73 protein-coding genes (1 of these 73 running past the window's edge) are annotated in these 55948 nt (G+C 34.4%); 16 read left to right on the top strand and 57 right to left on the bottom strand.

The window, feature by feature from the left end; genetic code table 11:
* The first annotated feature begins 28 nt into the window (after nucleotides 1-28).
* From ACTWP4_RS18530 to ACTWP4_RS18545, 4 genes are all read left to right on the top strand, one after another.
* On the top strand, nucleotides 29-400 hold the full coding sequence (locus ACTWP4_RS18530; protein ID WP_443130269.1) for a hypothetical protein: 372 nt from the start codon (nucleotides 29-31) through the stop codon (nucleotides 398-400).
* Complete coding sequence (locus tag ACTWP4_RS18535) at nucleotides 387-884, top strand: RNA polymerase sigma factor (protein WP_443130270.1); 498 nt, start codon at nucleotides 387-389, stop codon at nucleotides 882-884. Before ACTWP4_RS18530 ends, ACTWP4_RS18535 begins: the two co-directional genes overlap by 14 nt.
* Nucleotides 877-1104 (top strand): hypothetical protein, encoded by a 228-nt coding sequence (locus tag ACTWP4_RS18540; RefSeq protein ID WP_443130271.1) that lies wholly within the window; start codon nucleotides 877-879, stop codon nucleotides 1102-1104. The genes ACTWP4_RS18535 and ACTWP4_RS18540 overlap by 8 nt, the downstream gene beginning before the upstream one ends.
* Nucleotides 1105-1257: 153 nt before the next feature.
* Complete coding sequence (locus tag ACTWP4_RS18545; protein WP_443130272.1) at nucleotides 1258-1821, top strand: hypothetical protein; 564 nt, start codon at nucleotides 1258-1260, stop codon at nucleotides 1819-1821.
* A 918-nt stretch (nucleotides 1822-2739) separates the two neighbouring features.
* Here the strand turns inward: ACTWP4_RS18545 and ACTWP4_RS18550 are convergent.
* Genes ACTWP4_RS18550 through ACTWP4_RS18560 form a run of 3 tightly spaced genes read right to left on the bottom strand, consistent with a single transcriptional unit; the run spans nucleotide 2740 to nucleotide 4460 of the window.
* Nucleotides 2740-3474: a hypothetical protein gene (locus ACTWP4_RS18550; protein WP_443130273.1), complete on the bottom strand. Its 735-nt coding sequence runs from the start codon at nucleotides 3472-3474 to the stop codon at nucleotides 2740-2742.
* Complete coding sequence (locus ACTWP4_RS18555; protein ID WP_443130274.1) at nucleotides 3467-3892, bottom strand: hypothetical protein; 426 nt, start codon at nucleotides 3890-3892, stop codon at nucleotides 3467-3469. Before ACTWP4_RS18555 ends, ACTWP4_RS18550 begins: the two co-directional genes overlap by 8 nt.
* Complete coding sequence (locus ACTWP4_RS18560) at nucleotides 3885-4460, bottom strand: hypothetical protein (protein ID WP_443130275.1); 576 nt, start codon at nucleotides 4458-4460, stop codon at nucleotides 3885-3887. Before ACTWP4_RS18560 ends, ACTWP4_RS18555 begins: the two co-directional genes overlap by 8 nt.
* Before the next feature lie 832 nt (nucleotides 4461-5292).
* On the opposite strand from ACTWP4_RS18560, the gene ACTWP4_RS18565 reads away from it, so the two are divergent.
* Complete coding sequence (locus ACTWP4_RS18565; RefSeq protein ID WP_443130276.1) at nucleotides 5293-5496, top strand: hypothetical protein; 204 nt, start codon at nucleotides 5293-5295, stop codon at nucleotides 5494-5496.
* Nucleotides 5497-5547: 51 nt separating this feature from the next.
* Nucleotides 5548-5853, top strand: coding sequence for a hypothetical protein (locus ACTWP4_RS18570; protein WP_443130277.1), 306 nt, complete (start codon nucleotides 5548-5550; stop codon nucleotides 5851-5853).
* A gap of 98 nt (nucleotides 5854-5951) precedes the next feature.
* Here ACTWP4_RS18570 and ACTWP4_RS18575 read toward each other — a convergent pair whose 3' ends face one another.
* From ACTWP4_RS18575 to ACTWP4_RS18675, 21 genes are all read right to left on the bottom strand, one after another.
* The gene (locus tag ACTWP4_RS18575; RefSeq protein WP_443130278.1) at nucleotides 5952-7196 is read right to left on the bottom strand and encodes a M23 family metallopeptidase; all 1245 of its coding nucleotides are present in this window, start codon (nucleotides 7194-7196) and stop codon (nucleotides 5952-5954) included.
* Between the two features lie 148 nt (nucleotides 7197-7344).
* On the bottom strand, nucleotides 7345-7917 hold the full coding sequence (locus ACTWP4_RS18580; RefSeq protein WP_443130279.1) for a hypothetical protein: 573 nt from the start codon (nucleotides 7915-7917) through the stop codon (nucleotides 7345-7347).
* A gap of 11 nt (nucleotides 7918-7928) precedes the next feature.
* On the bottom strand, nucleotides 7929-8507 hold the full coding sequence (locus tag ACTWP4_RS18585; protein ID WP_443130280.1) for a hypothetical protein: 579 nt from the start codon (nucleotides 8505-8507) through the stop codon (nucleotides 7929-7931).
* 141 nt (nucleotides 8508-8648) lie between these two features.
* A complete protein-coding gene (locus ACTWP4_RS18590) occupies nucleotides 8649-10154 on the bottom strand; it encodes a peptidoglycan DD-metalloendopeptidase family protein (RefSeq protein WP_443130281.1) in 1506 nt (501 codons plus the stop codon).
* Between the two features lie 195 nt (nucleotides 10155-10349).
* The gene (locus tag ACTWP4_RS18595) at nucleotides 10350-11144 is read right to left on the bottom strand and encodes a M23 family metallopeptidase (protein WP_443130282.1); all 795 of its coding nucleotides are present in this window, start codon (nucleotides 11142-11144) and stop codon (nucleotides 10350-10352) included.
* 35 nt (nucleotides 11145-11179) lie between these two features.
* Nucleotides 11180-11443 carry a phage holin family protein gene (locus ACTWP4_RS18600; RefSeq protein ID WP_443130283.1) on the bottom strand — a complete coding sequence of 88 codons (264 nt, stop codon included), beginning with the start codon at nucleotides 11441-11443 and terminating at the stop codon, nucleotides 11180-11182.
* 29 nt (nucleotides 11444-11472) lie between these two features.
* The gene (locus ACTWP4_RS18605) at nucleotides 11473-11778 is read right to left on the bottom strand and encodes a hypothetical protein (protein ID WP_443130284.1); all 306 of its coding nucleotides are present in this window, start codon (nucleotides 11776-11778) and stop codon (nucleotides 11473-11475) included.
* A gap of 87 nt (nucleotides 11779-11865) precedes the next feature.
* On the bottom strand, nucleotides 11866-12222 hold the full coding sequence (locus tag ACTWP4_RS18610) for a hypothetical protein (RefSeq protein WP_443130285.1): 357 nt from the start codon (nucleotides 12220-12222) through the stop codon (nucleotides 11866-11868).
* 7 nt (nucleotides 12223-12229) lie between these two features.
* Nucleotides 12230-17008 carry a phage tail spike protein gene (locus tag ACTWP4_RS18615; RefSeq protein ID WP_443130286.1) on the bottom strand — a complete coding sequence of 1593 codons (4779 nt, stop codon included), beginning with the start codon at nucleotides 17006-17008 and terminating at the stop codon, nucleotides 12230-12232.
* Nucleotides 17008-17730 (bottom strand): distal tail protein Dit, encoded by a 723-nt coding sequence (locus ACTWP4_RS18620; RefSeq protein WP_443130287.1) that lies wholly within the window; start codon nucleotides 17728-17730, stop codon nucleotides 17008-17010. The genes ACTWP4_RS18615 and ACTWP4_RS18620 overlap by 1 nt, the downstream gene beginning before the upstream one ends.
* Before the next feature lie 13 nt (nucleotides 17731-17743).
* Nucleotides 17744-20380 carry a hypothetical protein gene (locus ACTWP4_RS18625; RefSeq protein WP_443130288.1) on the bottom strand — a complete coding sequence of 879 codons (2637 nt, stop codon included), beginning with the start codon at nucleotides 20378-20380 and terminating at the stop codon, nucleotides 17744-17746.
* Nucleotides 20381-20386: 6 nt separating this feature from the next.
* The gene (locus ACTWP4_RS18630) at nucleotides 20387-20530 is read right to left on the bottom strand and encodes a hypothetical protein (protein WP_443130289.1); all 144 of its coding nucleotides are present in this window, start codon (nucleotides 20528-20530) and stop codon (nucleotides 20387-20389) included.
* 40 nt (nucleotides 20531-20570) lie between these two features.
* Nucleotides 20571-21005, bottom strand: coding sequence for a hypothetical protein (locus tag ACTWP4_RS18635; protein WP_443130290.1), 435 nt, complete (start codon nucleotides 21003-21005; stop codon nucleotides 20571-20573).
* An 84-nt stretch (nucleotides 21006-21089) separates the two neighbouring features.
* Entirely contained in the window at nucleotides 21090-22055 is a 966-nt protein-coding gene (locus ACTWP4_RS18640; RefSeq protein ID WP_443130291.1) for a phage tail tube protein, read from the bottom strand.
* Between the two features lie 20 nt (nucleotides 22056-22075).
* Entirely contained in the window at nucleotides 22076-22279 is a 204-nt protein-coding gene (locus ACTWP4_RS18645) for a hypothetical protein (protein WP_443130292.1), read from the bottom strand.
* A gap of 3 nt (nucleotides 22280-22282) precedes the next feature.
* The gene (locus ACTWP4_RS18650) at nucleotides 22283-22732 is read right to left on the bottom strand and encodes a hypothetical protein (protein ID WP_443130293.1); all 450 of its coding nucleotides are present in this window, start codon (nucleotides 22730-22732) and stop codon (nucleotides 22283-22285) included.
* Nucleotides 22729-23151, bottom strand: coding sequence for an HK97 gp10 family phage protein (locus ACTWP4_RS18655; RefSeq protein WP_443130294.1), 423 nt, complete (start codon nucleotides 23149-23151; stop codon nucleotides 22729-22731). The genes ACTWP4_RS18650 and ACTWP4_RS18655 overlap by 4 nt, the downstream gene beginning before the upstream one ends.
* Nucleotides 23152-23206: 55 nt before the next feature.
* Nucleotides 23207-23641 (bottom strand): hypothetical protein, encoded by a 435-nt coding sequence (locus ACTWP4_RS18660; RefSeq protein WP_443130295.1) that lies wholly within the window; start codon nucleotides 23639-23641, stop codon nucleotides 23207-23209.
* Nucleotides 23641-24120: a hypothetical protein gene (locus ACTWP4_RS18665; protein ID WP_443130296.1), complete on the bottom strand. Its 480-nt coding sequence runs from the start codon at nucleotides 24118-24120 to the stop codon at nucleotides 23641-23643. Before ACTWP4_RS18665 ends, ACTWP4_RS18660 begins: the two co-directional genes overlap by 1 nt.
* A gap of 27 nt (nucleotides 24121-24147) precedes the next feature.
* Nucleotides 24148-25077, bottom strand: a complete 930-nt coding sequence (locus ACTWP4_RS18670) for a phage major capsid protein (protein ID WP_443130297.1) — start codon at nucleotides 25075-25077, stop codon at nucleotides 24148-24150.
* 58 nt (nucleotides 25078-25135) lie between these two features.
* Nucleotides 25136-26608, bottom strand: a complete 1473-nt coding sequence (locus ACTWP4_RS18675; RefSeq protein ID WP_443130298.1) for an XkdF-like putative serine protease domain-containing protein — start codon at nucleotides 26606-26608, stop codon at nucleotides 25136-25138.
* 141 nt (nucleotides 26609-26749) lie between these two features.
* Between ACTWP4_RS18675 and ACTWP4_RS18680 the strand changes: the two genes are divergently transcribed.
* On the top strand, nucleotides 26750-27151 hold the full coding sequence (locus ACTWP4_RS18680; RefSeq protein ID WP_443130299.1) for a hypothetical protein: 402 nt from the start codon (nucleotides 26750-26752) through the stop codon (nucleotides 27149-27151).
* Between the two features lie 23 nt (nucleotides 27152-27174).
* Here ACTWP4_RS18680 and ACTWP4_RS18685 read toward each other — a convergent pair whose 3' ends face one another.
* The 29 genes from ACTWP4_RS18685 to ACTWP4_RS18825 form a co-directional block, all read right to left on the bottom strand.
* A complete protein-coding gene (locus ACTWP4_RS18685; protein WP_443130300.1) occupies nucleotides 27175-28047 on the bottom strand; it encodes a phage head morphogenesis protein in 873 nt (290 codons plus the stop codon).
* Entirely contained in the window at nucleotides 28044-29477 is a 1434-nt protein-coding gene (locus tag ACTWP4_RS18690) for a phage portal protein (protein WP_443130301.1), read from the bottom strand. The genes ACTWP4_RS18685 and ACTWP4_RS18690 overlap by 4 nt, the downstream gene beginning before the upstream one ends.
* Before the next feature lie 12 nt (nucleotides 29478-29489).
* The gene (locus ACTWP4_RS18695) at nucleotides 29490-30911 is read right to left on the bottom strand and encodes a terminase B (protein ID WP_443130366.1); all 1422 of its coding nucleotides are present in this window, start codon (nucleotides 30909-30911) and stop codon (nucleotides 29490-29492) included.
* Nucleotides 30892-31677, bottom strand: a complete 786-nt coding sequence (gene terS / locus ACTWP4_RS18700; RefSeq protein ID WP_443130302.1) for a phage terminase small subunit — start codon at nucleotides 31675-31677, stop codon at nucleotides 30892-30894. The genes ACTWP4_RS18695 and terS overlap by 20 nt, the downstream gene beginning before the upstream one ends.
* Before the next feature lie 104 nt (nucleotides 31678-31781).
* A complete protein-coding gene (locus ACTWP4_RS18705; protein ID WP_443130303.1) occupies nucleotides 31782-32912 on the bottom strand; it encodes an SEC-C domain-containing protein in 1131 nt (376 codons plus the stop codon).
* Nucleotides 32913-33324: 412 nt separating this feature from the next.
* Nucleotides 33325-33990, bottom strand: coding sequence for a hypothetical protein (locus ACTWP4_RS18710; protein ID WP_443130304.1), 666 nt, complete (start codon nucleotides 33988-33990; stop codon nucleotides 33325-33327).
* A 116-nt stretch (nucleotides 33991-34106) separates the two neighbouring features.
* A complete protein-coding gene (locus ACTWP4_RS18715) occupies nucleotides 34107-34580 on the bottom strand; it encodes a sigma-70 family RNA polymerase sigma factor (RefSeq protein ID WP_443130305.1) in 474 nt (157 codons plus the stop codon).
* The gene (locus ACTWP4_RS18720) at nucleotides 34570-34743 is read right to left on the bottom strand and encodes a hypothetical protein (RefSeq protein ID WP_443130306.1); all 174 of its coding nucleotides are present in this window, start codon (nucleotides 34741-34743) and stop codon (nucleotides 34570-34572) included. Before ACTWP4_RS18720 ends, ACTWP4_RS18715 begins: the two co-directional genes overlap by 11 nt.
* Nucleotides 34744-34838: 95 nt before the next feature.
* Complete coding sequence (locus ACTWP4_RS18725; protein WP_443130307.1) at nucleotides 34839-35543, bottom strand: hypothetical protein; 705 nt, start codon at nucleotides 35541-35543, stop codon at nucleotides 34839-34841.
* A 106-nt stretch (nucleotides 35544-35649) separates the two neighbouring features.
* Nucleotides 35650-36351 (bottom strand): hypothetical protein, encoded by a 702-nt coding sequence (locus tag ACTWP4_RS18730; protein ID WP_443130308.1) that lies wholly within the window; start codon nucleotides 36349-36351, stop codon nucleotides 35650-35652.
* Between the two features lie 29 nt (nucleotides 36352-36380).
* The gene (locus ACTWP4_RS18735; RefSeq protein ID WP_443130309.1) at nucleotides 36381-37502 is read right to left on the bottom strand and encodes an MrcB family domain-containing protein; all 1122 of its coding nucleotides are present in this window, start codon (nucleotides 37500-37502) and stop codon (nucleotides 36381-36383) included.
* A gap of 42 nt (nucleotides 37503-37544) precedes the next feature.
* Nucleotides 37545-37751, bottom strand: coding sequence for an XtrA/YqaO family protein (locus tag ACTWP4_RS18740; RefSeq protein WP_443130310.1), 207 nt, complete (start codon nucleotides 37749-37751; stop codon nucleotides 37545-37547).
* 64 nt (nucleotides 37752-37815) lie between these two features.
* Nucleotides 37816-38328, bottom strand: coding sequence for a hypothetical protein (locus ACTWP4_RS18745; protein WP_443130311.1), 513 nt, complete (start codon nucleotides 38326-38328; stop codon nucleotides 37816-37818).
* A gap of 19 nt (nucleotides 38329-38347) precedes the next feature.
* Nucleotides 38348-39121, bottom strand: a complete 774-nt coding sequence (locus ACTWP4_RS18750) for a DNA-methyltransferase (RefSeq protein WP_443130312.1) — start codon at nucleotides 39119-39121, stop codon at nucleotides 38348-38350.
* A 131-nt stretch (nucleotides 39122-39252) separates the two neighbouring features.
* The gene (locus ACTWP4_RS18755; RefSeq protein WP_443130313.1) at nucleotides 39253-39780 is read right to left on the bottom strand and encodes a Holliday junction resolvase RecU; all 528 of its coding nucleotides are present in this window, start codon (nucleotides 39778-39780) and stop codon (nucleotides 39253-39255) included.
* Nucleotides 39744-39965, bottom strand: coding sequence for a hypothetical protein (locus ACTWP4_RS18760; RefSeq protein ID WP_443130314.1), 222 nt, complete (start codon nucleotides 39963-39965; stop codon nucleotides 39744-39746). The genes ACTWP4_RS18755 and ACTWP4_RS18760 overlap by 37 nt, the downstream gene beginning before the upstream one ends.
* The gene (locus ACTWP4_RS18765; RefSeq protein ID WP_443130315.1) at nucleotides 39916-40077 is read right to left on the bottom strand and encodes a DUF6011 domain-containing protein; all 162 of its coding nucleotides are present in this window, start codon (nucleotides 40075-40077) and stop codon (nucleotides 39916-39918) included. The genes ACTWP4_RS18760 and ACTWP4_RS18765 overlap by 50 nt, the downstream gene beginning before the upstream one ends.
* Entirely contained in the window at nucleotides 40065-40202 is a 138-nt protein-coding gene (locus tag ACTWP4_RS18770; RefSeq protein ID WP_443130316.1) for a hypothetical protein, read from the bottom strand. Before ACTWP4_RS18770 ends, ACTWP4_RS18765 begins: the two co-directional genes overlap by 13 nt.
* Entirely contained in the window at nucleotides 40195-40341 is a 147-nt protein-coding gene (locus tag ACTWP4_RS18775) for a hypothetical protein (protein ID WP_443130317.1), read from the bottom strand. Before ACTWP4_RS18775 ends, ACTWP4_RS18770 begins: the two co-directional genes overlap by 8 nt.
* 12 nt (nucleotides 40342-40353) lie before the next feature.
* Nucleotides 40354-41505 carry a replication protein gene (locus tag ACTWP4_RS18780; RefSeq protein WP_443130318.1) on the bottom strand — a complete coding sequence of 384 codons (1152 nt, stop codon included), beginning with the start codon at nucleotides 41503-41505 and terminating at the stop codon, nucleotides 40354-40356.
* A gap of 18 nt (nucleotides 41506-41523) precedes the next feature.
* Entirely contained in the window at nucleotides 41524-41694 is a 171-nt protein-coding gene (locus ACTWP4_RS18785; RefSeq protein WP_443130319.1) for a hypothetical protein, read from the bottom strand.
* Nucleotides 41687-42499, bottom strand: a complete 813-nt coding sequence (locus ACTWP4_RS18790; RefSeq protein ID WP_443130320.1) for a recombinase RecT — start codon at nucleotides 42497-42499, stop codon at nucleotides 41687-41689. Before ACTWP4_RS18790 ends, ACTWP4_RS18785 begins: the two co-directional genes overlap by 8 nt.
* Before the next feature lies 1 nt (nucleotide 42500).
* Complete coding sequence (locus tag ACTWP4_RS18795; protein WP_443130321.1) at nucleotides 42501-43433, bottom strand: YqaJ viral recombinase family nuclease; 933 nt, start codon at nucleotides 43431-43433, stop codon at nucleotides 42501-42503.
* 95 nt (nucleotides 43434-43528) lie between these two features.
* Nucleotides 43529-43744 (bottom strand): hypothetical protein, encoded by a 216-nt coding sequence (locus tag ACTWP4_RS18800; RefSeq protein WP_443130322.1) that lies wholly within the window; start codon nucleotides 43742-43744, stop codon nucleotides 43529-43531.
* The gene (locus ACTWP4_RS18805; RefSeq protein ID WP_443130323.1) at nucleotides 43737-43898 is read right to left on the bottom strand and encodes a hypothetical protein; all 162 of its coding nucleotides are present in this window, start codon (nucleotides 43896-43898) and stop codon (nucleotides 43737-43739) included. Before ACTWP4_RS18805 ends, ACTWP4_RS18800 begins: the two co-directional genes overlap by 8 nt.
* 14 nt (nucleotides 43899-43912) lie before the next feature.
* Nucleotides 43913-44434: an XRE family transcriptional regulator gene (locus tag ACTWP4_RS18810; RefSeq protein ID WP_443130324.1), complete on the bottom strand. Its 522-nt coding sequence runs from the start codon at nucleotides 44432-44434 to the stop codon at nucleotides 43913-43915.
* Nucleotides 44435-44504: 70 nt separating this feature from the next.
* A complete protein-coding gene (locus ACTWP4_RS18815) occupies nucleotides 44505-44816 on the bottom strand; it encodes a hypothetical protein (protein ID WP_443130325.1) in 312 nt (103 codons plus the stop codon).
* A complete protein-coding gene (locus ACTWP4_RS18820; RefSeq protein ID WP_443130326.1) occupies nucleotides 44817-45521 on the bottom strand; it encodes a Rha family transcriptional regulator in 705 nt (234 codons plus the stop codon).
* Entirely contained in the window at nucleotides 45521-45772 is a 252-nt protein-coding gene (locus tag ACTWP4_RS18825) for a helix-turn-helix domain-containing protein (RefSeq protein WP_443130327.1), read from the bottom strand. Before ACTWP4_RS18825 ends, ACTWP4_RS18820 begins: the two co-directional genes overlap by 1 nt.
* 174 nt (nucleotides 45773-45946) lie before the next feature.
* On the opposite strand from ACTWP4_RS18825, the gene ACTWP4_RS18830 reads away from it, so the two are divergent.
* The 6 genes from ACTWP4_RS18830 (at nucleotide 45947) to ACTWP4_RS18855 (ending at nucleotide 50913) form a co-directional block, all read left to right on the top strand.
* Nucleotides 45947-46270 (top strand): helix-turn-helix domain-containing protein, encoded by a 324-nt coding sequence (locus ACTWP4_RS18830; RefSeq protein ID WP_443130328.1) that lies wholly within the window; start codon nucleotides 45947-45949, stop codon nucleotides 46268-46270.
* Nucleotides 46271-46337: 67 nt separating this feature from the next.
* On the top strand, nucleotides 46338-46943 hold the full coding sequence (locus ACTWP4_RS18835) for an ImmA/IrrE family metallo-endopeptidase (RefSeq protein ID WP_443130329.1): 606 nt from the start codon (nucleotides 46338-46340) through the stop codon (nucleotides 46941-46943).
* The gene (locus tag ACTWP4_RS18840) at nucleotides 46943-47290 is read left to right on the top strand and encodes a hypothetical protein (protein WP_443130330.1); all 348 of its coding nucleotides are present in this window, start codon (nucleotides 46943-46945) and stop codon (nucleotides 47288-47290) included. The genes ACTWP4_RS18835 and ACTWP4_RS18840 overlap by 1 nt, the downstream gene beginning before the upstream one ends.
* A gap of 39 nt (nucleotides 47291-47329) precedes the next feature.
* Nucleotides 47330-48421, top strand: coding sequence for a DUF4236 domain-containing protein (locus tag ACTWP4_RS18845; protein ID WP_443130331.1), 1092 nt, complete (start codon nucleotides 47330-47332; stop codon nucleotides 48419-48421).
* A 1-nt stretch (nucleotide 48422) separates the two neighbouring features.
* Nucleotides 48423-49601 (top strand): thermonuclease family protein, encoded by a 1179-nt coding sequence (locus tag ACTWP4_RS18850; RefSeq protein WP_443130332.1) that lies wholly within the window; start codon nucleotides 48423-48425, stop codon nucleotides 49599-49601.
* Nucleotides 49602-49710: 109 nt separating this feature from the next.
* Nucleotides 49711-50913 (top strand): tyrosine-type recombinase/integrase, encoded by a 1203-nt coding sequence (locus ACTWP4_RS18855; RefSeq protein WP_443130333.1) that lies wholly within the window; start codon nucleotides 49711-49713, stop codon nucleotides 50911-50913.
* A 30-nt stretch (nucleotides 50914-50943) separates the two neighbouring features.
* Here the strand turns inward: ACTWP4_RS18855 and ACTWP4_RS18860 are convergent, their stop codons facing one another.
* Nucleotides 50944-51486: a competence protein ComK gene (locus ACTWP4_RS18860; protein ID WP_443130334.1), complete on the bottom strand. Its 543-nt coding sequence runs from the start codon at nucleotides 51484-51486 to the stop codon at nucleotides 50944-50946.
* A 192-nt stretch (nucleotides 51487-51678) separates the two neighbouring features.
* Here ACTWP4_RS18860 and ACTWP4_RS18865 point away from each other — a divergent pair, with 192 nt between their 5' ends.
* From ACTWP4_RS18865 to ACTWP4_RS18875, 3 genes are read left to right on the top strand one after another with little or no spacing between them, the layout of a single operon-like run.
* Nucleotides 51679-52131 (top strand): DUF3939 domain-containing protein, encoded by a 453-nt coding sequence (locus ACTWP4_RS18865; RefSeq protein WP_443130335.1) that lies wholly within the window; start codon nucleotides 51679-51681, stop codon nucleotides 52129-52131.
* 13 nt (nucleotides 52132-52144) lie between these two features.
* Nucleotides 52145-52942 (top strand): class I SAM-dependent methyltransferase, encoded by a 798-nt coding sequence (locus ACTWP4_RS18870; protein WP_443130336.1) that lies wholly within the window; start codon nucleotides 52145-52147, stop codon nucleotides 52940-52942.
* A gap of 23 nt (nucleotides 52943-52965) precedes the next feature.
* On the top strand, nucleotides 52966-53214 hold the full coding sequence (locus tag ACTWP4_RS18875; protein ID WP_443130337.1) for a DUF2651 family protein: 249 nt from the start codon (nucleotides 52966-52968) through the stop codon (nucleotides 53212-53214).
* 441 nt (nucleotides 53215-53655) lie between these two features.
* Here the strand turns inward: ACTWP4_RS18875 and ACTWP4_RS18880 are convergent, their stop codons facing one another.
* The 3 genes in view from ACTWP4_RS18880 to ACTWP4_RS18890 are tightly spaced (at most 20 nt apart) and all read right to left on the bottom strand, a layout consistent with a single transcriptional unit that may run on beyond the window.
* Nucleotides 53656-54114 (bottom strand): GNAT family N-acetyltransferase, encoded by a 459-nt coding sequence (locus ACTWP4_RS18880; RefSeq protein WP_443130338.1) that lies wholly within the window; start codon nucleotides 54112-54114, stop codon nucleotides 53656-53658.
* A 20-nt stretch (nucleotides 54115-54134) separates the two neighbouring features.
* Nucleotides 54135-55352, bottom strand: a complete 1218-nt coding sequence (locus ACTWP4_RS18885) for an MFS transporter (RefSeq protein WP_443130339.1) — start codon at nucleotides 55350-55352, stop codon at nucleotides 54135-54137.
* Nucleotides 55330-55948, bottom strand: the 3' portion of a protein-coding gene (locus ACTWP4_RS18890) for an NUDIX domain-containing protein (protein ID WP_443130340.1). The gene runs 167 nt beyond the window's last position; 619 of the gene's 786 nt are visible here — the last part of the coding sequence; its start codon lies off the right edge, out of view; the stop codon is at nucleotides 55330-55332. The genes ACTWP4_RS18885 and ACTWP4_RS18890 overlap by 23 nt, the downstream gene beginning before the upstream one ends.

Here is a 55948-nt window from a genome sequence, read left to right on the forward strand (position 1 = left end):
TGGTATAACTAGTAAAGGAGATGATCAAATGCAATTAGGTTTTATGATTAGTACGATTTTTTCGGTAGTGTTAGGTAGCGTGTTCGCTATCATCATTGCTACATTGAATAAAAAAGTTGTAAAGGATCGCCAGAAGAAAATTGATTTCAAAAAATCAGATATATACTTTTACTGGACTAGATGGGATTATGTCACGATTATATGTGCTGCTTATGCGTTTATCTGTATTGTTGGATTGGCTGTCTGTTTATTAATGGAGAAAACAATAGACAACAATTGGGTACAATTTTTCCTTCACCAAGCATTTATGTTTTCGTTGCTCTCATCAATATGGTTTATTACACGAATTGCTTATGTATTCAAAGGCATAAAAGAGCGGTGGTCTGATGAGTTCAAATGAGAATATCCTGGTGGAAGAACTATTTACCACCTATCATAAACAAATTTATCAATTCATCTACCGTTATACACAGGATGAAACGTTGAGCCATGACATCGTACAGGATACCTTTATTAAGTTTCACAAATATGCAGATGACTATGCCCCTTCTAAGTCCCATATTCGCACTTTTTTGTTCCGAATCGCTTATCAATTAACAATGACTAAACTAAAAAGGCAAAGCAAACTACAAAAGTTATTACCGTTTTTATATGAACCGAACCAGACAGAACCTATATCACTGGAAGAGAAAATCTCTATTCGCACCGCTCTAAAGCAATTACCACTTGAACAAAGGTCTGTTATTATTTTTTCTTATTATCACGGTTTAAGTCAACTTGAGATAGCGGATATTTTGCAAATCCCTGTTGGAACAGTAAAATCAAGAATGCATGTAGCATTAAAAAAGCTGAAGGTTATATTGGAGGTTAATGATAATGAATGAGCATGAGATTCCTGAAGAATTGAAGCAAAAATTAGATAAATTTGAAGTAGATGTTCCAAATATTCCATTCAAAAAATCATTATCTCAACGAATCGCAAACTGGCTTTATGCACCGGCGAAAAACCCAGCAGATTTAATCTCTAAACACTGGACACCCATAAGAATAGCATTGTTTCCCATTATGATTTTATTATGCTCCTTACCTTTAATGTTCTTTTAGAGAACTTACCATTAGATTCAATTTACTCGTTAATGCTAACGGGCAGTAACATTAAGAAGAAATAAAATAATCTCTGTATTAATGTCCTAATCAAGGAAACATTAAGATAAGATTTGATGTCGAATACTGTAAATAAGTTCAGGAGGGCATTGTATGGAATATAGGGAATATTGGGAACAGATATATGAAAAGAGTGAAGAGTTAAATTCGATAATATCTTCTTATTGGAGTAATTATTCCAATATGGGAACATGGCAGTTTTGGGTTGTACTTTCTTTATTGATATTTCCCCTATTCTTGCTCTACATTACAGTAGATAGAAAAAGAATGTTTGAGTTGTTTTTCTTTGGGTACACAGCTCATATACTTTGGACATACGTTGATATTATGCTCGAAAGGTACGGTTATTTCGTTCACACATATTTTCTCATACCAGCATTGCCGATGGCACTAAGTATGACTGCTTCGGCACTTCCAGTAGGCTTCTTACTTATATATCAATATTGTACAAATAATAAGAAAAACTTCTATTTATATACTCTAATATTAAGTTTGGTGTTTGCATTTGGACTTGCAAGCTTAGAAGCCCATTTTGGATTGTTAAAATTTAATAAAGGAATGAATCAATTTTATTTATTCCTCATCGATATAGTAATAGCATTTGTTTCTTTTTGGTTTACAAAATTCATTAGAAGAAGCATAACTAATTCCAAATAGATACTGAATTAAGAGGGTATTAGTTGAAATAAAAGGAGCGCTTTCCACGGCGCTCCTTTTATTACTTCATATAATTTTTCAATAGTAATATACTTTACAAAAAGTATTTGCTAATTCGAATTTTGGTCCCCTTTTTGTAGATATCTGCTTGGAATAATTTATTGGGTTCTCGAAGCTTATCTCTTTTTATGCCATCTCGATTCTGCTATATGCTGGGAAGCCTCAAGGATATGCTCCATATTATATGCCATTTTCTTTTATTTTCTTATCCTTTCTAACGAAACAAAATTCATAGATTTAACTCGTGGACAGCAAATAAAATGGTATAACATTTTCTTTTATTTTTTTATCACGTGATATTTTTGTGATAATCACATTAAGATTCGGGGGTACAAATCAATTGAAAAATAGCTCATCTAAAAAGAAAATAACTTATAAAATTAGAAAAGTAACCTATGGAGATATGCCCAGAGAAAAAGCTTTTGAAAAGGCGTTAAAGCCTTATTTTCAAAACAAGGAAAAATAGGGAAGAGGGGGTTCTTTTGATATTGAAAGAATTGATTGAATCAGTCGTTAATAGTAAAGCAGTATTTTAAATGATTAATTTATACATAAAATTGGCAAAGAACACGCACACACTTTATTCTCATTTTATAAGGAGGCTATCATGCTTGCCTCCTTATAAACTAATCATGATATTAGTATGTAAATTGCCTTTGCAATTTTGGTCATAGACATTTGTAATGTTGTGTATCTTTATTTCGCACTATACAAAGCTGTCTATTCTATTAAAATATTGAAAAATATCATGGAAGTTTTATATTATAATAGCATAACAAATAGTTAGTGCTTTTTGAATAATACAAAAACAGGCAAAACTATTTAAATCTTAAAATCTTTAAAAAATATAAACTATTATTATGAAACCATTATAGAAATCAAATTTTTTACTGAATAGTTTTGATATCCCTTTGGTAAAGGTTTAATAGGATCAACTATCGATAAAATATTTTTTTCTACCTTAATATACTCTTCGTCATTATTTTTATATTTAGTTAATTTAGATTCCACATAATCCATGTAATCTAATTTCTTTCGAAATTGCTTAGAGCGTACTGCATTGTTATAGTTTGCTTTACATTCAAAAAAATTAATATTATAGTCTCTTTGATTATATTCTACTACATCTACTAAGCAGTCCTTGCCTTTAAAGTTCTTAGTAATAAGATTTTTTCTTTTATGATAAAAAACAGGTTCATGGTAAAGAGAGTTTTTATTTGTTTTCAATATGTATACAGTAAGATATTCTAGCAAATCCCCTCTAAATTTAAAAAATTCTTTCTTATTTTGGGATAATTTATATATTTCGTTAGAAATCTTATTAACTGTAATTTTTTTTATTTTTGTGTCTCTTTGAAGTTCAATTAACTCTACATTATCCTTTATAAAGTCGTAGAGTTCCTCTTTTTTAATATTATCGTGTATATTAATATCTCTTACTAAAATTGTTAACAACTCTATAACAGAATCATTGATATAAATTTTACCTCTATAATTAAAAAACCCAAAGAACCACTTATATTTTAAATTATAAAAACTCTTATGTTTTTTATTATAAATTTTAAGGTTTTTAACGTGTTTATTTCTATTCATTTTCCCAAAACCTCATAGGAAGTGGTATTTTTGGTATTTCCAATTCTAAACTTGTGGTCATTAATTCTTTTCGAATATATGGTTCAAGATAATATATCAATTCACTTTCTTCAACCTCAGAATTTTCATCTAGTATAGTATAGAAAATATTATATTTGAATGTTATATAAACATAAGGTTCGTCCTTATTAAATTTTTCAATTCCTTGGTTAAAATCATCGTTATGACTCTCTTTCTTTAATAATAGCTTAAAATCCAATAGTGCATTCTCAATATTTTTTTTATCTTTGTTCTTCTTTTTAGATATATTATAGTCAAGTCGCCCTTCGAATTTACCTTCACTTAATTCGTCTCTGGAATTACTATCGTACGACAAGGATTCTTTTACTATATTATTTATTTTAACAATCTTATTCATAATGTTTCCCCCTCCTATCAAAAATAACATTGTCGTCCGATTGATCGAAAGTTAACGGAAGCATAGTACTGTAAAGTGGTATTTCATTATCATCTATAAATATAGACTTAATATGACCTTCTTCATATTCCTCCCATTCATTTCGGTTTCTTTTAACGTCATTTAGTATATCACTGTAAAAATTATTGAGTATGTTTAAAACAGTCCCTAAATTGTTACTATTCAAATTCTCAATACGCTTAGAAATTATCTTATTACGAGTAGAAAAAACCTTGTGTAATTTATTTGTGTCTATCTCATAGTCACGTTTAAGGAATTTTAGTATAGAATCGTTCTTGTTTTCTACATATTCAGCAACAAATTTTGCCATATACTGATTTTCATCTTTTTCTATAATTGTACTGTCCATACTATTAATGCGATCTCTACTCTTTTCATCAGTTTTTACCTCTTCAAAAACCTTTTCTGTCTTATCTTTTAATTCATTATACTTAGACAAGACTTCTTTATAGTCTTCTACTATTCGTTGTTCATATTTTTCCTCAATAGCATAAGGGATGAAATGCATAGTATACCTCCTATCTCTATATTTTCCAAGTTTATTTTATTTTAGTCAATAAATATAAATAAATCAATGATTACATTCGAGGAATCCTTGATAATTAGAGTCCTATTGACAATAAATATTCTTATTTTAATCGCCAAGTTATTTTTATAAATAATAATAATCCATTTATATATATTTATATTATTATGCAATTATTAATAAAAAGTACCATTATTCTACCCTCCATTTCTTTTACAACAAGCGCCAGCTCATTTAATTCTTCATCAACTACAGTATATAAATATTGCTGTAATTTTTAGCATCAACCTTAGCCTCCATATCACATTGTTATTCCTACTAAGCTACCCTTTTTACAATGAAAAAACGAAAGCATGGGACACCTTTTATTTGTTTACGACGTAAACAGGAGATGTTATAATAATGCTATAGAAAGGAGGGAAACAATTGGAGGATATAAGAAATATAGTCCTCATCATCGCCGGTTTTATAGCCAGTATCAAGGGGCTACTTGATATTATAGACTGGATAAACGACGATAATAAGGACTAACATCTGAGGGGCTTTGCCCCTCTCCTACTAATAACATTATAACACAATGATATTAGTATTAATATCATTGTCAATATTAATATTAATTATATCCTCCATAATTATATGAAAAAAATAAACTCAACTGATTGGCTTGCTTTTATTTTAATGGTGATCTTATTATTAGAAATCGATTATTCTAATATGGGTATCATTAGTTGGATTGGATCGACTGTTGCGATTGTATGGTTTGTTTTATTTATTGTTCGATTAGTTTTATCAGAACGAAAGTGAGGTTTTATCGATGGTTGAAGGTCTACCCAAACTGTATTCAAAGGCTGACTTAGCAAGACGATGGGGAGTTAGTAGGCAAGTCGTCAAGAATTGGGAGTCTCGTCATGATAACTTTCCTGATCCTGCTATGTGGGTTCATGACGATAGCCTCCCTCTTTACTTAGAGGAAGATGTTTTGGAGTATGAGAAGGAAAGAAAAATTAGTAATGATTAATGGGCACTTTTAATATATTTCTTAAAAATATCGTGAAATGGAGGAGTAACAGTGAATGCAGAAGAAGTATGGCAAAGTTTAATAGTCGAAAGTTCTGAAAAGCCAATAGCACTAAAAACTAAAACAGGCCTAAATTTTAAATTAGTATCAAATGGAAAAGTTCTAATTGTACACAAATCAGAAATAAAACCTTCAAGTAAGATAAAAAGCCCTCGCGCTATTTATAAGGACAATTTTATAAAAGTATTTGATTACTACAATAAATGGTCAAATAATGAAAAAGGAATTAGTAAAGAAATTACCGCGATTACAGCAAACTCAGTTTATATAATGGCAGCTATAGCATATAAACATTAAAATGTTGAACCAACTGGAGTAATTTAGTATAAAATTTTAAGCCCAGGCTTTCCACACCTGGGCTTTGGTTAATTAGTAATAGATATGCAATAACCTAACTACAAGGAGTCAATATAAACTCCTCGACTGTATTTCGCCGCGAAATCCTCAGCGTTTGATTCTAGGTGAAATTTAGCAATAATTGAATCATCGCTTGTTTTCTTTACAGCATATTTAAAATTACCTAAATCATCGCGTGCATACATTTCTTTCTTAGTAACACTATCAATAACTACTGTATGCGCCCAATCATTGGAATATCTTTTAGCAGCAGACAAGAAACTAAAGGTTGTTAGTTTTCCATGAACTGAATGATGCACTTCGTATTGAAGACCATTTGCATCAGGGTGTTGGGCTATTTGTTCACCCGTAGACTTTTCAATAGTTATTGTATCAGGTGTATTATTCATTAAAGCTCTTGCTAAGTAATCAAAGTGGAATTCACCTTTAACACCTTGAGTAATATGATATACTTCGTATCGGGTATCGCCCATATTAGGATGAACATATACTTGTTGAAGGGTAATGGAATTCCTTACAACAGTGTGAGCATAATTATTACTGTATTCAATTGCATTTTGCTTGATAGAAAACGAAGCCAAGTGCTTATGTAAAGAGTGAAAAACACCATAATTATCTTGGTTTAATCCATTTACAAAAACTTGTTTACCATCACTTGTTCTGATAACTGCTGTATGGTCCCAATCTAACGAATATTCTTTGGCCGCTGCATACGTGCTGAATGAGTCCAGTAACCCCTCTGTGGCATGATAAACCTTATACGCATCTCCTTCATCACTATCAAATCTTGAATCATAATCACCATTTAACACTTTTAATGGATCAACAGAATTACTTTTAGACCAAGAACCAAAATGAACTTCAAAATGAAGATGCTTTCCAGTTGACTGACCAGTACTTCCCATGTATCCAATAATTTCTCCCTTTTGTACTGTCTCACCAACTGAAACTGATCTAGAACTCATATGTGCATATAAAGTCTCAGTAACTCCATCCCCAAGGTCGTGTCTTAGAACTATTACATTCCCATAATTATTAAAGTTTCCAGAATAACCAAAATGTGATACTCTCACAACTCCATCTGCAGATGCTCTTATAGGAACAGACGAAGATCTATTAGCGATGTCAATCCCATGATGCATTTTTCCATCACGCATCCCGTAATCTGAAGTTAAACTCCCTTCCGCAGGCCATTCAAAAAATGTACTTGCAGCATTTATTGATGTTGGTAAAATCAGCAAGCTAAAGATAGTAAAAATAAGCACTTGAATAATCTTTTTCAATTAAACCCTCTCCTTTTCTTTAATAGATTAATAGTTACACTATTATAAAATTCAACATTTTTCTATAAATTCCTTTATTTTCTATAAATATTTTGTGATTTTATGTAAAAAAGCACCGGTTTGCCGGTGCTTTACAAATTCTCCTCGTTTATTGATTTATTATTTTAACAAATTCATCAATTGTTTTACCATTCATCCCTATAGAGTTGTTTGCTTGAGCTATTTTGTTATTATCTAACTCAAACTTACCACTTGGACCACCTACAATGATATATTTGTCACTTATACTACTCTTCTTCAAAAATAAAATGTACGACTTATCTATTTCTAATAATGGGTGGTTTTCGAAAAATACAGAAGAATTCCCATCCTGTTTGACAGTAATAGTATTGCTAGTTACATTAGAATTATCAATTAAGATTGTTTCTACATTCAAAGCATAATCACTGAACGGTACATTTCCGTCTTCATTATACTCATTTAAGATAGATTCAATATTCCCAAGTACAATTAATTCACTTTCTTCTACCAGCTGATCTATTTCAAAAGAAGGAAATGAAGCGCTCATTTCGATAACTTCTTCATTACTACTAGTTACTGAATTTGATTCACTGCTTTTATAATCATTCATAGGCATTTTTTCATCTGTAAAAAAAATTGAAACTAAAAATATGGTAGTCACAATAATAGCAGATGCAGTAAGTATTATTTTTTTATTCATATTTCTCCTCCTTAATACCTGTTATAGATATAATCTAGTCCCTCAATTTCTTTAGAATGTATATCCCTTACACCATTATCATAACCATACATAAGCTTATTACTATTAGCTGAATAGTATAAGTCTGCTAAACCAAAAACATGTCCTATTTCATGGGCTGCGATAGTAGACCATGAATTTGCAGTATATAACTTGTCATTGTTAAATTGTATTACCCACCTGGTTGGATGATCGTTACTTATACCGTAAAAAATTCTCCTTGCAACCCATCCCGCATCTGGATGGGAACTATCAGTAACATAATTATCAGTTTCTGACCTAGTAGTTTTATATAGATGGAATTTATTTTGTGATTCTTGTTCGAATTTTGCCTCTCCATTCCTAAAATGAGTTAACCATAAATCAGAAGAGGTAGCATCAAAGTAGTATGTATTATACGTTCCCCAGTGAGACCCTACATATTTCCATCCATCTAATTCACTTCCTTGTTCAGGTAAGTCATGTGCATTGACCTCAGATTGAAATACACTAATAGAGGTAAAAATAATTGCCATACTAAATAAAACTTTTGTTAAAACTTTCTTTACCACAAAACCAACACCTTTCTATAAAATTAAAATTTTAACTCTATAAATCTATTTCTACATTTTTTTGTTAATTACTTCAAAAAATAACAAATATTTTATTTTTCGCAATGTAAGGACCAGTTTTCTACACCGGTCCTTTAGTCATTAGAAATCTATATAATTTTCCGGATTCAATCCTCCATGATAATCCCAATCACCTCCATGAACTTCAAAATGTAAATGTTGACCACTGCTATCACCAGTGTTACCCATGTAGCCCAATGTTTGTCCTTGACTTACTGTTTGTCCAAGTGACACTTGAAGATTACTACGCATATGTGCATAAACAGTAGTAAGATTTAAGCTGGGATGGTAAACATATACAACATAACCATAACTGCTTGAATAATTTGCTCGTTCAACAGTTCCATCTGCTGAAGCCAAAATTTTAGCTGTTCCATCTTGATCTAAATCAATACCATAATGAAAGCCACCACTTCTTGAACCATAACGACTATTAATGTCGTAACTGCCTTCTAGTGGTACAATAAGCGAACTAGAACCTCCAGACCCATCATAATAAACCCATAAATTACCAAAACTAGAAGTTTCAAATTCATACCAGTTACCAGTCTTCGCAGTTATATTAACTGTTTGCGAAGAAAAACTGGATACCCTCGTTGATGAGGTAGTTGGAGCTTCGTATCCATTAAAACGATATGGTATACTTAAACTTCCTAAATTCGGGTTATGATACATCCACTTATCACCGTATGTTTCTGTATGAATCAAATACCAATAGTTACCGCTTTTTTCTACAACTCGAACTGTTTGGGCATCATAAGTAAATAATGCACCCGATGAGAATGATGTTGTATCATAAATGGTAAATTTATGAGGAATAGATACTTTGTCATAATAAATCCATGCTAATCCGTATTTAGTAGTTTCGATTTGATAGAAATTCCCATGCTGCGCTGTTACTTGTACTGTTTGTGGATCAAAACTATGTACATAATCAGATGTAAAAGATGGACTCTCAAATGCTTTTACTCTATAATCCAATTCTTTACTTCCCAAATTGGGATTATGATACATCCACTTATCACCGTATGTTTCTGTATGAATCAAATACCAATAGTTACCGCTTTTTTCTACAACTCGAACTGTTTGGGCGTCATAAGTAAATAATGCACCCGATGAAAATGATGTTGTATCATAAATGGTAAATTTATGAGGGATAGATACTTTGTCATAATAAATCCATGCTAATCCATAATTAGTAGTTTCGATTTGATAGAAATTCCCGTGCTGTGCTGTTACTTGTACTGTCTGTGGATCAAAACTATGTACATAATCTGAAGAAAAAGAAGGACTCTCAAATGCTTTTACTCTATAATCCAATTCTTTACTTCCTAAATTGGGATTATAATAAACCCATTTATTCCCATGTTTTGCCGTTTCAATTTGATACCAATAACTACCTTGTGTTTGGATAACTGTAACTGTTTGCGAGTCGAATTCAGCAACTTTTTTTGATGTTAAACTCGGACTTTCATACGCTGCAAACCTATGAGGAATTGATAAATTAGTATCTGCATAAGCAAAAGTTGGATAAATAAAAATACCTACCATTAGTAACAAAAATAATGCGAATATAAATTTCTTCATGTTCCACTCTCCTCTAATTTTTTAGTGCAATATACATATTCTACAAAAAATTACTTTTTCCTTTATTTTTTTCAAATAAATTGTCAATTAATAAGTCTATATCCCTATAAAGATAACTAATAAAGTTGAACCCCGCTAATATACGGGGTTTTTGTAGCTTTATATAATTAAACAATTTGTCTATTTACTAGTTAATTAAAATGTTCCTTTACACAACCGTTTCTGCAACTCTGATACCATCAAAGATGGTTTACTAACCTTCCCGTCGATAGGTGTATTCAGATAATTTTGTAGCCCACTGACTGTATTAGGACCTAGATAACCATCTGCATTACAATTTATTTTCTTTTGTAAAGCACGAATTACTAAGCTGCCACCTCTTCCAAATGTGATACCAGAAACAATTTTTTCTGTGACAGCATTCCGAAATTGGTCACTTATTACACCATCCTCAACTGTCCCTAATGCTTCTTGTAACGCTCTTGTTGTCCTGGTTCCCCAATATCCATCTACAACTAGATCAGTTTTCCTGGATGACGAATTACTAGATACATTAAAACTATCAACATAACAAGTGGGCTCTACACAATTATTTTTCCTATCAGCTATCCAGCCATAACTAGGTGACGTGCTCTTACGGATTTCATAATGCAAATGCGAACCTGTAACATTACCAGTTGCGCCTTGATAACCAATAATGTCACATTCATTAACTCGCTGTCCTTTTCTCACTGCAACACTATCAAAGTGAGCGTATAAATGCCCTCGGCCATTGTGATCTTTTATAAATACAACTGTGCCATAGCCACCCAAACCAGTACCACTTTTACCTGGTCCTGCATAAAGGACTTCCCCTGGAACAAACGCTTCAATAGGTGCTTTGTGACTTTTAACTAGATCAATGCCCGTGTGAAACTTTCTACCGCCATATATAGGATGGTTTCTCCAACCAAAATCACTTGTAATCCGATAACCTCTCCATGTTGCCATATCAATATTCCTCCTTATTATTTATGGACACTGTATTAAGCAGCATCCTTCTTCTGTGTTTGTTTAATTAATTGATGTGCCAATACTGCTAAACCAGCTACAATCACACCTTGAATGAAAGCATCTATTGTTAAACCAAGTACAAATACAGCCACTACTACTCCTAAAATAAGCAAAGTCCAAACGATTAACCAATCCGGAAATTTTGGAGTTCTTTTTAAAAACAATCCTATTATCCATAACACTGCGACTACAATTGACATTTCTTCTGTTACATATTCTAATAATTGATTTTCCATCTGTATCCACCCTTCAATGCAAAATAAATTCAGCCCTTTTCAGGACTGAAATAATCGATTCTTTTGTGCGCTTGCTTAGCCGATTCTTCAACTCTTGTAAGTCGTTCAGACATTTCTCGTACAACTTTTTCATTTGCTCTCAAATCGACTTTAATATCATCCACCCCTCTACTAATATAAAGAAGAGATGTTCGCAATTCGCCATCTTCTCTGCTTTCTGATTTGATGCTGTTATCTGATTGCAACTTCTGTCTTTGCTTGTTTAGTAGGTAGCCCATAAAAGCAATAATTAGAGATAGTGTTGCAATGATAATAGTTATAGTATCACCACTCATAATTAACCTCCTTGAAGCATCAATCAACTTTGTTAATGGTTTTCACCATACGCATCACCCCTTTCAATATATAAAAAAGACAACGGATTATTTTCCGTTGTCTTTTTTAGCACTCTTTTTCTTATTCTCTTCTTTCTTCACATGCTCTTTTACTGCATCTTCTGTTTTGGTGACCTTATTATGTTCTTTCTTTTCTTCCTTTTTATCATTTAACTTTTTAAGTTGATTTTCTAAATGATTTACTTTCTTTTGCAGTTCCTCTTTTTCGTTTTGTTTTTGTTGATTCGATTCTCTCAATGCTTGGTTTTCTTGGCTCAAGTCCATAACTTGAACATTTAAAATAGCATTTTCCTTATTGATATCTCTAATGATATTGCTATTTTTCTGATTTAATACTTCTATCACTTTGTTGCTGTCTACCGTATTCTTTTGTTGTTGTACCATAATCACATCACGCTCCCTTTAATTGACTTATGTCATATGCTAATTGATCTAAAATTTCATAAACATTATTGAATTCCTTATCATGTTTTCTTATTTTCAATTCTTGCTCTTGATTCATAACTCCCAACGTGGAAGCTAGTGAATAATTGTTTATTCCTTTTTCATCTCTGAAAAGATAGTGGGATTCTTCGGAAAGTAAACCGACACGTTTTTTATCATATATTCCCTTATCTATATCAGATTGTCTGTGATAAGTGTGGAAATTTTGATCCATTATAATATCCGTAGCTGTTGCCTCAAGTGCTGTATTGAAATCTTTAATGTTTGTTTTACCTGTTACAGTAGAAGCCGTTATAAAATCAGAAGCTCTAACAGGTAGGTAATTACTAGCTGAGAACCATTCTACAAATCTAAATGCATCGCCTGATGTTTGTAAGTAAAAATTACCACTTCCTGTTGCCAATCTCGACTCATCTAATTTACCAGCGTCTACTGTAATACTGGCACCACTCTCAAGACCACCATTTGCTGTTACATGTTCTAAATTTGCGTCACCAGCTGTAACTGTACGTAGTGTATTTGGGTCGGCTTCTGCTGTTATCCTTACATCACCACTTGTCTGTATATATACCCTGTCTTGCCCTCTTAGAACTACATAACCACCATTTGACCTGAAATTGCCATTATTGCTTGTCCATACATCACCAAGACTACTAACTGATTCACCTTCTATTATGCTTGCATATAGGTTTTCTGGTCTAGTTAGTCCATGCATTATATTAGATAACTCATTCTCAGGCGCATAAGGTGTTGCCATGTCATGTTCCACTAATTGTACACCATCTACTAGTAACCAATTGCTACCGTTTGTATAAGGTCTAAGTTCAACATATGCGCAATTAGAGGGTGTAGTAAAGGTTATATCGTACCTATATGTTAAATGGTCTGTACTTGGTGCTGTAAAACTTTGTGCATAGCTTGTTATTTGAGAATAAGCACTATCATAAAATACAACTGCCAATCTAGGTGCACCGGCAGTATATGCAGGGTGCCTTCTAAAATGCGCAGACATGTTCAATGTTGTATTTGGTTTAACTGCCACTCTTTGTCTACCATAATTACCGTTATTTACCAATAGTTGTTTCAATCCAAACATTATCCACAGTTTATCGCCATCTGTCTCATAAATAGTTTGTACCCTCGGACTACCTATTCCACTCCAACCTGTATACATATTATCCTGAGAAGGAAAATGTGCAGTAAACACGTAGTCACCTGTAGTGCTACTACCAGCCACCACGCTTTCAAATGAATGGTCAGCTACAAGATTATTTTTAAACATCGCTGTACTGATTGTATTAGTTAGTGAATCTTTGATAATAAAATTACCGTCCAATATCTCGATACCCTGATTATCTATGGTTACTGTATTATTACCTATAACAACATTATCTGTATTAATATTACCTGCTGTGATATCACCTAAATCCGCACTTAATGCCGATAATCGGGACACATTTATTTCATTTGCGGTTACTGAATTCGTATAAATATTTCCACCATTTATTTTAGTAGTGCCAGGGTAAGCCCATAAGTCACGATAATCTTTAGCATCTTTTAACGCTTGGTCAGCTTTTGCTTGTGCACCTGCTGTATCTTCTACTTCTCTCCAATTTGACCAAACAGGATATATTGCAGGATGAACCTCTCTCACTACTACCTTATTATTATTATCAACATACTCCTGTCTAGCACGCTTTGCATCACTCCAATAGGTAGTAACAACTCCATAAGAAGAACCAGTTGCACCGTTCCAACCGCTTGTGACTTGCATTACAGCAACGCTTGGTTTGGGATTATAAACGGAAGCATCGTCACCTTCAACAAAAGTATTGTTCGGATAATGATAAACTTTTTGATCTGTATATCCTTTAGCATTACTTTCAGCACTATTAGCTTTTGATTGAGCACCATCTTCCGTTTCTAGTTGTCTAGCAGGAACACTTAAAACATTAGTGTAAGCCGATATATCAGTTTCAAAGGTTATACTCCATCCCGTTCTAAAGCTATCAGGAGGAGTTGTATGTCCTATCTGTGCTTTATCTATTGCTAACTTTGGATAATTCCAACTACTCGTCGTGTCTCCGAGGATAACAACAACTTTCCCGCTCGAATCAGTAGCAAGTCTTACTTTACTTACTTTGTAGTCTCCTTTAGAAACAAAAGACTTTCTAGGAAAGTTACCAGAACTATAAGCATAAAAACCTACTGATAGGTCTACGTCTGTATTGTTCCCATACATGTAACCACTTATATTAACTCTTGTCATATAGTTATTTAAAGTTATCGGTGTATGAATAACTACCACACCAGCAGTTTGACCTCCGCTACTTTCTGTTACAGGGTTATTAAAAGTTTTTACATTTCCGTAGTCGCTTATATCAACATACTTTTTAGCACTTTGTTCAGCACTATCAGCCTTGCTTTGCGCTCCACTCTTTGTTTCCATATTACTTGAAGGATTACCATTTACATTAGCTGTATCTTTCGCTGTATGTTCGCTAGTAACATCACCTATTTTTACCCAATCGCTAGATGCAAAAGTAGCTGACGATGTTTTGGTAGCAGTAGAACGATAAACCGCACCGTTTTTATCCCATAAATCACCTTCATCGTATGGTGTTGTTGGTTGTGCTATAAATACTCTGCGTTTGCTATCTGCTGTATCTTGCGCCTGTTCTGCATCTTGCAAGGCTTTTGATATTCCTTCATCTCGTACTAACGTCCATTTATACGTGGTATCTTCGATCATAAAGCGATAACTATAACCAGTAGAAGCATCGTAAAATAAATCGCCAATGTGATTGTCTTTTTCTTTTGTCGTAGTCCAATTAACTGCTGGTTCATTGTCCAATGTAGGCTCATGATTATAGAAGTGTGATGTAATTTGATTGTCAATTTGCGCTTGTAAATCAGAAATATCTTGATCATATACGGTAGCTTCTACATAGTTTGTCAGTTGATTATCCGTATAAGTTTTAGCGTTAGATTCTGCTGTATTTGCTTTATTTTGAGCACCTGTAGGAGTTTCTTTTGTGCTAGGGTCGTAATTAGGTTCATAAGAAGTATTAGAACCTACAACGATCTTTCCTGCGCTTAATCTACCGTCAACGTGTGCATCTGTTATGATCGCTTCATTCAAATGTACTTTCTCGATCATGGCTTCTTTTGCTAACAAAAATCTCGTAATGGTTTCTGCAGCAATATCAGTGCTACCGTTTATTTGTAAAGTTTGTGCTGTCACTTCGGCTGATAAATCTGATCTTGTACCATGTGTATTAAACACTCTTAATTTGAAATACCATTGTTCATTGGTATTTGCATCAAACACATAGCCACCGCTTTTACCTCTCCACACAAGATTAGTAGCGTCGTCAGGAATAAAACCTGCTGTTTGTGAAGCATACAATTCATAACCAGCGATATAACTAGATGCATCATAATCCCAGCGTAATTGAATTGTTTCAAATGCTCCTTTTGCTGTTAATCCTGTAGGTGTAGAAGGTACGGTATCAGGAAAACTTTCATCCGTTGTCGTACTACTACTATCCCAAGCACCGGCATTGTTTTTTACTTTTTCTACAGCCCACTCAATATCTTGTTCTCTATCGTCCAACTCTAAGAAATTCCCTAGTGTAACATCGCCAGTTGAAGGGTCGCCAATATCGTAAGTTAATTTCAACACTCGTGATTCGATCACAATAATAGGTTTTATTTTCATATCCCTAGCAATACCTGTATCGCCTACAAAAACCTGTTCATGCTCTTTTCCTGCAATCTTGTAATAGGTAGCAATGGACATTTCATATTCTGCTTGTACTTTTTTCTTATTTTGTAATTCTTGATAGGTGGATTGTAGCAAGGCTTCTTTATCCGTTTCGTCATTAAATTCTACATGTCCGAAACGATGTTCCATCTGTTGTAATTCATCATTCCAAATACCACTGTCCTGTCTTGCTTGATCATCCCCTACCCATTCTTGACCTAAAGGTTTATTTACAGGGTCGCCATTAGCTGTAGACCATTCAACATCTGCAAACGTGATTTTTCTGCTATATCCATCCCCTGATTTAACGCTGGAACCTCTACCGTATAATGCAGTTTTTGGATAGAACAGCTTCGTTCTTCTTATGCTTCGAATATCCTTACCGATCTCAAAGCGTTTACCGTTATTTACCCCTTTGCTAGCCACAATATCGACATATCTTCCTGCTATTCCTGTACTGTCTACCTCAATACGATCTATAAATTCCCCTGTGAATTGTTTGGATGCTTTTTGTAAAGAAGCATAACCAAAGACATAATAGAAATTCATAGATTGTATTCCTAAATCGGCAACATTACCTCGTTTCCATCGTGACTTTTCTAAAATGGCATCTAATACCTCCGCCATTGTTGCATCTGTCAGTCGTCTATCCTCAATCAATACATCGTCCAATTCCTGAATACATGGAAGGCATTTAACCGTCCTTTCGGCTGTATCTGTGTGCTCGTCATCTTCTTCTCGAACAACAAACAAACGGAATCTTCCTTGTAAATCTTTAAAGGCAACTTGATTACCACCCACAAGGTGCTGTGCATCCTCATCCTCAGCTGGAAAAGTAACCGTAAGTGCAACAGGTTTCTCGGTTTTTTCCTCGAAAGGTGCTTCTATATAGTTATCTGTAATGGTTAAAAGGTTGTCTTGTTTATCAAAAATATAAATAGGTGTTTTTTCAAAACCCATTACAACCACCTCTCAACATAATCTGTGCTTAATATGGTAGAAGCAGGGGTTAATGTGAAATTATTATCCCCTGCTACTAAACTAGGGAAATCCGCTTTTAACAAATCGATAGCATTCATCTGTAATACACCATCGATAGAAACCTTGTTATTTTCGCAATCTATCTCTACAACATTCCCTGCTACCAAGCTATAATTAATAACGATTTCTTCTCCTGTTTCTTGGTGCACTACCGATAAAGAATTTGTTGTTTCTTTAATGGTTGCAGTAATTATAGGCGGTGTCTTTGCTGTGCTATTTAAAGTGATCAACGTTCCTGTTGTTCCAGTAACAGATTGACCGTATTTATCAGGGTCGCTGCAATAAAAAACTAGCGTAATCGGTTTGTTGGAAACTTCCTCATCCGATTCGCTAGTTTGCTCGTTGATACCATAATATTTTTTAACAGGGTCGTCAGTAAAATAGATTTCTCGTTCCTTTTCGCTATACAGAAAACCGTTCATTCTTTCGATCTCATTTCTCAATGCTTCAGGACTACTAGCTGATAATGTACCCTCAACCTCTAATATTCTAGGTGGTCGAGTCGTACCGCGATATAAAGAACCTTTTTTATTTACTATTTCGGTTGCGTTGATTTCCTGATTAACTGGACCTCTCCCCCGAATAGCTGTAACCATAAAATCAAATTCTTGTTCATAATTAATTCCGTTTACTACTAACATGCGTTGTCACCACCTACGATCTTCTTAATCGGTATGTCTTTCTTTCTTGTATTTTTGTGATATCATCCACAAACACCTCAAAGTCACGACCAGCTAACCGTAATGTAAGATTCAAGGCTTGTGGTGCACCTCCTATCGCATTTCCCTTAATAGCACGAATTAATTCACTTAATACACCTTTCAATTCTTGCTGAATGATCTGTCTTAACATTTTTTGTGGTGCAACAATCTCAGGGTTTCCTGCTCCTGCATCCCCAACCATTGCAACTGTTGGCTTGTCTACTACACCACCTGTTGCTAATCGTGGAATATTAGGAACCCAGCCAAAACCAACACTATAACCGCCTAGCGTGATATCAGTTAAAGGTATTCGTACACTAGGTATTCTGATTTCAATATCACTGATTCGATCTAACATGCTGTTGATTGGTGCTATCAATCCATTAATAGCGCCTTTGATCATACCTGATAAAGAATTCCAAATACTCCTGGTCGAACTTTTAATGCTATTCCATGTTCCAACAATACTGCTTCGGATTCTGCTAAATACATTTCTCACACTTGAATAAACACTACTAAGCACATTAGATATTGTGCTTCTCATTCCACCAATTACATTGGCCACCGTATTTCTAATGCCATACCACACATTGGAAGAAACACTTAGAACGGAATCCCATACGTTTGATATCGTACTTTTAATGCTTCCAAATATAGATGAGACAACAGAAGAAACAGCACGAATTGCTCTTGATATCCCATTTTTAATTGAGTTCCATACACTTGTTGTTGTTGATCTGATTCCATTCCAAACATTTTCTATTAGATTCTGAACAAACTGAAAAGAAGTTTTAAAGAAATTAGAAATACCCTGAACAATAGATGACAGGGCACTAGATAATGATTTCCATATAGTGATAGCAACTGTTTTTATGCCATTCCATATTGTAGTGAAAAAGGTTTTAATTGCTGTAAAAACAGTCATTACTAGCGTTTTATAAACATTAAATGCAAAGGTAAAATAGGCGACTATCGCTTGCCAAACTACCATCATTGCACTTTTAATACCGTTCCATATAACCTTTATTACGGTACCTATCGCTGTAAAAATCAAGGTAGCTTGTTCCTTAATCCAATTCCAACTATTGACTAAGAACTGACTGACGGAGTCCCAATTTTTCCATAACAAAACAACAACAGCTATCAATGCGACAACTGATGCAATAATCCACGTAATAGGATTGGCTAATAACGCTGTAGTAAATGCCCATGTTGCCTTAGAAGCTATACTCAATCCGCTTGCTAGTGATTTAAAAATTGCTCCCATTCCTAAACCTTTCATAGCAAGTATAGCTGTAGAAATACCTGTAATACCTTGCAATCCTAAATTCAATGCAGGACCAGCTTCTTCTAATGGACCGATAACTTCGCCTAACATCGATCTACCAAATCGTTTGAGAGTTTCACCTGCTGTATTGTATTGCTTTTCTACTTGATTAGTTGCTCCTTCTAAGTCTTGTGATTTGCCTATAGCATCTAACATCGCTTGTCCTACAGTACCGCTAGTATCTTCCCACATAGTACCGAATAGACCGATACCAGCTTCATTTCTTGCAAGGTTATCGTCCATATCCATTAATCCTTTTATTACATCTTCGGTTACTTTGCTTGCGGAATCTCCACCTTTAGCAAAATCCTTTTGCCATGTTTCTACTAGCTTTTGTGCTTCCTCTTCGGTATCTGTGATGGATTTTGCGACATTCTCTAGTGATTCATTATCTGCTTCCTGCATCAAAATACCAAATTCATTAATAGAATCTGCCATTACATCAATACTTCTAACACCTGAACCCATTCCAGCTTGAAGAATGGATATCATTTCACCACCATCTGCTCCTATTCGATCAAAAGAAGGGGAAAACTCTGTCAGTACATCTAACCAATCACCGCTTAATTGCATTCCATTGTGAAATCCCGCTGAAACCAAATCCAGTGATTCATTAAATGTCGTTCCCATAGTTTTAGAATTGGCTCGAACCGCATTAATAATGGTTAAAAAATCTGCACCATAAGCATCTGACACAGAAAAAACATCTTGCGTTAATTCCTGCAACCCTTTTCCCTGCTCTCCTGTTTGTCTGTTCAAGATAGTAACAGCCTTAGACGCTTCGCCTATACTATTTGCATAACCACTAGAGAAAACATCTGCTCCTAACCCTCTGAATTTTTCTGCTTCCTGTCTTGTAAGGTTAAACTGTGCTTCTAAATCGCTGGCAGATGCTTCGATATCGGATAGCATAGAGGTGGTTGCTCCACCTGCTACCGCTCCTCCTATAGCACCAAAGTCAATCCCTTCTACAGAATCGCTGGTTTGGTTGGCTTGATCTTCGATATCTTCTAACTCCTGTTTTGCCTTACTACCATCAATATCGGGATCCGGAATGCTTTTTAATTTTTGTTCTACCTCATCGATATTACCCTCAACAGAATCTAAGGAACTGCTATCCATATCGATATCAATATCAGGAATAGAATCAATAGATGCTTCGACACTTTTCATAGCCTTAGATGCTTGGCTGTCGATACTATCAAACACTTTCGACGCATCATCCACACCTTGTATGGTTACTTCAACTACATTATTTGCCATACTTTATCATCTCCTGCGCCTGCCTGAACTACGTTTTGCTTGCATTTTTCTTTTCTGTTTTTCCATTTCTTTTTCTTTCTCTGCTGTAATCTTATTGTGCTGATGTATCAACACCTGTTGTTGAAATGGCGACATATGCGGAATATCCAAAGGTGATACTCCACATTCTTTAACAAGAAAATAAAAGTTTTTACTCTCGTTCTTGTTCGCTGGGCGTCTCCTCATCTTCCGTAAATTCCTCAGCATCTTTCTCGTTCGCAATACCGCTGATTTTTTTGATTCGATCTGCAATTACTTTGATTAATACTTGTGGGAATTCATCATTAACAACCTTTTCAGTAATTGCTTCATCTGTTGTTCCCAAAGCGACAGCTTTCACATCCGAATCTTTTCTACCTTGTAAGTTCTTTTTCATGTCTAAATCCATGCTTCGTCGCATTTTCCCTTTCAATCCTGTGTGACCTTTGATATAAACTCCTTCTTGGAGCAATTCTTCAACTTGGGTACATTCCTTATTGCTCAATGCTCTGATCTCAATTTCATATTCTTGTCCATCCCACTCTACTGGTAAATCCTCACGATAAGCTGTTCCTTGAAGTACCCCTGCTGTTAATTTTTTTGCCATTTTTATCATCCTTTCAATTTGTTTGGTTTTCCTGTAAATATAAAAATGGCCAAGCTAATAAATAACTTGACCATTGTTTTTGTTTTATGCTACTGCATACGTGTCTTTATCATTTGTCACAGATACTTGTATTGGACCAGTCCCAGTCGCTTGATCAAATAATGCTCTTGCTGTAACAGTCTGTACGATGTGATCTCTACCCTCAGATGGTTGGTTGGCAGCAGTATAAACCATACGAGGAAATGTAATGTCATAATCTACACCTAAGTGAAGGGTATAAGCAAATTCCTGTAGTGTATCGATACTTGGACCTGTGGCACTACCCCAATACGCTTCTAATTCTGTCATATCCTCAAACTGCAAGGATAATTCAAGCGTGGCTACCATAGAACCTTGAAATGCTTTTGTTGGGAATCGAGAACCGAAACCTTGTCCATCTTCAATATTAGCGCCTGTTTCAACTGAAAGACTGGCACTTTGTACTTTAGCACTAATATCTGTGCTTCCTTTATCTAAAGTACATTCAGGTGCTGAAAATACTTCGCCTTCGTTAAAAGTAGGCTCGGTAAGTGTCCCCTTTTCATCCTTCGCTCCTAATGTACTAACGGTCATTAGCGCCCATTCTGATTCGATTTCTAACTCAATAGATTCGATAACATTACCAAAGAATTTATGTTCAAAGATATCTTTCCCAACCTTAGCTGAAAAGGAAGGTAATGTACCGCCACGTTCAGGTGTAAATTCGTGAGTAAATGGCGCAACCATATTGCCTGTACCGTCATCTGTTCCTGTCACAGCATAACCACCTAGCGCCCATTTCCAAAAGTACCCTGATAGTATGCTATCTACAGGCATAGAAAAAGAACCGCTTGTGGAATAAACACCCAAAGAAGCGATTCTATCTAGTCCACTCATTCCCTCGTAAATCAGTTTGTCGTCATCTTCTGATTCGATATCCGCTGATTCAGGGTCAATGGTAGCATTATAATTTGTAGATTCTACACCGTATTCTGATTCTTCTCCAACTTGTAAATAACGAGTAATGGCCATAGTTTCATACTCCTTTCTGTTTATTCTTTAGTGTTTTTTAATGGTGCTGGTGTAAGGGAAGATTCATAATCACTAGCTGTACCTGCATCTGCATCTAATTTTTGAAGTAGTGCGATCAAGGCATTTCGCAAATTAGTGTTATCGTCCACACCATCTTGAAGAATATCATTCAAATCAGGTATATTACTTGCGCCATGTCCAATTTTTTTAGGTACTTGTGCCATTGTTTATTGCTCCCTTCTTTTGATCTTACAAGTGAATTGCACCGCTGAAAAAAATAGGTTGTTTGCTCCCTGTGCTTCATACGCTGGGTCAACTCTAGTTGGTCTGAAATCACTAGCAAGACCGTTCAAAGTCCTATCACTAACTAATGCGTCATAGATATCTAATGCTAAATCTTGTGCATCTTTTAATCCCTGTTCAGGGTCGGTATGCTTCACAAATCCTACTAAATCAAATGGAATGTCGTGATCTGCTGAGTGTCCGCCTGTATGTTGCGGATTATAGGCATTTGGTACAATCCATATAGTAGGTGTCATAAGTGAGCCTATCTTTTTTCTCTGACCATATATGACCGATTTAACATAAGATAAATTCTCGCTGTTCTTTAATTTGGTTTCAATCTCATTACGAACATCGTCATAAATTAATCTCAAATCTTTATTTTGAATTTTCACGTTAACCCTTCCTCTGCTAACGACATTTCTACAAACTCAGGTATCCTGCTTTCTGTGGCTGATATAGCACCTTCGATATAATGACTACCTTCAAACCCTGGGTGCAATACTTCCTTCGCAAAAATAACTTGTCCATTTACCTTGAATCTTAATGCTTGCGCTTTTCTTGGATAAATCATAAAAGGGTCTACACCGTTATTTTGCGCTAATGCATACTCAACATCTGTACCCACAGCAAAATCTTGGCCACGTTCTTGTAATTGCCAACTTCCTGCCAGCCTTCCATTATCTGCAGGGGAAAACTCCATGAGATTCCCCCACACATCTTGTGCTGTATAGGATTTGGATTTCATAAAGGATCGTTTGATTGCTGGTGCTACCTTTCTAAATTCGTCCATAGAAATACGAGAATCTAGCATCCTATCACCTTGTTCCTGTTAAAATTGTGAATAATGAACAGTAAACGAATGATGATTATGTTTCGGTGTATTCTTCTAATGATGAAAACACCGAAACCCTTCTCTGTTTGAAGTGTTTCAATTCTTTTGGTAAATCCTTTATTACGTCTGACGTATTTAACACCGAAACAGCAAACTCGTTAATTTGTACAATAGGGGATGATCTCTGCTGAACAGCTACCGCCACTAACTTGGCCACTGTTCTAATCACGATATCCCTTATTGCTTCGTATTCTTCATCAGTAGATGAAAACTCTCTTTTTACTCTTGTTTTTACATGAGAACCAACCGATTTAATCCATGTTTTAAGCAAATCATTAAATAATTCTTCCTGTGTCGTGGTGCTTCCTGCATCAATCTCTAACGGTAAATCACCAGATGCAATGCCAGTATTTTTTTTAATATCATCAACTGTTATTACATCAGTGATAGGTTGATCAAATAAAGGCATTACTCATCGCCTTCCTTCAAACCTTCCAATTTTTCTATAAGGGTTGAACGTTCTTTTCCGTTTTTCTCATACTTAATTGCTTCGTCTACGTCGTATTCGCCATTCTCGACGGCTTTTACTGCTTCGTCCACAGTTAAATCCTGAAATGCTTCTTCTGCATCATCTGTGGTATCCTCTGACGAATTTTCGCTATTGTCTTCGCTTCCTTCGTCGTTACTTTCTGCTGATTCGTTCTCATCCTCAGCATTTTTGTTACCTTCTGCATTATCCTCGTTATTACTTTCTCCATCTGTTTGATCATCATTTTCAGTATTGGGTGATAAGTCTTCTTTTTCGATAATTTCAAAATCTTTCACCGCTTTAACTGTGATATATTCACGATTTGATACATCGATTGTTATTTCTTCTTTTGCTGGGAACTCAACACCTAAACGGTGTCGAGATACCCTTCCTGTATTTTTAACTGTTACTCGTAACATAGTTTATCGCTCCCTTGTTATTTTTTATTATGCACCTGTGTAACCTGTACCAACTACAGAAGCATTTTCATCTTCATAGTGGCAATCTACTCGTAAAGTTGTTACAAAATCAGTCGTACGTGCTTTTGCTCTACGATCTTGCTCAATTCGAATGTCACGATAGATACCATACACAAGGTTGTTATTCGGTACTAATAGTGCTTGACCAGCTGGAACGTTAGGTGAGTTTTGAACACTAATACCTTTATAAGCTAATGCGATGGCATCTGTCTGCGCTGAATCACCTAATCCAGTACCACGTTGTCTTAACACATTACGGTAATCATCTTCGATATCCCAATGTGTATAAAATGTCCATTCAGAACGATTACGTAAATACTTTTTCGGTATAGCACCTAGCATAGCGTCAAACATATCTTCTACATCGACGCTGTCAAAGTCCCCTGTTCCATCACTTGCACCTGTCACTTGATTTGCAGATTTTTTCAACCAACCATCAGTGATAGCAAGGAACGTATCTGTAGATGTTGTATCACCCTGCATAAACAATTCTTCTAAATCGATACCTGTACGATCTGCAATAAGATCAAGTAAAGTATCCTCGAAGCCTTCTTCCTCGATGTTATCTTCCATTGTGGAATCCGTAACACTAGGTACAGCGATAACCTCTTTAGATTCCAACGTGTTTGTGTTGGTTTGTGGCTTAGGGTCACCACTAGGGTCTTGTCCCTCTGTTGCTTTCTGTAGAATACGAGAAGCAAAACCAATACGATCAATGTCGTATGTGTGAGATTGCATAATAATTCTACGTGCATTGTCTAGAATGGTAGTAGCTTCTGATACTACTCGAACAAAACGCTGTTGCTTTTGTCGTGCTAGGACAGAACTTCCAATGTCTGACGTTGTTAATGATTTAATTGCTCCTTCAATTCGTTGTAAAATGTCTTGGTTACCCATAAATAATTACCTCCTAAAATGTTTTACAATATAAAAAAACAACCGCTATTTGCGATTGTTATTTGCGCTTATAACCGAATGCGTTTCGGTCTTTTTCAGGCTCTTTTTCTTTCACACTTTCTAAGTTGTCTTGTCCTGATAATCTGCGTGATAAAGGTTGCTGTTTCTTTGCTTTTTCCAATTCAGCAAGCAATTTTTCATGTTCGCTTTTTGATACGGTTTCTTCTGTTCCTTCTTCCTGCTGTCCTTCTTGTTCCTCAGTACCTTCTTTGGACTTTTCGCTTGGCTGTCCTTCTTCTGTTTGCTCTGCACCTTGTTTATCTGTAGATTCTTCCTGATTTTCACCTTTCAAAGTGTTGGTTAACTCTTTAATCTGATCTTGTAAAGGTTCTACAGATTTTTGAATCATGCTTTGTACTTGTTCTTCTCTCATTTCATCCTCACCACTTTCTGACTTATTGGAATTTGATCTTTCAGCTTGTCCCACAGATAGCAAATCATCGATAACCTCTTTAGCAATTAGCAATTTTTCAAGATTAGATTGTGAAATACTGCGCCCAGCTTTTTCGGTACTAGACTTAATCCCTAATCGCTTCTTGATCTTATCTAGAAAGCTATTGCTTTCGCTATTGCTATCAATATTGCTATCTTTAATAGCTGAATCATTCGTATTACCTTCCCCTTCTTTGCTTAGCTGTGCAAAGTTGGTTCCGCTATTATCTACAGGTACAATTTGCTCCTCGATTCTTACTTCTTGAAGGTCACTAGTGAAAAGAACATTTCCTGATTCGTCAATCTCATATCCTAATTGATACATCTTTTGATGATCATTTAAATAGTTGATTATTTTAATAATCACACTATCCTGCATAGTAGAATGAACAAAGGATTCGGTTGTTTCTGTATCAAATTCTGAATACACCTTACGTCTTACAAGTCGTTCTCTTTCTTCTAGTGAACCTTGAATAGCTTTCTGTACTGCTTCTTCGGTTATATGTGACTGATCTTTCTTAGCTTTGGATTTTACCGCTACATACTTAGCTTTCGGCACTGCTGGTTCATCTACTAAAGAAACAGCATTAACCACCCAATCGCCTTCTTGCTCTAAGTCAGCAATGGTTGTGCGCTTTTCAGCATGGTTTTTCTCTGCATTCTCTTTGGATTTAGTAGATACCTTTGGAATGGCCATAATAGAAAAACCACCTAACTGATGATTTTTTACAGCTTCCCATGAATCATCATTTGTTACTCGTACACCTAGCATCCAGCTACCTTTAGGAACTGTTAGATTATCGTCAATCTCCATATCCATAGGTAAAATATAAGATTCTACCATCTTCCCCACGTTCTCTAAAGAGTGCATAAGATCAATATTCCCATAATTTTCTACGAATTGATGTGCTACTTCTTCGATCTTCTCAGCTGTCACTGTATCATCGTCTGAATCAGGTTCATCAGGTACTAATACAGGACCATACACAATACGTTTCTCATCATTTTTTCTTACCAGTGGCGCTGTTAATTCTGCCATAAATGATATTCTCTCCTTTCTTTTGTATAATCTGAATAGATTTTTGTTATTTGATCTTCATCACCCCTTAAAAATAGTTAAATATTCCTTTAACCTTTCCGATACTTTATATATAATGGCTTGGAAAGGGGGAAATGCTGAATGAAAAAATACATATTATTTTTATTTGTTTCTATCGCTTTTATTATGACTGCTTGTTCAGGAGAAGAAACCTCAAAAAACGATAATTCTTTATCTACAGATGATGTTTTAACTGCTTTTGAAGAAGCTGGATTATCCGTTCCTGAACCTCGTGATAATAACCATAATTGTGACGATCTAGGGTGCACCGCTTTGAAAACTACAGAAGCTGTAAGCATTTATCAATGGCCAAGTGAAGATGAAGCAAAGAAAAACGCTGAGTATTTTGATTATCAATCAGGTACTTTCACTATTCGCTTTAATAAAAGCCACACTGCTGATGGTGAAATTGAGTATCAACCTGAACCTGATAAACAATCCTATAAAGATGTATTAGATGAACTTGTTTCATCACAGGAATAGGTCTATAAGATCTGTTCCTATTTTTATGCAGCAGGATAATACGGTGTAGTCATAATAACCTCACCCTGTTTAGGGATATAAGGACGCATTCTACATCTGCAATTAATCCAATCCGCTATCCTTCCCCTAGAACGATCTAAAGGATGCATTAATCCGTTAGTAAAGGTTTCATCGAATTTAACTACTTGGCCATGTAAAGATACATGATCTGCTCGGTCGTCTGCTTCTCTTCCTCGTACTCGGCTGTCTCCTACTGTTATCCATTGCTTGTACCGAACATTAAAATCTCTCATCGTTTCGTTTATGCCTTCGTTTTGTGCTCCCTGTACTTCTGTTCTAGCAATAATTTGTAATCGATGGTGTCTTAGATTACTAAAGTCTGTTCTTAATCGATCAGCAATATCATCTATCCCTAACCCTTCGCTAACTCCACCATTTAAAGTTTTGATAAAGTCACCTTTTATTCGAGTAAAGGTGTCGGCTGAAAATTGATAAGTACGGTTCCATAGCATTTCCTGAACATCTTCACTAAAACTAGAAAAGGTGATCTCCATTCCCTGCTGTACAATATCTTCCATCGTTAGCTGTCTGCCTACTTCACTACTTTCTAATGAATTATCTGCAATAGCTTCTTGCATTTCTTCAAAAGGTGTAGTTAATATCAAATCGATTAATTGATTTTGCTCTGCTTCACTAGCAGGGATGTAACCTCGTTCTCGTATAGCTTGAATGAACGATGATTCAAGTCCTGTTTGAAGTCTAACTAACCGATTCGTTAATTTTCTCTCAATGGCTTCTATTTCATCCTCACGATCTTTGAAAGCTGGTAGTTGATTATGCTTCACAAGGAAATGAACAATCTGTTCATCCAATGCTTGTGCTATTGACCGTTTCATGTTTCATCATTCCCCGATTTAGTAGCAATCTTTATCATCTTTTCGTGTAAGTTTTTCAGGCTGTTCATAATGGCTTGCGTTTCTTGTTCGCTTGTATCTAGTGGCATACCATTCACGAAATGTCTGTCCATGTTAGGATCGTCGATTCTTTCTTCTCCCAACTTTTCTAGTATCATGTTAGGGCTGTAAACTCCCATATTGAACAGCTTGTCCATGCGGTCAATTTCTTTATCAACGTCTCTTGTATCAATCTGTTTAAAGCATAATTTCCAATCTGTAACTCCAAATACTTCTGTTAAGATTCTCCTGTTAAAAATATTTTCTAACATTTCCTGTTTAGGATTAATTATGGATTGTTTATAAATCTCCGTTGCTTCGCTTGCGCTTGAACCTCCCAACTGTCCTTCTACGGTTATTCCTGCTCGATATGGTGGCACTCCATGTGCTGAAAGTATTTCATCCCTGTTATCTTGACGGAACATTCGGAAAGATGCTTCTTTCGTATCTGTGCTAAGGGCTTCAAATTTAATTTCCACAGGATCGGAAGAAGAGTTATCTTCATCTTTCGAAGCAGTCAATACTAATGTGGAATGGTTCGATTTTTTGACATCATGCTGAAAAAACTTCTTTATTGTTTTTTCAGTTTCCTCATCCAAATCAGCACCAGTTACCGTAACAGCATAGGCTGGAATTGCATGATTATCAAAAAAGGAAATGTTGTATTCTTGTCTCTCCATTTCTGCAAGTACACTACCCAAAGCTGGTAAAATATCAGGAATACCGTAAAAGTCCGACCTACTGGTATAGTTCATTAAGTAAATGATCTCACTTGCTTTATACTCGTCAGGTATATCCTTCTTCTCTTCTCCTGTTCGAACGTCAATATCACCTTCATATCCAAATCGTTTGAACCATGCTTTTTTAGAACCTCTGATCTGACAGAAGCGATTAAAGTCATGTGCTACTCTCAACGTATGAGAAGGTAAATGTTCCAGCTGTACGTTTTCATCATCTAATCGAATAACCTCAAAACAGGCATATCCGATTGCTTCAAAATCAACCATTACTTGATTGTTAATTTCATTGAACGTCATAGATGGGTTGGGATTTTCGAAAAAATCTTCAGCAATGTCTTTTTGTTCTTCGCTAGGCTTGTCTACCTGTGGTTCTAAATACCATCCTAGCCCAGCAGTATCTCTCGCTTTTGTTTTAACCGCTCTGTAATGATGTGTATTTAATTCTAAGAGCTGGGTCAATGCTTCAGGATTATATAAAGGTGTTACTAACTGATCATCACTATAGCTGTTTAAAAAACGGTCACTAGGTATCTGGTTCGATTCACTACTTTTATTTTTAATAGCATACTGATCCATGTACTTTTGACTAATCACTTCGCCATCTTCTAAAACAATTGCTTTTGTTTTTGACATTTAACCACTTCCTTAATAAGACTTGACCTGAAGCTTTGGTTTTTTCTTAATTTTCGGTCTATAAATTGATAGAACAACCGCATCTGCTCTATCCGGAGAAGTTAACCCACGCTTTTTCATATCTTCTTTTCTTTCCAATGCAACCTTCCCTTTACTAGTCATACGATATTTTCTAGTACTCAACTGCGTAACCAATTTCTCATCATCTGGTAGTCGAATGATATTATTTTTTCCTTGCAAATGGTCCGAAAAATTATCTTGAAGCATATCTCTAAAAACTCCCCACTGCTCGGTGCCAATGTTTTCATAATGTTCATCATCATCTGCTTTTCCGTTATTAATTACAGGGAATATTCTAATTGGTAATTTTTCTTCTTTTACTATGTCTATCAGTTGGTCTGTCACACCGCCACCGACACCACTATCATCTACTTTCACATAGATTTCTTCCAAGTGCTTATAATTTTTTAATAAGAACTTCGCTTGTCCAATAACTCGGCCAACGGTTGCTGTTGTTTCTTGTTTTCGATATGACTTCAGTTTGAATACGTAATTTCCAATTCTAGGTGCTATGATTGTCTCGTCGTCTCCAAACCTGGCTACATCGACTCCAATATCTCCAACAGTAATGTCTTTGGAAATCTTAATTTTATTGTCTTTTGCTAGTTCCACAATTTCCAACGGAATGAAAGCATCTGCCTCCGCTTTTGGAAACTCACCGTAAATACGAACTCTTGCAACATCACTATCTGCACCATATTTGTCTAAAAGCATCTGAATATTTTTCCTACTCGTTCTCGTACTATCCATACTAGACACTTTATGAATGCTATAATGTTCTCTATCTCGGTTATGAGAATCATAAAAAACCCCACTAATTTTAGTAGGGTTTCCACACATTAATAGTTTATTGTTGTCACCTGATAATGTACCTAATATAGCTTCCATAATATTATCTGAAACACCAGATGCTTCATCCACGATAAAAAGCATATTGTCTTCATGAAAACCTTGCATATTCTCTGGATTTGTTGCTGTTCTAGCAGTAGCGAACCATCTTTCTTCATATTTCTTCATGTATATTTTTGTTTTGGTCCATTTAAGCAACTCTTTCAATAATGGTGATTTGGACTGCCATTTACTGATCTCCGCCCATAGTACATCATGCAGTTGTTGTCTTGTAGGTGCAGTAGCAACTACCTTAGGAAAGGGGAAGCATGTTAAAAACCACAAAGTCGTTACAGCTTCCAAACCTGTTTTACCTACTCCCTGGCCGGATCTGACAGAAATATGCGTGTAAGAAGATATGTCATCTAGAACATTTTCTTGCCAATCATCCGGTTCAAACTTTAGAACTTCATTTGCAAATATAACAGGTTGCTTTCTATATATATGAATTTTTTTCTTGAATACTTTAATCCTGTCCATCGAGATCACCCATTGCCTCAATCCATTCGTCAATCACTTTAGATTGATCATTATCGTTGTTAGCTTTACCTTTTTCCAGTTCAAACTTTTCGTGTGCAACATCCATATCATGTTGCATTTTTTCTAATTGCTTTCTCCTATAATCATCTTGACCGGAAAGTAATAAAAAGTCTTTGATTAGTCCTCTTAGTTCTGACATCGCTCTCGCTTGAGCTTGCATAAAGGTTGCATGTTTATCCCAAGCAAATTGGAATTCCCACTCTTTTTCAACTGAATCCATATTATCGTTTGAAATATCTTTTTGCTTTTTAAGGACTTTGGTAATATCGTCTTGATCTTTTACGTACATTAGCTTTTGTGCTCTTGCTATTGCAGTATATTTAATCACTATGTTTTCCCATAACATATCAACTGGAGACTTCTTCTGAATCGCATCTACTATTTCTAAAGTCTCTTCATCTTCAGGAAAAATGGTCCGAAAAAAACCATGTGAAACAGCATTAGCATTCCCTTTCGGTGCTGCACCACCTCGGTTGCCTATTGCGTTTTTACTTCCTTTAGGAGCGCCTCTTTTTCGTTTCGTAACGTTACCTTTTAATTTAGTAACGTTACCATTCAATTTTTCGTTCCATTTGTCTTGATTTTTCCACTTTCGTATTTGTGAATCTGAAACTTCTAATTCAGCTGCAATGTCTTTTAGTTTCTTTTCTCCATTGCTTGATTTCCATATTTCAAATGCTTCATCTCTTTTTGGGTTTCGTGGTCTCGCCATCTACATCACCGCCACCTCCGACTTAATTAAGTTTGTTTTGAGCATAAGAAAAAGCACCAAAAAAGGTGCTTTCTATACATCCAACTGAATAGACCAATCGGAAGTTAATTACTATTTACAGAAAATATATTAAATTTATAATAATTATCCTTTGCAGTTAAATTAATTTTCTCACCCAAATCCGTTGATGATATAAAACTTTTTAATATTGATTCTTTTTCTCGTTCCGTTAAATTATCAATTAACTCTGGACTAAAAAATACATTTTCTGTGTATTCTATAATTAAAAAATTCAAATATTTTACTAATTCCTCTTCTGATAATTGTTCAACTTGATCAAAATAATCTTTATATATTTTGTCATCTGATAAATGGTATGAAAGGATTATGTTTGTCTGATCTTTTAATGGATATATATTTATAAAAACGGATGGCATTTTTTCTTCATCTTTATTAAAATAAACATCATTTAAATGATTGCCTTCTAAATCAACTTTTACTGAAAAAGCTGAACTTGTTGCAAAATTAACTTCATAGTCAAGTGTTCTATGAATTGTTCTTAGATTAGAGAAATTGTCATTATAGTAATCCTTTTTAAATAAATTATAGTCTTTTGAATAATCCATAACGTCCAATATAGCAATTCTATATAAGTTAATTCCTTCTACTTCCAGCATTCCCTCTGGATATTGTTTGAAATTCTCACGAAAATAATTTAATGCCCTTTGTTTTTTATGATACTCCAAAGAAAGTGCTCTAAAAGCAAACAAAAAGTTTTGTAATGGTTCATTAATATAATCCTTTTGTTCAATAGGTTTAAAAAGTTCGTTGTCGTGATAATCACAAAATCCAAAGAATGTACTAGCCTTGTTTTTGCTCATTTTTTCAAAAATGGGAGTTAATTCTTGATTCATAACTTTTTCGCCTATCTTATACACATGACCATCAACACTAATTCTATTAAGGATTCTATTGTTCTGAATAGAATGAGCACTTTTAATTAATGGTTTACACTTTTCACTATCAAATCCCATACAAATTTTAAAGTCCGAATTTTCCAAACTTTGGTGTAAAATATGATTAATTCTGCCATCTGGATAATCTAACTGTTTTTTTGTATCTCGAGCTTCTCTGGCTTTTTGATAACAACAGAATTTAAATTTTTTATCTGAACCACAAGGACAAGGTTCATAGGGTTTAAGTTTAATTTCTTCTATTTGTTTCTTTGTAAACATCCTTTCACCTCTTTAAATACTAATGCATTCGTCAATAAGAAAGAAATTCCTGCTACTATATAAATATTTATATCACTACACCTAATACCTACGGTATTAATTACTATAATAACCAATAAATTAAATACGCTATCACTAATAAAGAACTCTGTATGACAATCGTACGACAAAAATTTAAATAATAATTTCGAACATTTGGTAGACACCAAGTAATACAACTGTTCCTGATATTATGTTAGCTGATAAATCAGGGACTTTAATTAAACTCAATAGAAATCTAATTAATAGTGCTATAACAAATGGTATCCCTAATATAAGTGCTAATTTTATAACCATATCATTCATAGTATTTTGCATAGGACTAAAATCCATCTCCATTAATTTCACCTTAATCTTGTATTTTAATTTTCACTTATCTATAAATCCCTTTCTCATTTTGTAACTTATCCATTCTAATCATATGTTCCTTGATTATATAATTTAACTCTTTTAAATATTTCAAACGAAAGTTCATTATATGCGATATAAAGTAAGTAACCTTATTAAAAGTGAATACTATGACATTTAAGATTAACACAGCAATTAATAGTAATAATAAGCCTTTGAATAACCCTACTTCTGTTAATATTCCTCTTGTAAATCCTTGCCAAACAGCTAATGTTAAAGCTCCAGTTATAACTATAAAGGTTAAATAGTTTTTTGAATTATGTTCTAACTCACTGTCTATTAATTGATCCAGAGTTTTTAATGAATGATCGGGAATATTTTTTTTAATCCAATTGCTAATTTCATAAAAGATTTGTTCTTTATCCTTTTTTTGATAAAAATACATTTTTTGAAATATCTCATCTGCTACTAGCATCAATGATGATAGCACTACGCATCCTGAAACAAATAGTTCAAGAAAATTTTCATTTATAAATGTGTCACTTAAATAAAACGATAAACATAAAATTAATCCTATAATTACTATTAAAGAAATAAACATTGATATTTTATACTTTTTTTTATTTTTATGATTTTTCTTATAATTGAAGATAACTTTCGAATATTCATCTACTAACCTTACGGAATACACTTATTTCTCCTCCTTTTTTATATCCAGCATATACTTCTATATCGGTAAAATTCACTAAACATTTAATATCAAAGTTCTCAATTATTCCCAAGATATCTTTTAAAAGCAATGTTAATTTATTGAACTTTAACCTTTTGTTTTGCTCTTTCTATATATTTTTGAACAGTACTCTTACCTATATTTAGCTCTTCAGCAATCTCAGAATAACTAAATAAGTATGCTTTATGAAGAATAAAACACTGTCGCTCTCTAGGTGATAATTCAGCAATCAAATTAAAAATAACCTGTTTCTCTTCTTCCTCCAATTCACGTTCTTTCGGCACAACATCTAAAGAAGGAAACATGTCCATATCTGATATAGCACGACGTTGATACGCTGCCTTTTTATCTACACCTCGTAACTTTCCAGGTTCCCTTCCAATCGTCATCCATTCGATTGATTCTGTCATGGTTCCAATCATACTATTAATCTTACTTCTATCTTCACGGTCTGCGAGATTTGTTGGATCCAATTTACTTTTCATTTCCCCTAAATCTCTTCGTCCTATTTCATACTCACGAATTAGCGAATCAGCCCAGTTATTCATCATCAGCACCTCTTTCAAATAAACGAAATAATATATAAATTGGCCAAGCAAGAACTATAAGTAATAGATAATAAATAAACAGGTTATTCTGTTCATGGTTGTTAGGTTCTTTTTGAACTGCTGCTATAACAGCTCCTATAAGTAAATAAGCGATATTGTATTCCATATGAAACCTCCATATTACAAAATAAAAAAGGACACCAATCAAGAAGCTGCATTTGCAACTTACTTAATCAGTGTCCTCCAGTGTGCTGGTAGAACTTATTCAGTTACTTCAATCTTTATAGTTAACTCGGGTTCTTCAGTAGCTACATAACTCAAAAAAGACAATTCTACACTATGTTTTTCTTTATGTTCTTCATTATTAATATCTCTATAAATAACTGTAAATCTTAATTGATACATCATTATTGTAGTCGGATTTTTATTATTAATTAATTCATTATATATGAGTTGTAATAGACTATAAGTAGGAATGGTGGGAATATCTACTTCTTCAGCCTTGTTATCAACACTAGTAGGTAACAAGTGTTGAATTTTTTGTTCATAATCAAAATTTTTATTTATAATCATTTCATGGTTATCGCCTTTAAATGGTACAGACACTCTCCAAAAGTCTCCATCTGTAGAGATAAAAGGTTTAGAATTATAATCTAGATAATCCGGTTCCTCCCATTTAATTATTATATCCTTTGCAACCCCATAGCCTACATTAAACATAGATAACATAGGTCCAACTTTATTGCTTTCTTTAGCTGTTACTTTATATATATTATTAGTGAATACAAGTGATGGTTGATACATCTTTACTCTTTGCTCTTTCATCTCATCTAACTGTTTTTCCGCTGTTTTAGCGGACTTATTAGATGCCCGTGCAGTTATCCATGCTGCAAGTGCAGCTCCCAAGGTACCAAGTCCGGAAATAATTTGTATCCATTCTATAATAGATATATTTTCTAGTCTCAAAACTCTTTCCTCCCCTTCAACACCTTCAACTATTAGATGTATAATACCGTTTTTCAAGTTGAGATGGATTTAACAAAAGACAAGCATAATATTTCTCTTCAATAGCTCATTTATCTTCTATGTCTTGTATTATACTTTTCACAACTGCTAACAATACTTGGATTCTTCGTTTTTCTTTTGTTATCTCTCCGTAAATGTATAAAGCTAGAGTGGCAAAAATTAAAAAGTATGTACTATAGTTTAAATATGTCGCAATTAAGCTAGGTGTTAAGTCTAATTCGAAATTTATAATAGATAGTATTTTATTTAAAAATTCATCATTAGAAAATATTTTTACAAAAACACCAATAACAATAGCAATTGTTGAATTCATCAATATTTTTGAGAAATTTGACAATAGACTATTTCTTTCCTTTGTTTCTAAGTATTCATTAAGTAAATAATAATCTCCAATATTTGACCCTATTTCCCTTCTTAGTTGTTTTCTTAATTCCTTCAGGTTTTCAAACAAATTTCTATTAGAAGGTCTATTAGTTATTTCATAAAAATACTTTCTATCTAAATCAGCATGACTCATCCAATAGTATAACTTCCCATTTTTCGGGTATTTACTTTTTTTTATATCTCGTTCATCTAGCCATCTTAATATGCTGGATGCACAATTCATTAAAACTATTGTAATATAAGGAAAAAATATTAACATAAATATATTTAAAAATACTTTTTCATAATCATTAAAAATTACTGCTAGAAATGCTAGAAATATAAAGAACATTATTAACATAATTATTTCTACTATTTTTTTCATTTGGTTACTCCGTCAAAAACTTTTATTAATTATAAACTATATGTAAGTTTATATTGAACAGGCTGTAAATCTTTTAATATATTTTGGGCGGGATTTCTAATTTCTTTAATGATTCTTGGTTCTGTTTTAAGACCTACATTTGCAACTAATACAAGTACATAGTTTTCCTTAAATAATTTCGCCTTATTTAATTCGTTATTTGTAAAATAAAAAGTAATATTATCTTCATTTAAGCTTGTTCCTTTTACTTCTATATACTTTTTTGACCCATCTTTTTCAATAGATTCAATATCATACCCTAAACCATCAACTTCTTTAGATCTCCATAAAACTTTATCTGCCCATGACTTATCATACTTCAATAATCTATCAATTTCTCTTTCATATACAAACTTTTCTGCCAAATATCCAATCTCTTTGTTTCTTTTTTCTCTAATATTTCTTAATTCTTCATACTTCTCGACACTAATTGACGTGATTTTTCTTTTGTTATCTGTTTGTATAAATTTTTCATTTTCTATTTCATCCAAACCTTTTTCTAATACAATTAAGTCTAGAATAACTTGGAATTTTTTTATATCATTTACTAATTCATTTAATTCTATGTTATTAATTAAATATTTTTTATAAAGCGGAATTCCTTTAACATAATTCTTAGGTCGATTACTTTTACCTAAAAATAAACTAAAGTTTCTGTTAATTACATATCCTTGATTTAATTTCTGTGATTCTATAAAATCCATCTGAAAATTCGAGAGTTCCTTAAGCTCATTCCCACTTAAATACTCTGCACCATTTCCTATTACAAGATAAGCATTTTCTAAAGAGCTATCACATAATAAAGCAATATATATACCTTTCTGGGTTGTTAATTTTCCACTTTTATTTCTCGGCACCAAGTTTTCATTCAGTATAGCCAACCAATATACTTCAGATATCCGCCCTTCACCTACAGAAGCTCTAATTTCAGTTTTTGAAAGATCCAGTCCTTCTTTTATGAGTTCTTCCCTTAGTATATTAGGTACCTCTTCAACAAACATTTTGTGTGCATCATAAGATTTGTCCACATTTTTACGGTTGCTACCGTCCTCTTTGAATTTGTACTTTTTTAAATCCATAACATCCTTATCTGTAAATAAAGTGGCTCTCATAATATTAACACTTCCTTTATTTAGAATTATTTCTACTATTGGTCAAAAATCCTCACCTTCATCAAACTTAACCCTTTTCACCTTTCCTTGGTGTGTAATCACCTTTGTCTCACCATGACTAGGCAAATAGGTCTTTTTAGCTATACCATTACAGTATACGACAACAAATGGCAAATTTCCTGCCTCAATTGGTATTTTTATGTTAAATTCTTTTCCTTTATCTTCAATATTTACATTTTCTAATCGCATAGAGCAAACCCCCATGTTATAATAGTTTTAGGTTCGAGAGTTGGGAGCTTGCTTCTAGCTCTTTTTATATGTTTGTTTTCGGATCCCATGTTACTTGAAAAAAGGATCCTTCTTTTTTATGTTTGAGTAGCTTTTTACTTGCTTCAAACCAGGAGCATTTATGATAATCTTGTACACTTTTTACATATACACTCCATCTGTGCTGCACCTTCTTAAATGCCTTTGATTTCGGACTATTCTTGCAATCTAAAGGCGAGATAACGTCCTCTGGTATGGTGACCGCAATACCTTTTATATCTTCCGATTGATCATCCCCTAGAAATTCAAATAAATCCATTTGAACCAACTGATCAAATTTTTCTTCTATCGGTTCCTTCGACTCCGATATTTCTAGTTGTAAGATATTTTCTTGATCGTCAATGACTTCGAACCTATAACGTTGAAATGCGCCAAAATGTGCTTTTTCATTATTAAACTTTGAGACATAAAAAGTGTTAGAGCTACCAGGAAAAACAAAATATTCCTGGCCAGCTTCTAATACAGTTAAACCCGATGCATTTATACATAACCCTTTCATTTAAACCACCATTCATTTTCTAAATAAATACTGTATTTACACCTTCTAAACCGAGACTCTTTCTATTTTCATTAATTCTAACTTTTCCGTGTCTACAGTATTCTTTATCAAGTTCAAATCCAATCCAATCTCTTTTCGTATTGTCACAAGCCACTGCTGTTGTAAATGAGCCCATACAATTATCTAATACAAGATCTCCTCTGTTAGTATAAGTTTTAATTAAGTATTCAAATAAAACTAAAGGTTTTTGAGTAGGGTGAAACGTTTTGCTTTCCCTAGAGTAATCCAAAATAGATCTCGGATAATTTGTATGGGTTGTCTCATACTCTTGTAATAGACTTTTGTCTCCCTCTCGAAAGATTCCACCTATCTTCTTTCTCTTATTTTTTCTAATTTTCACCAAAGGAATAATACCCTGTGGATGATAAGTTGGTAGCTTTTTATAAAATACACAAATATTCTCATGATTTTTTAATGGCATTTTCTTTGCATTTTGAAAACCAGTTACATGCTTTCCTTTTTTCCATATCCATTCATAGCGAAATAATCTCATATTGCTGGCTATTAGTTTTGTAGTGAATGGTTGGCTGGCAGTCAATACAATAGCTCCGTTATCTTTAATAATTCTTTCATATTGTTCCCATAAAGGTTCAAAAGGAATGATCTCATCCCACCTACAATTAGTGGTCCCATACGGTAGATCACATAGAATCATATCGATAGTTTTATCTGGAATATGTTTCATCCCTTCAATACAATCCATGTTATAAATTGTGCTTGACTTAATATTCATTTTCTTTTCCCCTCTCCTCTGATATAATAACTACGTCAAGGAGAACACAAGTTCTATTGTCTCTTTGAGACCTGACTACCAGGTCTCTCTTTTTTATTTATTAGATATTAAATTGTTACCAACTTCAGTTTTTAAGCTACATTATCAAACAACTTATCTACTAAACTTAAATAATCTAGTGGCACTCCATTTTGTGATTTTAAAAGACCAACGGAGTAATAAATAAAATCATCGTAAGGAATGGATTTCCTACCACCCTTGTCCGCATTTAACACGTACAGGTGTAAAAAATCGAAAGGTACTAAAAACGTCTCAGAATACCCTGAAAATTCGATTATAAAGAAACATATTGCACCAGACTTTTGTGCTTGATACATGAAATCAATTTGATGCTTGTGTATGTTTTTCAAAGGGAATCGTTGCTGTTTCGTACTCTTTGCCTCAAAGTAAAGTGCTTTGCCTTTATAAACACCCGCATAATCTACTGTGGATTTCTCTTCAAAAAAACCATTAATTATTCGCGTTCCTTTTGATTTTGTTACCTTAATTGGTGTAGGGAGCTTATTTACGACTGCAATCCCTTTCTGCAAATAAACTTGATTCGAATAGTTGATTAGGTTCTCTAGACTCTTGCCTCGTTTTCCGGTGTAGGTTGCCATTCGACAACTCCTCCCCTCTTACATTTTTCTTGAATGTAGACATATTCAAGAGTGAATAAGCTACATTCTGATAGATCTCGACCATCGGGATAATGTGTAATCCCCATAGATTGTAATTTAGTTAATAAATACTGTTTACGCTCCTTCACTTCTTCCTGTCGTACTTCCTTGCTCGCTTTTTCCAACTACTTTATCCTCCTTCACTTTCTGCCAACAAACAGGGCCGAATCCTCTTCCTAGGCTTTTCCTGTCTTTCAGTTTTCGATTGCATCTTCCGCATAATGCTAGTTCAGCCATAAAATCACACCACCAATTACTGACAAAATCATCGTTATTGTAAACATGGTCCAAGCAAATCCTAGTGACTTCTTCAGATCTTCGTTTACCATTTTCAATCGACTGATTTCAGGTTTGTTATTCATCTTCCTTCACCTTCTTCGCGATCTCCAATATTCTTGCGATATCCTCTATACTTGGCACTTGAACCATGCCACCACCATTAGCTAGTAACTTTTGCTTAGCGTATTTTTTTTGTATTTGGATTAACTGTTCTTGATTCATTCCGATAGCCTCCTAACTGTTCTGTTGTTCTAAGTATTCTTGGAGTATTCGTTCTGCTTCTTCAGCGCTACGTCTCCGCTCTTCTTCTGAAGGTTGTTGCCCCTTCCGTTCCTGTTCCTTTTTGCGCTGCTCTTCTTTCTGCCTAATGTACCAATCAGGTGTAATGTCTTTCTTTTGAGGTTCATAGCGATTTCTATACTGGTTGGGTGCCGGTTTCTTTTTTCGCTTAAATTGATGCTGATAGATTCTTGCATCTTCTAGAGTCTTTACTCCAGCATTACGCCAGTTATTAAGTATCCCTTCAACAAAAGCCATTCCGCGTTTTTCCTGTTTAGCTGCTACTTTCATTGCGGCAAGCAATAAATCTTTTCCGAATTCTTCAAAGTATTGAATTATTAATTGCTGATTCACTGAGCTCATCGAAATTCCAACTTGCAAATTCGATTGATAAAATTGAATGACTTCTTTAAAGTCTGAATCCCTATTACTACTACTACTACATTCTTTTATGTCTTTAATATATAATGTCTTTAATACTGTCTTTAGAGAGCCCGAATCGCCTATTATTATTGACTTTCCGTCGGGTGAAGGTTGGTATTTTACTAACTTCATAGTTAGTGTTTTGCTAACTTTTTTACTCACAAATGTTAGTGTTTTACTAACCGAACTCTTGTTTGTAGTTAGTATTTTACTAACTTTTTGGTCTTTTTCTGTTAGTGAATTACTAACTTTTTTGGACTTGTTTGTTAGTTTTTCACTAACTTTTTCATCATCAGAAGTTAGTGTTTCACCAACTTTTTTTCTGTTTAGGTTGAGGTGAATAAGGTCTTTAAATTTATCCCCCTCCCAATTTTTGTTAGGCGAAACTTGCCAAAGATGATAGTCTTTGTTAATACTGAATACCATAGAATCTTCATCCCACTCTAAAACCGAGCATTCCCTAAGAAATTTCAATTCTTTTTTAATATCATTCTTATAAACACCTGCAATTTCAAACTGATTAAACCTCTTCACTTTGCAATCTTTCTGTCCTGTGCCGTAAGATAATCTCCAAATGAATAAAATTAAATTCATTTGTCGTTTACTAAAATCACGTCTTAGTATTTCGTTCCAAAGATCATTCGCTATCCTAATGTAACCTTTCTCAACTTGGGGGCTTGCCACCTTATCACCTCCACCTTGTTATTCTTTTTTCGTAAGCAATGCTAATTTACCTTGATCGATGATTCTAATTAATTCGTAATCTGGCCTGGTACGCTCCATATAACCAATTACATAACGTTTAAATAAGTGCCCATCCTCATTTGCTAATGTTATGTAGAAATGAGGAATAGGCTCTTTTAAATCACGCATTATCTAGCTCTTTAGATATATGCTCCAAATCTTCATCCACTTCGCTATATTCACCATCGATAATATCCTCTTCATCAAAATCCACGCTATCAGTTTGTATCTTCTCATTTTCGTCGTTAATGACAGCTTTTTGCATATCGATAGACAAAATCCCCCATTTATTTAACATGTTTCTTAGCACTGTTTTCTTAGCCATTGCATCCCAATCATTTTTCCAACCGAAATCTGATTTACTGAACTTTTTCTTATGACGTTCAATTTCAGCTTTTGACCAGTAAACCGTTTTTCTGAATCCGTTAATTAACTCAAAATATCCGGTGTACCCAATAACTTTATCGGACTCTCTTTTTTCAAAATCTAGTTCCATTTCTTCCGTTAATCGATCCCATTTAACTAATTCACCTTCATAGACTTCGATCACATTAATGTTCTTATATTGTCCAGTTCGTAAAGCTAATTGAATGTACCCTTTATAGCCAAGTTGGAATTGGGCTTTACCACTATAAGGTACTATCCATGCATATCCTAAATTTTTATCAATCGGTAGATCTAAAGTTGCTGCAATCATTGAACTTGATATAACGCTCATAGGCTCAGCTTTTTGAAGCATTTTTTCACTGTTGTATAAACTCAAAATGGAAGCAGTAAATTGATTCGCTCTTTTCCCAAGAACTTCTTCAAACCGTTTCATTACAGCAGGTGAATTAAGAAGTCCTTTCATAGTTGTGCCTTTAGCATTACTTACCTGATTGTTATTATTTGATTTGTTTGCTATCTGATTTTTAAGTGTTGAGTTTGTCGCCATATTAGCTAATCTCCTTTACATTTAATCTTCTTTGCGATACTTCCTTCCTAACCTTCTGATAAACGTCTGGAAAGCTTTCTTTTAATTTATTGGTGTCTACTCGATTCTGCTTAATAGCTTTCCATGTTACTTGATAATTCTTTACGAAACCTTGCTCAGCTTCTTGTAATTCGTTCTTAATCAGATTCTCTATTTGCTTTTTTTGCTCATTTAATTGTTTAATAGATTCCTTAATTTCATTTAAGTGTTGAATCTTTTCACTGTATTCATAAGATAGGTCCACAGTTTTAGCCGAATCACTTTTCTTATAGCGTTCATTTAAAAACTTCTCGGCTGCGCTGGATCCATCTAATACTGGTGGGTTATTTTTTAATACGTGATGATTCCAAAAGTGAACTTCTGCATGGAAAATCATTTGAATCAATTCATCATCACGTTCAATTTCCTTCCAAACAAAGCGTTGTCCTCCGATCAATACAGCCACATATGCTTTTTCGTACCCAGTTACACCTAAATAATGTTGAATCTGAACAAGATAAGATTCTGGAATCTCGTCATTTTCCCAATCCTTCTGTAGAAAGGCACTGGCTGTCTTGCATTCAAGTAATGCTTGTTCACTAACGATTTTTCTATCAATATTTGCTAATATAAAATCATGATCTGGATGTTGCATCATAAAGTTGTTTCTACGCACTTTCTTTCCACTTCTACGTTCAAATTCTTTCGCAACTAAATCTTCTAATACGTTTCCGAAATACGCTGCTTCAGCTTCTGGTTCTTGGACATCTGATTGACCAGTTTTCTCTAGCCACAGTTCAAATGGAGTTTTATATTTATTTAATCCTAATACCGTTGCAGCATCTGAACCGCCTATTCCTTTTGTTCTTTCCGACAACCATTCTTCATGTGTCATCTCTAATGTATTTTTAGCCATTCATTAACCTCCTTGCTAGAGCAGAAGAATTCATATATAATTAATTCAACTGATGGGGAATTCCCCTGCGCTTGCTATTTTTAGTGAGCGCTATTTTATTGCGCAATTGTTCTTTCAGCACCTATTACTTTCAAAATTTCTACTGATTCAGCAGATAAAGTCTCTTCAACGAAAATTTCATCATTAAATTCAAAAACAACATCTCCAACAAGAATTTCATTTCCTAAAGCGTCCATCCCCAAAGATTGTTCTTCATAAAACGGATAACCATTCATTTCAATATCCTCAATAATTGGATGATCTTTAAGCATAATTTTTAACTCCTTTCTTATAAATTTCTTTTGAGTTTCTCGAGTTACGAATTCTTAAGAAAAAACCAACACGATTGTTTAATGCTGCTTCTGTTAACTTGTCCACTTGTTCAAATGGATCTAACTTTTTCCACTCCCCAGCAATTACCTTCATGTTTCATTTCCCCCTTAACTTTTTACATACTGTTTAGCTTTTAACTTCATATGGTGTTTTTCCCAACTTTTTGTCCAACTAAGGTTATATTCTTCACATGCAACAGCTATCCATGTAACTAAAGCTAATACTCCATCCATACTTTCTTGGACTGATTGTTCAATATCTTGTTTATGAAAGCTCTGAACCATAGAAGGTTTTAGAGATGTTTTTACTCTTTTAATTGCTTCAATGGCTTCATCCAATTCCTCCAATAATTTATCTTTAACCGCACTTCGATGTAGATCAGCTGCAAAACCATCTAAACGACGAACTCCCCATCCGATATATTCTGATGATGCTTCCAATGCAACCCAAGGATTGTTATATTTTTCTGCAAAATGCTGTACCATTTCTGGTTGGACTTTGTATGATCCATTTTCTTGATGACTAACTGACTCTCTGGATAAAAATGTTTCCATCGAAAGTTGTTGTTGTGTTTTTGATATTTCATACCTACCTTGTTTTAAAGCCTTTGAGGCTCTACCTTTTTCCACTTATAACTGCCTCCTTTCTACCAACAAATATTAGATTTTCGGGTATCATAGTGTTATAGGATTAAACATTCTAAGAAGAGTAAGGATACGGGATGTTAACTTGCTTTCGATTTTCATAGCTTTCCAACATCCACTTATCGAACTCTTTCATGATCACCCTTGGACGACCTAGCTCATAACACACCGGAAAGCCGGTTTGGTGAAATAGTTCATTACATTTTTTATCTTTTATTCCTGCGTATTCCATGAACTCTTTTCGGTTCATATAATCTGGACGTCTATTAATTAAATCAATTCTATTAACTAGTTTTTCCATAACTAGATTTGCTATGGCTTCTTGGTCGCTTTCTGAAAGATGTAATTGACCAGTTATTTGGCTCATTTAGATCACACCCTGTATCGATTGTTGTTGGTTTAATTCTTCAATTTCAATACGTAAACTTGTAGATGGTTGCCACATTCCAAGAAATTTCATACCATCTTCAAATTGTTTTTTAGGCAATTCGTTATATCTTGGAATCTCAAAGTGATTTTTAAAATCACGCCAAATCGCAGCAAACACTTTCTTGCTAATTTGTTGATACGCATTGGATTTCAGACCGCCAAGAGATTCGATAACTATTGATTTACCTTTATTTTGCAATTTACGTTCCTGGACACCATCCACTCTCATGTGATCTTCCAGGTAAGTCACTCTATTTTCTACAGTGACTAGAGAGTTAACAGTTCTTTGTAAAATTTCCAATTCGTTTTTAGGCTCGTTTTGTTCAAATTGTTTTTCCATTTGTTCAAATCTGGTTACATATTCAGCAGTAAACAAAACGCCTTTTTGCCCAGTCATTTTATTCGCAACCATGTCACACCCTTTTCTAGTTAAAAGAAAACAAGGTCTTTGTTCACCTTTTGCATCACGATAATAATGTGGGATGAAAAAATCTAACGAGCGCAATTCTGCGCTGGTTAAAATATCAACGTACTGTCTAATTGATCGCATTAATTCTTTGTGAGACTTATCAATCCATTCAGCAACTTCACGACTTTGAGCAACAAGTTTTCCATTAATTGAGCTAACTTTTAATTGATTCATTATATAACCTCCTGTTTTGATTTTTGATCGCATTTTGCGATCTCATTATTAAAAAAAAGGTCGTCCAAACTAACATGATAGAGGTTTCTTAAAATCAATAGATGTTCAACCCTTGGTTTTCTTTTTCCTGTTTCAATTTCTGAGTAAGTCCCGGGTGTAACACCTAATTTTTCAGCAATAAATTTTGATTTCAGACCATTCTTCTCTCTTAATCCCCTCAGTATTTCACTGACATTCTTGATGTCTGTCATTTTTTATCACTCCCTCCAAAAATCGCATTATGTGATTTGCACTTCGAATATACCATCGCATTTTGCGATTGTCAATATAAAAATAACGCGATTCGTGAATTTTTATTTAAAAAATCACATATTGCGTTATAATCACGATAATGAGAGGCTGGTGAATAAATGGAGGATAACGTGTTGTCTACTAGGTTAAAAAAATTACGTGAAAATAAGGATTTGTTGCAAAAACAAGTTGCGGATAAATTAGGAATAAAAGCTAACACACTATCTGGTTACGAGAACGGAACTAGAAGTCCAGACCCAAAATTATTAAGAGAGTTAGCTGAATTCTATAATGTAACAACTGATTACTTACTGGGTAGAACGGATGATCCTGATTCCTCTCAAAATTCCAACAAGCCAAATAGAGCGTTCCATAACTTCGATGATATTACCGAACAAGAAATAGAGTACTTAGAAGAGCAACTTAGAATATTTCGTAAATTAAAAGATAATAAATAAGAAGCCTTTTTTAGGCTCTTTTTTATAAACTTTGACCGAACGTTTATTCTTGATATGGAGGACCTATATGTTTGAGGCATACAAGACAACAGATTTAGAAAATTGGTTAGAAACCTTATATATTCAAAATGATATTATCCACCCTTCAGATCTATTAATTGATAATGTAGCAAAAAAACTAGGTATAAAGTTAGAATATATGGAAGGTGCTAGAGAAGTAGCAATTTGGGATGAGGAAGATGCAATAATTTTCCTAAACCCAGATAAACCGATACCAATAATAAGAAAAATATTTTTCCATGAATTATGTCATCCACTTAGACACTACGGTGATCAAACTGGATCTATTGAAAGTTTTATAACTCTTCAAGAACGGCAAGCTAATCAATTTATGTTGTACGCTGCGATGCCCTACTACATGATTAAACAATTGGATTTGCCACGTTCTGAAGATCAAATAAGTTCATTTCTATCTTCTACTTTCTATGTACCACTGCAATTAGCAAAAAAAAGAGTTGATCAGATTAAAAGAAGAATACAACAAGCTGATTTAGACAATAAACTCAGAAAACAACAATCTAACTATAAAAAGAGTTATGATCCTTCCAATTGGTCGTTAGAAACTAAAGCAATAATGAATCAGCTTTATGATCAACTTAAGGGGGCGCCATAATGAATGACATAACTTTGTACTACGACTTTATTGAGAACGAGAAAGCGCCTATGTGGTTAATTATTAGTAACATTGCTTGGAAAAGCGAAACTTTGCTTCTGTCACTAGATTCTATTATCCATAAAGATGATATAGAAAACTTTATAGATGATAATCTTAGTGTTTCTGTATTGCTTAGCGATTTAATAATGAATTCATCATTTTATGATTCTTTTGGAATTAACATGGTAAACGTTGAGCGTCGTCTCCAAGATAACGGCATTAACAAAGAAGATATAAAGTATCTTGTTATCAGAGTTGCAGATATAAAAGAAGTATTTTATATGGATAGACCAGGGGTTTCATAGATTTTTAGTATTTAAATTCATTTAAGGAGTGAGTATTCAATGGGTATGAGATTTAGAAAAAGTTTCAAAGTTGCTCCAGGAGTTAGAATGAATGTTGGAAAAAAAGGTGTAAGTACATCAATTGGGGGCAAAGGGTTACGAGTTAACACAAGTTCTAAAGGGGTTTCAGTAGGCACTTCAATCCCTGACACTGGTATTTCTTACAACAAAAGGGTTGTGGGAGGAACCAGAAATAAACGGCCTCAAAGAACTAATTATGAACGAATCAAACAACAACAAGAACGTGAAATTGCTAAAGAAAATCAATTGAAACAAGCTCAGCATGAAGTAGAAAAACATGAGGCTCATATTGCTATGTTGACTTCTGTACATGGAGAGGTAAGCGATCCAATAAATTGGGCCGAAGTAGCAAAGTCCCCTCGTCCCTTTGATGAAGATGATGAAGGTCCACATGTCACTGAATTAAATAAAACGATAGATAATTATCAACCTACATGGCGCGATAAGTTATTTAATCGTACTGAAGCTAGAATAAAGAAATGGGAAGAAAGTTTGCCAGAAGCTAAAGAAAAAGATCTAGAATTAATTAGTGATTGGGAAAACGAACTACATCTTGCTAATAAAATTCAATCATTTGAGATTTCTGCGATGGAAGAAGCTATTGAAAAAATATATCCTTTTGAGGACATTATTGATTTGGGAAGTAGCATTACATATGAACTGGACTCATCAGGAAAAAGTGCAACAGTAATGTTAAATGTAGAAAATAAAAAAGCAATACCAGAAAAGAAACTCTCCCTCACTAAAACGGGAAAACTATCTAGACGCGCAATGCCTAAGGGCCAATACTTTCAATTATATCAAGATTATGTTTGTAGTTGTGTATTAAGAATTGCAAGAGAGTTTTACGCAATCACTCCTATAAGTAATATTCAAATAAATGTTTATGATGAATCAACGGCAGATGGTTCTGAAGATTTTGGATGTATTCTATCTGTAAAAATCACCCGAGAAGAAATTGAGAAAACTAATTTTAATAATATTGATTGTTCAGATACAGTTGAATTATTTACGCACAACATGAAATTTTTAAAGACAAAAGGATTTAAATTTGTAGAGGAGGTTGAATAAAATGGGATGGTTGGCATTTATACTTATTATCATCGCTTTGATATTATTAATTAATTTTCCACTTGCAATCTTAGGTCTCGTAGCTGGTGCAGCCATTGCTATTTGGGGGAGTAAAGAAAGAGAAATTAATAAATCATTGGGCGCTAAATCTAAAAAACCGATTGCTATCATTTTGATAGGTTGTCTTTTTATTATTGGAGGTTTTTCTGCTCAAGCATCTGTAGATGAAGATGAAATTACAAACTCGACAGATCAAGAGAATGTTGCATCTGAAGTAGATAGTGGTGAAGATCCTGAATCTAAAACTGATGAAACTCAAAAGGAAAATACAGAAACAAACGAAAATAAAGATGCTGAAACTCCTACTGAACCTGAAGAAAACAAAAATGACGAAACTGCTTCTGAAAGTGAAGAAAATATAGACTCGTCACAAAATGAAGACAGTAAAAGTGATGCAGAATCCACATCAGAAGAAACTGGTTCTGATCTAGTCACCGTTACTGTAACGAGGGTTATCGACGGTGATACCCTTGAGGTAAATTACAATGGCCAAACTGAAGATCTACGCCTACTATTAGTAGACACCCCAGAAACTGTACATCCAAATAAACCAGTGGAACCTTTTGGCTCTAAAGCATCACAGTTTGTTAAGGATACTGTTGAAGGAAAAGAAGTTCAATTAAAGATTGGCACGGAAGAAAGAGATAAATATGATCGTCTTTTAGCTTACGTATTTATAGGTGATACTACGTTACAGGAAATGCTCTTAGAAAGAGGTCTAGCTGCTACAGCGTACCTTTATAATGACCTTACTATGTTAGAGAAATTTCATGCAGCTCAGCAAATTGCAATTGATGCCGGTATTGGTGTTTGGTCTATTCCTGGATATGCACACGTGGATCACGATCATGGCTTCCATTATGAAGAAGAACCAGAACCAACGCCGGAGCCGCAACCGGAACCAGAGCCAAAGCCTGAACCCGAACCTGAACCAGAGCCTGAGCCTGAACCAGCTCCTAGCAATGATTTAAAATACGATCCTAACGGCCCCGACAGAAACTGTGGTGATTTTGACACACATGCACAAGCGCAGGAATTCATGGAAGCATCTGGTCCTGGTGATCCTCATCGTTTAGATGGAAATGATAACGATGGATTAGCTTGTGAAAGTTTACCTTAATCAATTGAACAGAAGCTTTAATATTTTTAATTAATTATCAGAGAAAAGCCTTTTAGGCTTTTCTTTTGATACAAAAAAGAACGCACATTCTAGTAAAGGAGGAATATTTATGCGTTGCAAAAAAGTTGATACTAAAAATGGACAAGTATGGGAATGTGTTGCAGACGCACCTAACGATCCAGTCACTGGTAAACGAAAACAAATTAGAAGAAGAGCAAAAACACAAAAAGAAGCAAAATCTAAAGTAGAGAAAGCTATTAGGTCACTACAAGATGATCAAATTGATGAAAATATTTCAAAGCGAATCACTTTTGATCAAGCAGCTAAACACTGGTTACATATCTACAGGATATCCGGTGTAAAAGAAAGCACAGTTATGGTTCGAGAAAGAGAAATACGTACATTAAATAAACACATTGCAAAAGTACCTATTGGTCAAATTACTCATTTGCGTTATCAAAAACTTATTAATAAATTAGCGCCAAACTATGCAAGAATTACACTTCAAGGCATTAACAACTGTGCTAATATGATTTTTAAGCAAGCTATAAAAGATAAATTAATTAAAGAAAATCCTGCACTGCACGTTACTATTCCGAAAAAAACACAAACCATAGAAGACATTGAAACAGACGAAATTGCTCACAAATATTTAGAAAGAGATGAATTAGAAGACTTTTTTACAACCGTACAATTGATGGGGTTAGAAAATGACTTTGAGATGTTTAATTTACTTGCTTTTACTGGAATGAGATCCGGTGAACTACTTGTTTTAAAATGGAGTGATATAAATTTTGAGACTAATGAAATAAGCATCACAAAAACATTATTTAACCCGAGTGGGAACTCAAAAAAATACAAGTTAACTCCTCCAAAAACAAAGGGTAGTATCAGAAAGGTCACTGTTGAAGATGAAGTGTTAAGTTTATTAAAATCACTGCAAAGAAGACAAAGGAAATTTAATATGAAGTACAGAAGCGAAATAGAAGATTTTCATGATGCTGATTTCGTTTTTGCAAAAAAGAATGGTTATCCTTATAACCTTCATTTTCTTCTTTCCAGAATGAACCGTCTTATTAAGTTTACTGATATTAAAAAACATGCTACTCCACATATATTTAGACATACACACATAAGTATGATGGCTGAAGCTGGCATTGATTTACCTACCATAATGGATAGAGTAGGTCATGAAGATATAAACACTACTAATAAGATATACACTCATGTAACCAAAAAAATGAAACAAGATGCATCAGACAAAGTAAGGAATGTTTATAAAAATCTTCTAGATAACATGGTATCAGAATAAAATGTGATATAAATGTGATAATTTATGATTTTACACAGCTATTAAATTTCTATAAACACTGTTAAATAAGGGTTTTATAAGTGTAACCAACAAAATATGCTCCATTTTGTTACTAAGTAAGTAGCGATATTGAGCAGTCCGGTACAATTGATTGATCATCGTAGCATAAGAAACCTCTAACACTAAATCACGTCCATTTTTAAATACGATCCGAGTTAATTGTTGATCGACTTTTTCAATTTCCAGAACATGTGAATGGGCAATCCACGTACATGCTTTTCTTAAGGGGGATTCCACTGGAAAAAAGTACATCCCGCTTATCCTATCAATTGCAATCGGTGGTTTGTGTGTAATGCCACTTAACATTCTTGAACCTTCAATCAATCCTTTTAAGCTAATACCAAACGCTTTACACGTAACATCCATAACTTGTTGGGTACTAAATGTGATTTCATAATCATCTGCTTCTTCATATTCAATCACCCGTGTTAAATAATTCCCATCAGCTTCATAACCGACAACTGCCAATGTCTTTGGACTGATTTCTCTAACCTTTTCCATCAAAATTTCCATTTCTTATTCCTCCTTCAAAGTATTCCAGTATAATGTAGCAATTTTCAATAAAATTGGATATAAAATGGAATGAATTAGCAGGAAATCTCAGGTTGTTCTATCAATTTAGAAGAAATTTGATATAATTCTCTTAAAAGAAGCAACTGAGTGACCTTTTTTAAGAAGATTTTCACAAAAAATGGGGTGAAATAATTGTGGTTTAAAAAAAAGCAAAAAGAAACGAAAAAATTCCCGACAAAGGACATATCATTAGCAGAAGTCCGTTCCGCCATTCAGGAATACAGTAAAGAGCTACCACCTAATATTCCACTAAAAATATTGATCAAGGACGACTTATCAATAGACTATTCTTTACTTGCTCCAATTTTGAAGGCGATTCCAACTAAAAAATATTATATGTCAAAGGAAACCTATGACTTATTTGAAGAAGAAGATAAACATATCGCACAAGCATTGGATCAAGTCCAGCAGGCAGTCGATCAATATATCGAACAAAAGAAGGAATTACCAATAATTGATTATGATCCTTATCGCAAAGTAAACTTTTTTAAATTAGAACAGCTTAACTTGATCAAGGAACGACCGGAAATGGATTTTTATATCACAGATCAAGAACAATTAGTGACGACGATAAAACCAAATTAAAGGGTGAATATCCATGACAAAATCAACCAATAAAGCAAAACAACGAGCAACATTAAATAACTCATCAGTAATTGATGCTCGTAGTTTGTCACAATCACATAGAAGGTTAGCTGAATTGTTAGAGCCTGATATGACAGTCCTTGATGTAGGTTGTGGTACCGGAGCTATTACATCTGGGATTGCCGAAGCAGTTGGTGCAAACGGAAAGGTAGTAGGTATAGATAACAACCCAACATTGCTTGACACAGCTCGTAAACGTTACCCAAAAATTACTTTTGAAATTGCGGATATTTACAACCTTCCATACGAAAATCAATTCGATATCGTCACTACTTCCCGTGTGTTACAATGGCTTGATCAACCGCAACATGCATTAAACAATCTTGTGAAATCGTTGAAGCCAGGTGGAATAGTAGTGGTGCTTGATTATAACCATGAGAAAATGAAATGGGATCCCGAAGTCCCAGACTCGATGAAAATTTTTTATGATGCTTTTTTGAGATGGCGGAAAGATGCGGGGATGAACAATGCAATTGCTGATCATTTAATGAAAATGTTTGAAAAAAGCGGATTAAATCAGATACAGGTAACACCACAGCATGAAGAAGTAGAACGTGGACAAGAAAACTTTTATACCGCCGTTTCAATTTGGGCAGGCGTCGCTGAAACCAAGGGAGAACAAATGCTTCAAGATAAAGCAATAGAAAAAGATATACTCGAAAAAGTAATAACGGAATACAACCAATGGATAACGACAGATGCACAATCACAAAAGATGTACTTGTTGGCAGTAGAAGGGACAAAAAAGTAAATGTTTTTAAGGAGAAGAATTGTATGCTTACTATTCCATTGATCATTTTCCTATTCCCTATCATATCCATTTTACTTGGTATAGTTGGTTACTTCATATTTAGGAACCTCTCTACACCTGTTGCTCTAGTAGCACTGCTTGGGATCCTAGCTGCAGTGGTTTGGTTTAATAGATCATTTGGTTTCTGGATTTTCATTTATGCACTTCTAGCATTGATAGGTGCTTTCGTTACTAAAGTTATAACTACCCAATTTAAAAAGAAGGAGCCTTGATAACGTAACGGGTTCTTTTTCGTTGGAAAAAGGCAATCTTCTTACAGACATTTTTGGCCATTTCAAGAGATTTTGTCCATAAGATTAGTTCTTATGGACAATTTTTCTTCATTTCGATATGTTTTGTCCATGAGATTCGTTCTTACGGACAGTTTTTCTCCATTTCGAAATGTTTTGTCCGTGAGATTCGTTCTTACGGACAGTTTTTCTCCATTTCGAAATGTTTTGTCCGTGAGATTCGTTCTTACGGACAGTTTTTCTTTATTTTCAAAAGTTTTGTCCGTAAGTTGTCATTAGCAAAAAAGTTTTTTTATTTTTAAACTATTTGAATCCCGCTTTCGTCCAATACGCGAAAACTAGATCAGTTTGATGTGAAAAAACTTCAACAAGCTACCATCTAGATAGCTAAAATAACTATCCTATTACTAATGATAGCATAGCTTAACAGAAATCGGGATAACACCGATTACACTTCGATATCTTTTCAAAACCAATACTTTTCGCTTCATACCCCCTTACAGCATATAGCTGATGGGAATTTTCTCGTTCTTCACGATTACCACTATTGATTAATATTTTTCGAGCACTTTGTTTTTTGGCCCACTTTTCACAGGTGTGCAATAATTGTTTTCCAATACCTTTTCCTCGAAATTTCTCATCAACAATAAATGCACCTACTTGAACAAAAATTTCATCATATTCATAAAATTGTTGCAAAGATAACCCTAGCATTCCAACAATCTCATTCTGTTCTTCTGCCACAAAAGTTTGATAGTTAGGTAAAGTATGGATGTTAAGCATCCTTTGCTGAAACTGATCTTCAGTTGTTGGATAACCTAATTGTTTCATCAAAGGTATGATCTGTGGAACATCGCTCATATTGAAATCTCTAATCAGCATGAATATCCCCCATCTTAGCTTTAAGCAGATTTTTTCGTAATGGTTAAAAACTCTTTATGTTTGGATTGTCTTATCGAAAAAAGCAATGCTAAACTTACAGGTATTAAAAGTGCCATATATACCATGTTAGCACCATATGAATTTGCTATCCATCCCAAAATTGGTGCTCCTAATACAACGGAGCCTTGATTACAAATCATTCGATAGCTAGACATTCTGCCATGATACGCTTTTTCAGTAGCAATTTGCTGAACAGATTGCAACAAAACTCTGATCCATGTAGTACCTAATCCAATTAGAACAGCCCCAACAAACGTAACATATACTGTCGGTGCAACACCTAATAGAACCAAGCCGAGAGAGACAACTAACAACGAGTTTGTTGATAAATAGTTTTTGTTTACATTCCACCACCAAGCCCCCAGCATACCTGCGATCACTCCACCAACAGATACAGAAGCGTCTAGAAATCCATAGATCTTAACTGTTTGCTCAAGATATTCTGTAGTATAAACCGACAGAAAAGCAAGACTTGTGTGAAAAACCAATTGCCCAACAAACATCACTCCAAACAAATGAAACAAAAAAGGGTGATTTTTCAAGTAAAAAAAACCCTCTGCTAAATCTTTCCCAATAGAATTGTTAACAGCATGACCCTTGTCCTTATATGTATCTACTTTCAAGAAGGATAAAGCAAGGCTAGCAAGTAAAAAGGCTACAAAAACCAAACATGTAGCGATAAATTCTGAAGTGAACCCGACAATCATTCCACCACCAGAAGCACCCAAAAGCCCACCAACTATTGCAGCAGAGCCAGATTGAGAGAATATTTTAGGCAATTTTTCTTGGTCAAAAATCTCAGCAGTTAACGCTTGTATAGCTGGACGGAATAACGAGCCCATTGCCTGAATAATCATATGTGACATAATAATTATCACAGGGTTTAACCATTCTACCAAAATAAAGGCAGTAACAAATACCACCGTGATAGCACTAATCAAAGTTGAACAAAGAGTTAATATACGGCGGTTAAAGCGGTCCACAATAACACCAAAAATCAAGTTCATTATTAAGCTAGGGATAAACCCTACACTTACCAGGATGCCTGTATATAAAGCATTACCTGTTATTGCATATAACATCCATGAAATAATGATGAAGTACATATATCGAGCAAATTCTAAAAAGAAAAATGCACTCCAAATATATTTAAGATTATGAATGATTATCTCCTCCATACTGATTTAACCTGCTCAACTTCTGGTATGGCCTTACATCAAATGCCTCATAAGGGATATAATTAATTGCTTCCATTGCATCGAGTGTTCTGCTTTGAAAATGGGGACGTGTGATATATTGATCGATATTCTCTGGCGTTAACTTCTTAAATACAACCTCTGAGGTCTCACCTTTTGCTGGACTTAATTCACCTTCAACATATTCTCCTTTTAAAACGATAGAAATAATCCCCCGGGAGAGATTCTGGTAAACACCTGTAATGCCATCCAATTTAACCTTCACTCCCGTTTCCTCCCATATTTCTCGATAAGCACCTTCTATTACCGTTTCACCCTCTTCTAATTGACCACCAGGAATCTCCAAAGTATCGGCACGATGTTCATTCCGAACCAACAACACTTCCCCACTTTTGTTGGTAATATAGCCACTAACAGCTACTATGTGTTTAGGTGGATGTGTTGGTACAGTAGATTCTAAAAAATCTTGTCTCGATTCAACGTATAAATTTCCTAATTCTTTTCGTTTCTGTTTTGATTTTTGATGCAGTTCTGTTTTCCTAATATTATCTTCGATTTGATGATAATGTTCCATACTT

This window comes from Gracilibacillus sp. D59, from assembly GCF_052246695.1.
Taxonomy (GTDB): domain Bacteria; phylum Bacillota; class Bacilli; order Bacillales; family Amphibacillaceae; genus Gracilibacillus.

Excerpts from the sequence above, each read along its gene's own strand:
- ACTWP4_RS18530 (WP_443130269.1), top strand. The coding sequence starts at position 29 with ATGCAATTAGGTTTTATGATTAGTACGATTTTTTCGGTAGTGTTAGGT.
- ACTWP4_RS18535 (WP_443130270.1), top strand. The coding sequence starts at position 387 with ATGAGTTCAAATGAGAATATCCTGGTGGAAGAACTATTTACCACCTAT.
- ACTWP4_RS18540 (WP_443130271.1), top strand. The coding sequence starts at position 877 with ATGAATGAGCATGAGATTCCTGAAGAATTGAAGCAAAAATTAGATAAA.
- ACTWP4_RS18545 (WP_443130272.1), top strand. The coding sequence starts at position 1,258 with ATGGAATATAGGGAATATTGGGAACAGATATATGAAAAGAGTGAAGAG.
- ACTWP4_RS18550 (WP_443130273.1), bottom strand. The coding sequence starts at position 3,474 with ATGAATAGAAATAAACACGTTAAAAACCTTAAAATTTATAATAAAAAA.
- ACTWP4_RS18555 (WP_443130274.1), bottom strand. The coding sequence starts at position 3,892 with ATGAATAAGATTGTTAAAATAAATAATATAGTAAAAGAATCCTTGTCG.
- ACTWP4_RS18560 (WP_443130275.1), bottom strand. The coding sequence starts at position 4,460 with ATGCATTTCATCCCTTATGCTATTGAGGAAAAATATGAACAACGAATA.
- ACTWP4_RS18565 (WP_443130276.1), top strand. The coding sequence starts at position 5,293 with ATGGTTGAAGGTCTACCCAAACTGTATTCAAAGGCTGACTTAGCAAGA.
- ACTWP4_RS18580 (WP_443130279.1), bottom strand. The coding sequence starts at position 7,917 with ATGAATAAAAAAATAATACTTACTGCATCTGCTATTATTGTGACTACC.
- ACTWP4_RS18590 (WP_443130281.1), bottom strand. The coding sequence starts at position 10,154 with ATGAAGAAATTTATATTCGCATTATTTTTGTTACTAATGGTAGGTATT.
- ACTWP4_RS18595 (WP_443130282.1), bottom strand. The coding sequence starts at position 11,144 with ATGGCAACATGGAGAGGTTATCGGATTACAAGTGATTTTGGTTGGAGA.
- ACTWP4_RS18600 (WP_443130283.1), bottom strand. The coding sequence starts at position 11,443 with ATGGAAAATCAATTATTAGAATATGTAACAGAAGAAATGTCAATTGTA.
- ACTWP4_RS18605 (WP_443130284.1), bottom strand. The coding sequence starts at position 11,778 with ATGAGTGGTGATACTATAACTATTATCATTGCAACACTATCTCTAATT.
- ACTWP4_RS18610 (WP_443130285.1), bottom strand. The coding sequence starts at position 12,222 with ATGGTACAACAACAAAAGAATACGGTAGACAGCAACAAAGTGATAGAA.
- ACTWP4_RS18615 (WP_443130286.1), bottom strand. The coding sequence starts at position 17,008 with ATGGGTTTTGAAAAAACACCTATTTATATTTTTGATAAACAAGACAAC.
- ACTWP4_RS18620 (WP_443130287.1), bottom strand. The coding sequence starts at position 17,730 with ATGTTAGTAGTAAACGGAATTAATTATGAACAAGAATTTGATTTTATG.
- ACTWP4_RS18625 (WP_443130288.1), bottom strand. The coding sequence starts at position 20,380 with ATGGCAAATAATGTAGTTGAAGTAACCATACAAGGTGTGGATGATGCG.
- ACTWP4_RS18635 (WP_443130290.1), bottom strand. The coding sequence starts at position 21,005 with ATGGCAAAAAAATTAACAGCAGGGGTACTTCAAGGAACAGCTTATCGT.
- ACTWP4_RS18640 (WP_443130291.1), bottom strand. The coding sequence starts at position 22,055 with ATGGCCATTACTCGTTATTTACAAGTTGGAGAAGAATCAGAATACGGT.
- ACTWP4_RS18645 (WP_443130292.1), bottom strand. The coding sequence starts at position 22,279 with ATGGCACAAGTACCTAAAAAAATTGGACATGGCGCAAGTAATATACCT.
- ACTWP4_RS18655 (WP_443130294.1), bottom strand. The coding sequence starts at position 23,151 with ATGCTAGATTCTCGTATTTCTATGGACGAATTTAGAAAGGTAGCACCA.
- ACTWP4_RS18660 (WP_443130295.1), bottom strand. The coding sequence starts at position 23,641 with ATGCCTTTATTTGATCAACCTATCACTGATGTAATAACAGTTGATGAT.
- ACTWP4_RS18665 (WP_443130296.1), bottom strand. The coding sequence starts at position 24,120 with ATGTTACGAGTAACAGTTAAAAATACAGGAAGGGTATCTCGACACCGT.
- ACTWP4_RS18670 (WP_443130297.1), bottom strand. The coding sequence starts at position 25,077 with ATGGGTAACCAAGACATTTTACAACGAATTGAAGGAGCAATTAAATCA.
- ACTWP4_RS18675 (WP_443130298.1), bottom strand. The coding sequence starts at position 26,608 with ATGGCAGAATTAACAGCGCCACTGGTAAGAAAAAATGATGAGAAACGT.
- ACTWP4_RS18680 (WP_443130299.1), top strand. The coding sequence starts at position 26,750 with ATGAAAAAATACATATTATTTTTATTTGTTTCTATCGCTTTTATTATG.
- ACTWP4_RS18685 (WP_443130300.1), bottom strand. The coding sequence starts at position 28,047 with ATGAAACGGTCAATAGCACAAGCATTGGATGAACAGATTGTTCATTTC.
- ACTWP4_RS18690 (WP_443130301.1), bottom strand. The coding sequence starts at position 29,477 with ATGTCAAAAACAAAAGCAATTGTTTTAGAAGATGGCGAAGTGATTAGT.
- terS (WP_443130302.1), bottom strand. The coding sequence starts at position 31,677 with ATGGCGAGACCACGAAACCCAAAAAGAGATGAAGCATTTGAAATATGG.
- ACTWP4_RS18705 (WP_443130303.1), bottom strand. The coding sequence starts at position 32,912 with ATGTTTACAAAGAAACAAATAGAAGAAATTAAACTTAAACCCTATGAA.
- ACTWP4_RS18715 (WP_443130305.1), bottom strand. The coding sequence starts at position 34,580 with ATGATGAATAACTGGGCTGATTCGCTAATTCGTGAGTATGAAATAGGA.
- ACTWP4_RS18720 (WP_443130306.1), bottom strand. The coding sequence starts at position 34,743 with ATGGAATACAATATCGCTTATTTACTTATAGGAGCTGTTATAGCAGCA.
- ACTWP4_RS18730 (WP_443130308.1), bottom strand. The coding sequence starts at position 36,351 with ATGAAAAAAATAGTAGAAATAATTATGTTAATAATGTTCTTTATATTT.
- ACTWP4_RS18735 (WP_443130309.1), bottom strand. The coding sequence starts at position 37,502 with ATGAGAGCCACTTTATTTACAGATAAGGATGTTATGGATTTAAAAAAG.
- ACTWP4_RS18740 (WP_443130310.1), bottom strand. The coding sequence starts at position 37,751 with ATGCGATTAGAAAATGTAAATATTGAAGATAAAGGAAAAGAATTTAAC.
- ACTWP4_RS18745 (WP_443130311.1), bottom strand. The coding sequence starts at position 38,328 with ATGAAAGGGTTATGTATAAATGCATCGGGTTTAACTGTATTAGAAGCT.
- ACTWP4_RS18750 (WP_443130312.1), bottom strand. The coding sequence starts at position 39,121 with ATGAATATTAAGTCAAGCACAATTTATAACATGGATTGTATTGAAGGG.
- ACTWP4_RS18755 (WP_443130313.1), bottom strand. The coding sequence starts at position 39,780 with ATGGCAACCTACACCGGAAAACGAGGCAAGAGTCTAGAGAACCTAATC.
- ACTWP4_RS18765 (WP_443130315.1), bottom strand. The coding sequence starts at position 40,077 with ATGGCTGAACTAGCATTATGCGGAAGATGCAATCGAAAACTGAAAGAC.
- ACTWP4_RS18770 (WP_443130316.1), bottom strand. The coding sequence starts at position 40,202 with ATGAATAACAAACCTGAAATCAGTCGATTGAAAATGGTAAACGAAGAT.
- ACTWP4_RS18775 (WP_443130317.1), bottom strand. The coding sequence starts at position 40,341 with ATGAATCAAGAACAGTTAATCCAAATACAAAAAAAATACGCTAAGCAA.
- ACTWP4_RS18785 (WP_443130319.1), bottom strand. The coding sequence starts at position 41,694 with ATGCGTGATTTAAAAGAGCCTATTCCTCATTTCTACATAACATTAGCA.
- ACTWP4_RS18790 (WP_443130320.1), bottom strand. The coding sequence starts at position 42,499 with ATGGCGACAAACTCAACACTTAAAAATCAGATAGCAAACAAATCAAAT.
- ACTWP4_RS18795 (WP_443130321.1), bottom strand. The coding sequence starts at position 43,433 with ATGGCTAAAAATACATTAGAGATGACACATGAAGAATGGTTGTCGGAA.
- ACTWP4_RS18800 (WP_443130322.1), bottom strand. The coding sequence starts at position 43,744 with ATGCTTAAAGATCATCCAATTATTGAGGATATTGAAATGAATGGTTAT.
- ACTWP4_RS18805 (WP_443130323.1), bottom strand. The coding sequence starts at position 43,898 with ATGAAGGTAATTGCTGGGGAGTGGAAAAAGTTAGATCCATTTGAACAA.
- ACTWP4_RS18815 (WP_443130325.1), bottom strand. The coding sequence starts at position 44,816 with ATGAGCCAAATAACTGGTCAATTACATCTTTCAGAAAGCGACCAAGAA.
- ACTWP4_RS18820 (WP_443130326.1), bottom strand. The coding sequence starts at position 45,521 with ATGAATCAATTAAAAGTTAGCTCAATTAATGGAAAACTTGTTGCTCAA.
- ACTWP4_RS18825 (WP_443130327.1), bottom strand. The coding sequence starts at position 45,772 with ATGACAGACATCAAGAATGTCAGTGAAATACTGAGGGGATTAAGAGAG.
- ACTWP4_RS18835 (WP_443130329.1), top strand. The coding sequence starts at position 46,338 with ATGTTTGAGGCATACAAGACAACAGATTTAGAAAATTGGTTAGAAACC.
- ACTWP4_RS18840 (WP_443130330.1), top strand. The coding sequence starts at position 46,943 with ATGAATGACATAACTTTGTACTACGACTTTATTGAGAACGAGAAAGCG.
- ACTWP4_RS18845 (WP_443130331.1), top strand. The coding sequence starts at position 47,330 with ATGGGTATGAGATTTAGAAAAAGTTTCAAAGTTGCTCCAGGAGTTAGA.
- ACTWP4_RS18850 (WP_443130332.1), top strand. The coding sequence starts at position 48,423 with ATGGGATGGTTGGCATTTATACTTATTATCATCGCTTTGATATTATTA.
- ACTWP4_RS18855 (WP_443130333.1), top strand. The coding sequence starts at position 49,711 with ATGCGTTGCAAAAAAGTTGATACTAAAAATGGACAAGTATGGGAATGT.
- ACTWP4_RS18860 (WP_443130334.1), bottom strand. The coding sequence starts at position 51,486 with ATGGAAATTTTGATGGAAAAGGTTAGAGAAATCAGTCCAAAGACATTG.
- ACTWP4_RS18870 (WP_443130336.1), top strand. The coding sequence starts at position 52,145 with ATGACAAAATCAACCAATAAAGCAAAACAACGAGCAACATTAAATAAC.
- ACTWP4_RS18875 (WP_443130337.1), top strand. The coding sequence starts at position 52,966 with ATGCTTACTATTCCATTGATCATTTTCCTATTCCCTATCATATCCATT.
- ACTWP4_RS18880 (WP_443130338.1), bottom strand. The coding sequence starts at position 54,114 with ATGCTGATTAGAGATTTCAATATGAGCGATGTTCCACAGATCATACCT.
- ACTWP4_RS18885 (WP_443130339.1), bottom strand. The coding sequence starts at position 55,352 with ATGGAGGAGATAATCATTCATAATCTTAAATATATTTGGAGTGCATTT.